The organism is Pseudomonas sp. 43NM1 (assembly GCF_002836905.1).
In the GTDB taxonomy this organism is placed as follows: Bacteria; Pseudomonadota; Gammaproteobacteria; order Pseudomonadales; family Pseudomonadaceae; genus Aquipseudomonas; species Aquipseudomonas prosekii.
The window spans coordinates 1-57,671 of sequence record NZ_MKGS01000132.1 but is presented as its reverse complement, the minus strand read 5'-3'; the positions used below and the strand labels follow the sequence as shown (position 1 = coordinate 57,671).

Below are 57,671 nucleotides of genomic sequence, written 5' to 3'. Positions count from 1 at the left end.
GAAGTACAACCAATCGGTGCCGTTGAAACTGCGCAACCACAATTCCGGGGTTTGCGGTTGGTCGGCGACGAGGCGGATGGTGTGGACTTTTTCCACCGGCACGTGCGCGATCGACAGCACCAGTTCGACGATCTTGGCTTTGTGCCCGCTCGACGGATCGCCGCCCAGCAGCAGTTTCACGTTGTCATCGTTGACGTTGTTGACCCGCTTGATCGCCTCGCCAATAAAGGTTTCGACGTCGGCGGAGTGTTGGCGGATCGGCGCGAGCAGGGCTTCGGCGGCGACCTTCTCCGCGCCTTCGACGGCAATGCTGTCGCGGAAGGTCGGGCCTTTGATCTTGGCTTTTTCGCCGGTGTAACGCTTGGTCAGGACCAAACGGTAATAAAGAGTCTGATTGCCCTTGGCCCGACGTGCCGACCAGGTGACCTTGCGGTTGCCATCGACGCGGTTCACCGCAACGCCGTAATTATTCGAAATGAAGCTTTCGTTCAGGCTCACATAGTCGCGGCTCAACGGCGGCACGAACATCTGGATCTTGACCGGGTCCTTGGCGCTGGCGACGAACTCGACCTTGGCGTCGATGTTCCACAGGTCGTCCGTGGCGTCTTCGGTCACGGGGATGCCGAGCACGAAAATCTGATAGGCCGTAACTGAAATGCCCAGCACCACCAGAATGGCGATGAGGATTTTCAGGTGAAGGTTGATAGAGCGCATTGGAATTACTCTGCGGTATGTGCGTCGGTGGCGCAGGCGGGTTTGCCAGCAGCGTATTTAAGACTGGGGTCGACCAGCGCGTCGAAGCGTTTCAGCGCTTCGGAGCCGATCAGCAGCGGATATTGGAAGGCGCTGCGGTCGGTCAGGTTCACTTCGATGCTGCGTAATGCCGAACCCATGCAGATATCCAGTTCGATGACCGGGCGGGCCGTGTACTTCTTGCCTTCTTCCGGGTCGTAATCACCGGCCCGGCGCTTGATTTTGCTGACGCGCGCCAGTGGTCGTTCGATCGGGTGCGAATGCGCGGTGTCGATCGCCAAGTAGAAGCGTACCCACGATTCGCCATTGCGCTTGAAACGTTTGATGTCGCGTGCACTTAAAGAAGCGGTTTTCGCCCCGGTGTCGAGTTTGGCCGCGACTTCGAGGTCGATGCCATCCAGCGCAGCGTATTCGTTGAGGCCGTACACGGTTTTCTCTCCCGCAGCGGCAACGCCGGGCAGGAAGAGCAGGGATAAAAATGTGGCGAAGGGCTTGAGTCTCATAAATCCTGGTGCGCGGAGGTCCGTTTTTCGATTCTAGGCCCTGCCATCACTGCGCAAGCTCCCTCGTATGCCTATCAGCTATTTATGACAAGCCGTGCAGATGCAGATGACAAGCAAATGCGGGCGGCATTCTAGCACGGTGGTTTTATGGCGCCAGCGCTGGCAGGGGGCTATAACCGACAGTGCCGCTTTGTTATGGCGCGGGCGGTTATTAGACGATTGTCGACAATACCCATTTATCCTTTGACTCCAAGGGTCGTATTCGCTAGTTTTTGCCGCATCAGCTTTCAAGGTGTCAACAATATGCTGGATCAACTCGATCCCCCGGTGATGGTGCAGGACGATTCGGAGACACTTTCCGAGAATGTCTTCCGGCGCATTCAGGCGGCCATCGTCAAAGGCGAGATCGCCCCGGGCAGCAAAATCTCCGAGCCCGAGCTGGCGCGCACCTACGGCATCAGTCGCGGTCCGCTGCGTGAAGCGATCCATCGCCTCGAAGGCCAGCGCCTGCTGGTGCGCGTGCCGCATGTCGGGGCGCGCGTGGTGTCACTGAGCCATGCCGAGCTGCTCGAACTCTACGAAATCCGCGAATCCCTCGAAGGCATGGCCTGTCGCCTCGCTGCCGAACGCATGACCCTTGAAGAAATCGACGAACTGCGCCGGGTTCTCGAAACCCACGAGCGCGATGCGGCGTTTCAGGCCGGCGTCGGTTATTACCAGCAGGAAGGCGATTTCGACTTTCATTACCGGATCATCCAGGGCAGCGGCAACCGCACGCTGACGCAGATGCTTTGCGGCGAGCTCTATCAACTGGTGCGCATGTACCGCATCCAGTTTTCCACCACGCCCAACCGCCCGCGCCAGGCATTTGCCGAGCATCACCGAATTCTCGACGCCATCGCCGACCGTGACGGTGAACTCGCCGAGTTGTTGATGCGCCGCCACATCGGCGCCTCCAAACGCAATATCGCCCGTCATTACCAGGACGGCGCCAACAATAAGACAGCCACTGAACGAGGTGAGTCATGAGTTCCAACAAGAGCACTCCAGGCCAGCGTTTCCGCGATGCGGTCGCCAGCGAACATCCGCTGCAAGTGGTCGGCGCGATCAATGCCAACCACGCGCTGTTGGCCAAGCGCGCCGGTTTCAAGGCTATTTACCTGTCGGGTGGCGGGGTGGCTGCCGGCTCCCTTGGCGTGCCGGACCTGGGCATTACCGGCCTGGATGACGTGCTCACCGACGTGCGCCGCATCACCGACGTCTGCGACCTGCCGCTGCTGGTCGACGTCGACACTGGTTTCGGTTCCTCGGCGTTCAACGTCGCGCGCACCGTCAAGTCGATGAGCAAGTTCGGCGCGGCGGCGATTCACATCGAAGACCAGGTCGGCGCCAAGCGCTGCGGTCATCGTCCGAATAAAGAGATCGTGTCGTTGCAGGAAATGGTCGACCGGATCAAAGCCGCCGTCGATGCGCGCACCGATGACAGCTTCGTGATCATGGCGCGCACCGATGCGCTGGCCGTCGAAGGCCTGGAATCCGCGCTGGACCGCGCCGCCGCATGCATCGAGGCCGGCGCTGACATGATCTTCCCGGAAGCCATCACCGAACTGGACATGTACAAACTGTTCGCCAACCGCGTGAAAGCGCCGATCCTGGCCAACATCACCGAATTCGGCGCGACGCCGCTGTACACCACCGAGCAACTCGCCGCTGCCGACGTGTCGCTGGTGCTGTACCCGCTGTCGGCGTTCCGCGCGATGAACAAGGCTGCGGAGAACGTCTATACCGCGATCCGCCGCGACGGCACGCAACAGAATGTGATCGACACCATGCAAACGCGCATGGAGCTCTACGATCGCATCGACTACCACACGTTCGAGCAGAAGCTCGATGCCCTGTTCGCCGCCAAGAAGTAGAGGTTTATGTAGCAGCTGCCGAGCCTGCGAGGCTGCGTCCGAGGCCGAAGGACTCGCCAGACCAGGCGCTTGAGTTTTTCTGCTCGTAGCGCGTATGCCGGGTTTACGTCGGCTGCGCCGCCGGACGCAGCCTCGCGCTGCTCGGCAGCTGCTACAAAATCACGATAACCGTACAGAAATTGCAGATTCCCTAAAAATTTCAAGATTGGAGACAGCAATGGCCGAAGCAAAAGTACTCAGTGGCGCCGGGCTCCGTGGCCAGGTTGCCGGGCAAACCGCACTGTCCACCGTGGGCCAATCCGGTGCCGGCCTGACCTATCGCGGCTACGACGTTCGCGAACTGGCGGCGGACGCGCAATTTGAAGAAGTCGCCTACCTGCTGCTGTACGGCGAACTGCCGAACAAGTCGCAACTGGACGGCTACATCAGCAAACTGAGCAAGCTGCGCGATTTGCCGCAAGCGCTGAAAGAAGTGCTGGAACGCATCCCCGCCGACGCCCACCCGATGGACGTGATGCGCACCGGTTGCTCGTTCCTCGGCAACATCGAACCGGAGAAAGACTTCGGCGCCCAACACGACGTCACCGACCGTCTGCTGGCCGCGTTCCCTGCGATCATGTGTTACTGGTATCGCTTCAGCCACGACGGCAAACGTATCAATTGCGTGACCGACGAAGCGACCATCGGCGGGCATTTCCTGCAACTGCTGCACGACAAGAAGCCGAGCGACCTGCACGTCAAAGTGATGAACGTGTCGCTGATCCTTTACGCCGAACACGAATTCAACGCCTCGACGTTCACCGCGCGTGTCTGCGCGTCGACCCTGTCCGACATGTATTCCTGCGTCACCGCTGCCATCGGTTCGTTGCGCGGCCCGCTGCACGGCGGCGCCAACGAAGCGGCGATGGAAATGATCGAGCGCTTCAAGTCGCCGGAAGAGGCGATCAAAGGCACGCTTGGCATGCTCGAGCGCAAAGACAAGATCATGGGTTTCGGCCACGCGATTTATAAGGACAACGATCCGCGCAACGAGGTGATCAAGGGCTGGTCGAAAAAACTCGCGGACGAAGTGGGCGATACCGTGCTGTTCCCGGTGTCGGAAGCCATCGACAAAACCATGTGGGAGCAGAAGAAACTGTTCCCGAACGCCGACTTCTACCACGCGTCGACGTATCACTTCATGGGCATTCCGACCAAGTTGTTCACACCGATTTTCGTCTGCTCGCGCCTGACCGGCTGGGCCGCGCACGTGTTCGAACAACGCGCCAACAACCGCATCATCCGCCCGAGCGCCGAATACATCGGCGTCGAACAGCGCAAGTTCGTGCCAATCGAACAACGCTGATCGGGGGAGGGCCGACGCGAACGCCGATACCCCTGTAGGAGCGAAGCTTGCTCGCGAAGACGGACCGACATTCAACATTGATGTCGACAGATAGACCGCTTTCGCGAGCAAGCTTCGCTCCTACAGGATCGGATTCAGATCGGCCCCACCTTTTGCACTTACCGTGACCGAGTCCTGACCTGATGAACACTGAATTCCGCAAACCGCTGCCCGGCACCGCTCTGGATTACTTCGACGTCCGCGCGGCGGTCGAAGCGATCCAGCCCGGCGCCTACGACAGCCTGCCGTACACCTCCCGCGTGCTCGCGGAAAACCTGGTGCGTCGCTGCGACCCGGCCACGCTCACCGACTCCCTGAAGCAATTCATCGAGCGCAAACGCGACCTCGATTTCCCGTGGTTTCCGGCGCGCGTGGTCTGCCACGACATCCTCGGCCAGACCGCGCTGGTCGACCTCGCCGGCCTGCGCGACGCCATTGCGTTGCAGGGCGGCGACCCGGCGCAAGTCAACCCGGTGGTGCCGACGCAATTGATCGTCGACCACTCGCTGGCCGTCGAGCGCGGCGGTTTTGATCCCGAGGCGTTCGAGAAAAATCGCGCCATCGAAGATCGCCGCAACGAAGACCGTTTTCACTTCATCAATTGGACCAAAAAAGCCTTCAAGAACGTTGATGTGATTCCGCCGGGCAACGGCATCATGCACCAGATCAACTTGGAGAAAATGTCTCCGGTGATCCAGGTGCGCGACGGCGTGGCGTTCCCCGATACCTGCGTCGGCACCGACAGCCACACGCCGCACGTCGATGCGCTGGGCGTGATCGCCATTGGCGTCGGTGGCCTCGAAGCCGAGAGCGTGATGCTCGGCCGCGCCTCGTGGATGCGTCTGCCGGAAAGCGTCGGCGTCGAGCTGACGGGCAAGCTGCAACCGGGCATCACCGCCACCGACATGGTGCTGGCGCTGACCGAGTTCCTGCGCAAACAGAAAGTCGTTGGTGCCTGGCTGGAATTCTTCGGCGAAGGTGCTTCGGCGCTGACCCTCGGCGACCGCGCGACCATCTCCAACATGGCCCCGGAATACGGCGCCACCGCCGCGATGTTCTACATCGACCAGCAAACCATCGATTACCTGAAACTCACCGGCCGCGAAGACGAGCAAGTGCAGTTGGTCGAGACCTACGCCAAGACCACCGGCCTGTGGGCCGACAGCCTCAAAGGCGCGCAATACGAGCGTGGTTTGAGCTTCGATTTGTCCTCGGTGGTGCGCAACATGGCCGGCCCGAGCAACCCGCACGCGCGGGTCGCAACCACCGATTTGGCTGCGCAAGGCATCTCCGGGCAGTGGACCGAAGTGCCGGGCCAAATGCCCGATGGTGCGGTGATCATCGCCGCGATCACCAGTTGCACCAACACCAGCAACCCGCGCAACGTTATCGCCGCCGGCCTGCTGGCGCGCAATGCCAACAAGCTCGGTTTGACCCGCAAGCCGTGGGTCAAATCGTCACTGGCGCCGGGCTCGAAAACCGTCGCGCTGTACCTCGATGAAGCCGGCCTGACGAATGAGCTGGAACAGCTCGGTTTTGGCATCGTCGCGTTCGCCTGCACCACCTGCAACGGCATGTCCGGCGCGCTCGATCCGGCGATCCAGCAAGAGATCATCGACCGCGACCTATACGCCACTGCCGTGCTGTCCGGCAACCGCAACTTCGACGGGCGAATTCACCCGTACGCGAAGAATGCGTTCCTCGCTTCGCCGCCATTGGTAGTCGCTTACGCGATCGCCGGGACGATCCGTTTCGACATCGAAAAAGACGTGCTTGGCTTCGACGCCGACGGCAAGGAAATCCGCCTGAAAGACATCTGGCCGAGCGACGAAGAAATCGACGCAGTGGTCAAAGCCTCGGTCAAACCGGAGCAGTTCCGCCAGGTCTACATCCCGATGTTCGCCATCCACGAAGACACCGGCCCGAAAGTCACGCCGCTGTACGACTGGCGCGAAATGAGCACCTACATCCGCCGTCCGCCGTACTGGGAAGGCGCGCTGGCCGGCGCCCGTCCGCTGAAAGGCATGCGCCCGTTGGCGGTGCTGCCGGACAACATCACCACCGATCACTTGTCGCCGTCGAACGCAATCATGCTCGACAGCGCCGCCGGCGAATACCTGGCGAAAATGGGCTTGCCGGAAGAGGATTTCAACTCTTACGCCACCCACCGTGGCGACCACTTGACCGCGCAGCGCGCGACCTTTGCCAACCCGAAACTGTTCAATGAAATGGTCAAGGAAAACGGCAAGGTCAAGCAGGGTTCGCTGGCCCGCGTCGAGCCGGAAGGCCAGGTCATGCGCATGTGGGAAGCTATCGAAACCTACATGGAACGCAAGCAACCGCTGATCATCATTGCCGGCGCCGATTACGGTCAGGGCTCGTCCCGCGACTGGGCGGCGAAAGGCGTGCGGCTGGCCGGCGTCGAGGCGATTGCCGCCGAAGGTTTCGAGCGCATTCACCGCACCAACCTCGTTGGCATGGGCGTGTTGCCGCTGGAGTTTCTGCCGGGCACTGATCGCCACACATTGGCCATCGACGGCAGCGAAACCTACGACGTCATCGGCGACCGCACACCGCGTGCGCAACTGACGTTGGTGATCAATCGTCTGAATGGCGAACGTGTGGACGTGCCGGTGACTTGCCGTCTCGACACGGCTGAAGAAGTGTCGATCTACGAGGCGGGCGGCGTGTTGCAGCGTTTTGCCCAGGACTTCCTTGAAGAGTCGGCAGTCGCCGTTTAAAAATCCAGGGCCGCAGGGGATTACAAGTCCCCTGTCGGCCAATAGAGGAATGACATGGCTCACGCACCTCAAATTGCCCCCCAAAAAGGCCCCCAAATCAGAATCGCCGCCACCTACATGCGCGGCGGCACCAGCAAAGGCGTGTTTTTCAGCCTCAAGGATTTGCCCGAAGCGGCGCAGGTTCCCGGTCCGGCGCGCGATGCCTTGTTGTTGCGGGTGATCGGCAGCCCCGACCCGTACGACAAGCAAATCGACGGCATGGGCGGCGCGACGTCCAGCACCAGCAAAACCGTGATCCTGTCGAAAAGCAGCAAAGCTGATCACGACGTCGATTACCTGTTCGGCCAAGTCTCGATCGACAAGCCTTTTGTCGATTGGAGCGGCAACTGCGGCAACCTCTCGGCGGCGGTCGGTTCGTTCGCGATCAGCAACGGACTGGTCGAGGCCAGCCGCATCCCGCACAACGGCGTGGCGGTGGTCCGGGTCTGGCAGGCCAATATCGGCAAAACCATCATTGCCCACGTGCCGATCACCAACGGGGAAGTGCAAGAAACCGGCGATTTCGAACTCGACGGCGTGACCTTTCCGGCCGCCGAAGTGCAGGTCGAATTCATGGACCCGGCGGCGGAAGAAGAGGGCGGCGGTGGTTCGATGTTCCCCACCGGCAACCTCGTCGATGACCTCGAAGTGCCCGGCGTCGGCACCTTCAAGGCAACCATGATCAACGCGGGCATCCCGACGATTTTCGTCAACGCGGCAGACATCGGTTACACCGGCACCGAGTTGCAAGGCGCGATCAACGGCGATCCGAAAGCGCTGCTGATGTTCGAAACCATCCGCGCTTACGGCGCCCTGCGCATGGGGTTGATCAAAAACCTCGACGAAGCCGCCCAGCGCCAGCACACGCCGAAAGTCGCGTTTGTGGCGAAACCGGCGGATTACCTCGCGTCCAGCGGCAAAGCGATTGCGGCGAGCGATGTCGATTTGCTGGTGCGCGCCTTGTCGATGGGCAAATTGCACCACGCGATGATGGGTACGGCGGCGGTGGCGATTGGCACCGCGGCAGCGATTTCCGGGACGCTGGTGAATCTGGCGGCGGGCGGAATCGAGCGCAGTGCCGTGCGTTTCGGCCACCCTTCCGGCACCTTGCGCGTCGGTGCCGAGGCCAGTCTGGTCAACGGCGAATGGACCGTGAACAAAGCCATCATGAGCCGCAGCGCGCGGGTATTGATGGAAGGGTTCGTCCGGGTGCCGGGTGATTCGTTCTGATCTGAAAGCCACCCCTCACCCCAACCCTCTCCCCAGGGGGGAGAGGGGAAAGGGAGCCGATCTTCATGCTTTTCAAGGCCTGAGTTCGACTCGATATGTCAGGTCGATGCAGTCCGAAAGACAACTCGGTCGGCCCCCTCTCCCCTTTGGGGAGAGGGCTGGGGTGAGGGGGCGATCCACCTGAAAAAATGCACATCAAGCAGGCACCCCAGACCTGCAAAAAAAACCAACTAAACCTGCCGCTGAGGAAACACCACAACCCAATCATTCCTTCACTGGAGTAACCCCGAATGAGCGCCAACGTCGACCTGAACAACCGCCCCGATTACGACACGGTCCTGCAGGACATCGCTGACTACGTCCTCGACTTCAAGATCGAGTCCACCGAAGCACTCGACACCGCGCGCAACTGCCTGATCGACACCCTCGGCTGCGGCTTGCTGGCACTGCGTTTTCCGGAATGCACCAAGCACCTCGGGCCGATCGTCGAAGGCACCGTCGTGCCGTTCGGCGCGCGTGTGCCCGGCACCTCTTTTCGCCTCGACCCGGTCAAAGCCGCGTGGGACATCGGCTGCATCGTCCGTTGGCTCGATTACAACGACACCTGGCTCGCCGCTGAATGGGGGCATCCGTCGGACAACCTCGGCGCCATTCTCGCGGTCGCCGATCACCTGTCGCAGAAACGCCTGGCCAACGGTGACGCGCCGCTGACCGTGCGGGAAGTGCTCGAAGCGATGATCATGGCTCACGAGATTCAAGGCGTGATCGCCCTAGAAAACTCCTTCAACCGTGTAGGACTCGATCACGTCATTCTGGTGAAAGTCGCCTCGACCGCCGTTACCGCCAAACTGATGGGCGCCAATCGCGAGCAATTGCTCTCGGCGCTGTCCCACGCGTTTGCCGATGGTCAGGCGTTGCGCACCTACCGCCATGCGCCGAATGCCGGATCGCGAAAATCCTGGGCGGCGGGCGATGCGTCGAGCCGAGGCGTGCGCCTGGCGGACATCGCCATGCGCGGCGAAATGGGCATTCCCGGCGTACTGACCGCCAAACAGTGGGGTTTCTACGACGTATTGTTCAGCCACAGCAACAACGATTTGGCGCTGAAACCCGAGGACAAACGCGCCTTCAGTTTCAGCCGCCCGTACGGCAGCTACGTGATGGAAAACGTCCTGTTCAAGATCAGTTTCCCTGCCGAATTCCACGCGCAAACCGCTTGCGAAGCGGCCGTGACGCTGCACCCGCACGTGCGCAATCGCCTGCACGAAATCGACCGCATCGTCATCACCACGCATGAGTCGGCGATCCGCATCATTTCCAAGGTCGGCCCGCTGGCCAACGCCGCGGACCGCGACCACTGCCTGCAATACATGACCGCCGTGCCATTGGCTTTCGGCAATCTGGTCGCCGAGCAATATGAAGACGCGTTCCACGCTGCGCATCCGATCATCGATGTGCTGCGCGAGAAAATGCACATTGTCGAAGAGCCGCGGTTCACCCGCGAATACCTGGAGCCGGACAAGCGCTCGATTGCCAATGCGATTCAGGTGTTTTTCAAGGACGGTTCGAGCACCGACAACGTTGTGGTCGAGTACCCGATTGGCCACCGCCGTCGCCGCGCCGAGGGGATTCCGTTGTTGGAAGACAAGTTCAAGGCGAATCTGGCGAGCCGATTTACCGGACAGCGCAGCGCCGAGATTTTTGCCCTGTGCAAGGATCAGGCAAAGCTTGAAGCGACCCCGGTGAACCGCTTCGTCGATTTGTTCGTGATCTGACGCTAATCCCCGTAGGAGCATGGCTTGCCCGCGATGGCGATCTTGAGGACGCCATCGCGAGCAAGCTTTGCTCCTACAGAGCGGGGATTTATTCAACGTTTGAGCCATTTCTCGACCGGCAATTTGGTAATGGCAAACCCCGCCAGCAGCACCGCCGAATACCCCATCAACTCCCGCGACAGACTTTGCCCTTCATACCAGGCGCCAATCATCACCGCGAACACCGGGAAAATGATGAAGACAAACGACAAGATGATCGGGCTGAGCCGTTTCAGCAGCAAAAAGTAAACTATAAACCCGCCCACCGACGCGACCAGTCCCAAGTAGAGCAGGGCGCCCCACGAGCGCCCCGTAATCGCGCCAAACACTGGCGCTTCAACGCTCAGCCCCGCGACAAACAACATCAACCCGGCGAGGCCAATCGGCAAGGTGTTGTAGGTAATCACGCTGATCGCCGCGCCGTGTTTTTTGGTGATCACGTAACACAGCGCATGCATCACTGCCGCCGCCAGAATCGCCACCACGCCAAACAATTCGGCGTGGTCGAGATGCAAGCCCTGGCTGCGGATGATCATGAACAGACTGGCAAAACCGATGGCGATGCCGAGCACCTGCGAGGGATAGATTTTCTCGCGCAGGAACAGCGCGGAAAAAATCAGAATGAACACCGGCATGCAGCTGAACAGCAACGCGGTCAGCCCCGACGAAACGTGCAGCTCGCCGTAGTTGAGCAAGTAATACGGCAGGCTGAAATACGACAGCGTGACGAACACGAAAAACCAGCGACTTTGCCGCGGAAACAGCAGCGGCTCGCGACGCAACCTGGCGAAACTCAAAAACAGCGGAAACGCGATCAGGAACCGCAGACCGGCGGCGGTCAGTGGTGGCACGCTTTCCACGGCAATCTTGATCCCCAGCCACGTCGTGCCCCAACTCAGGCACACAATCAAAAACAACACGCTGGTAATCAACCCGGCCAGCCACGGTTTACGGATCGGGGACGCGGCGCTAAGGGCCATGGACATGCTCGAACTCCTTTTGCTCGTGGGAATTGACCTGATTGCCGAATAGGTCTATCCCTGATTGCACCTGTTTTCAGCACGCTATTCGGGATGGAAATGACTGTCAAAGTAAGTATTGCCACGGTGTCAATCCTCCGTGAAGGCCTGGCGCACGGGCGCGGGGTCAAATACAAACGGCTGGCCGAAGCGCTGGAAAAAAGCATCGGCGAAGGTCTGATCGAGCCCGGACGCAAACTGCCGCCGCACCGGCTGCTGGCCGATAGCCTTGGCGTGACCATCGGCACCATCAGTCGTGCGTATGGCGAATTGGAGCGGGTAGGGCTGGTGGTCGCGCGTGTAGGAGATGGCACTTATGTGCGTCAGCGCGGGATGGAACGGTTGCGCGATTCGGGTTTTCGCAATGTCAGCGAAGAACCGCAGCCGTTCTTCGACATGAGTCGCAACCAGCCGATTCCGGGGCGCGAGTCAGCGCTGCTCGGTCAGAGCCTGCAAACCTTGGCCAACGATGCGCAGACCTTGCAGATGATCAGCGGCTATACCGCCGAAAGCGGGTTGCTGCGCCACCGAGCGGCAGGCGCGCAGTGGCTGCGACATCAGGCATTTGTGCCCGGCGCCGAGCAGGTGATTTGTGTGAATGGCGGTCAGCACGGTTTGCTCTGCGTGCTGATGGCGCTGCTCAAACCCGGCGATACGCTGGTCACCGAGCATTTGACCTACCCCGGTTTGATCAGCGTCGCACGCATGCTGGGAATAAAACTGATCGGCGTTGGCATGGATGACGAAGGACTGTTGCCGCAAGCGCTGTTGGACGTTTGCCAGCAACATCGGGTAGCCGCGCTTTATTGCACGCCGACGATCCAGAATCCTACGGCGGCGGTGATGTCGGTCCCACGTCGTCAGGCGATTGTCGATGTCTGCCGCCAACACAATTTGCTGATTATCGAGGACGAGGCGCACGCCGTGCTCGCGCAGCAGCGGCCATTACCATTAAGTCACTTCGCCCCGGAGCGCGCGGTGTTGATCGGCAGCCTGAGCAAAGCGGTATCGGCCGGGTTGCGCGTCGGTTATTTGCACGCGCCGCTAGCGTTGATCGGACGCTTGAACGCGGCGGTGCGTGGCACGTGCTGGATGGCCAATCCGCTGGCGATGGAGTTGGCGACGCAATGGATCGAAAACGCCAGCGCGCAACACTTGCTGGCGCAGCAGATTGCCGAGATAGCGCGGCGCAAGGCGTTGGTCAGTGGATTGCTGCAAGGCCTGGCGTACAAGACGCATGCGCACAGCCCGCACTTCTGGATCGAAGTGCCGGAGCCGTGGCGGGCGTCGCAGATTGCCGCTGAGCTCAAGCAGAATAATTATCTGGTGGCGACAGCCGAGGCGTTCGCGGTGGGGCATGCGGCGGTGCCGCAATTCATTCGGGCGAGTGTGTGTCATTCGACGGCGGATGATCAGTTGTTGATCGACGGGTTTGCGGCGTTGGCGGGGGCGTTGAGGGGGACCGAGTAATCGTTCTTCGCGGGCAAGCCTCGCTCCTACAGGTTTTGCGTCGATCCCGCATGCCCGCGAACGACACAAAACCTGTAGGAGCAAGGCTCGCCCGCGAAGGCGTCCTCACGGGCAATGAATAACTACTTGAACCGTCGCTCCACGCCTTTCTCGACCAGAATCTTCGCCGAAATCTCTTCCACCGAAAAATGCGTCGAATTGATGTGCGCGATGTTCTCGCGGCGGAACAGATTCTCCACTTCGCGCACTTCAAATTCGCATTGCGCGTAACTCGAATAACGGCTGTTGGGTTTGCGTTCGTTGCGGATCGCGGTCAGGCGGTCGGGGTCGATGGTCAGGCCGAACAGCTTGTGCTGGTGCGCGCGCAGGGCGGCGGGCAGGGTCAGCCGCTCCATGTCGTCTTCGGTCAGCGGGTAGTTGGCCGCGCGAATGCCGAACTGCATGGCCATGTACAAACACGTCGGCGTCTTGCCGCAACGCGACACGCCCACCAGGATCAGGTCAGCCTTGTCGTAATAATGCGTGCGGGCGCCGTCGTCGTTGTCGAGGGCGAAGTTCACCGCTTCGATCCGCTCCATGTAATTGGAGTTGCCACCAATGGAATGGGATTTGCCGACCGTGTAGGAAGAATGCTCGGTCAGTTCCTGTTCAAGCGGCGCCAGGAACGTCGAGAAAATGTCGATCATGAAACCATTGGAGGTGGCGAGGATCTCACGGATGTCTTGATTGACGATGGTGTCGAAGATGATCGGCCGAAAGCCGTCGGTTTCGGCGGCCTTGTTGATTTGTTGTACCATGGCCCGCGCTTTATCGACGTTGTCGATGTAGGGTCGCGTGAATTTGCTGAAGGTAATGTTTTCGAACTGCGCCAACAGGCTTTGCCCGAGGGTCTCGGCGGTAATACCCGTGCCATCGGAGATGAAGAAAGCAGATCGTTTCATTTGCACCTTGGGCCTTAAGCTAGTGACGAATCTTGGATATGATAGGCGCGATTTGCTGGCCGCCAGTGGCTCGCATTCTCACTTATTTTCCAGGTCCAGGCCATATAGCCGGTCAACGCTCCCCCGAGCCGCCGGCTTCTGAGCTTTTCCAACACAGTTAGTGGAGAGATCACCTTGGTAGAGTACGTAGTTTCCCTCGATAAGCTCGGCGTCCATGATGTAGAGCACGTAGGGGGCAAGAACGCATCCCTGGGCGAGATGATCAGTAACCTCGCAGGTGCCGGTGTATCGGTGCCGGGTGGCTTCGCCACGACAGCTCAGGCTTATCGTGATTTTCTCGAACTGAGCGGCCTCAACGATCAGATCCACGCCGCGCTCGACGCCCTGGACGTCGACGACGTCAATGCCCTGGCCAAAACTGGCGCGCAAATCCGCCAATGGATCATGGAAGCCGAATTCCCCGAGAAGCTCAACGCCGAGATCCGCACCGCGTTCGCCACGCTGTCGGCCGGCAACCCTGACATGGCCGTGGCCGTGCGTTCTTCGGCGACTGCCGAAGACTTGCCGGACGCTTCTTTCGCCGGTCAGCAAGAAACCTTCCTTAATATCCGTGGCGTCGAGAACGTCATTCGCGCCGCCAAAGAGGTGTTCGCGTCCCTCTTCAACGATCGCGCGATTTCCTACCGCGTCCACCAGGGCTTCGACCACAAGCTGGTCGCCCTGTCGGCCGGCGTGCAGCGCATGGTTCGCTCCGAAACCGGCACTGCCGGCGTAATGTTTACCCTCGATACCGAATCCGGTTTCCGTGACGTGGTGTTCATCACCGGCGCCTACGGCCTGGGCGAAACCGTGGTTCAAGGCGCGGTCAACCCGGACGAGTTCTACGTTCACAAGCAAACCCTTGAAGCCGGTCGCCCAGCGATCCTGCGCCGCAACCTCGGCAGCAAGGCAATCAAGATGATCTACGGCGAAGTCGCCACGGCCGGCAAGTCGGTGAAGACCATCGACGTCGACAAGGCGGATCGCGCCCGTTTCTGCCTGACCGACGCCGAAGTCAGCGAACTGGCCAAACAAGCGATGATCATCGAAAAGCACTACAAGTGCCCGATGGACATCGAATGGGCGAAGGACGGCGACGACGGCAAGCTCTACATCGTGCAGGCGCGTCCTGAAACCGTGAAAAGCCGCACCCAGGCCAACGTCATGGAACGTTACCTGTTGAAAGAAACCGGCACCGTGCTGGTTGAAGGTCGCGCCATCGGCCAGCGCATCGGCGCCGGCAAGGTCCGCATCATCAAGGACGTGTCCGAAATGGACAAAGTCCAGCCGGGCGACGTACTGGTTTCCGACATGACCGACCCGGATTGGGAGCCGGTCATGAAGCGCGCCAGCGCCATCGTCACCAACCGTGGCGGGCGTACCTGCCACGCGGCGATCATCGCTCGCGAGCTGGGCATTCCGGCCGTGGTCGGTTGCGGCAACGCTACTCAACTGTTGAAAGACGGCCAGGGCGTCACCGTTTCCTGCGCTGAAGGCGACACCGGTTACATCTTCGAAGGCGAGCTGGGCTTCGACATCAAGAAAAACTCCGTGGACGCGATGCCTGATCTGCCGTTCAAGATCATGATGAACGTCGGCAACCCGGACCGCGCCTTCGACTTCGCGCAACTGCCGAACGCCGGCGTGGGCCTGGCCCGCCTCGAGTTCATCATCAACCGTATGATCGGCGTGCACCCTAAAGCGCTGCTGAACTACGACGGTCTGCCGCAGGACATCAAGGACAGCGTCGACAAGCGCATCGCCGGTTACGACGATCCGGTCGGCTTCTATGTCGACAAACTGGTCGAAGGCATCAGCACCCTGGCCGCCGCGTTTACCCCGAAAAAAGTCATCGTGCGTCTGTCGGACTTCAAGTCCAACGAATACGCGAACCTGATCGGCGGCAAGCTCTACGAGCCGGAAGAAGAAAACCCGATGCTGGGCTTCCGTGGCGCTTCGCGTTACATCAGCGAATCGTTCCGCGATTGCTTCGAACTCGAATGCCGTGCGCTCAAGCGTGTGCGCAACGAGATGGGCCTGACCAACGTCGAAATCATGGTGCCGTTCGTCCGTACTCTGGGCGAAGCCAGCCAGGTGATCGATCTGCTCGCCGAAAACGGCTTGGCGCGGGGCGAAAACGGTCTGCGCATCATCATGATGTGCGAACTGCCGTCCAACGCGATCCTGGCTGAAGAATTCCTCGAATTCTTCGACGGTTTCTCCATCGGCTCCAACGACCTGACTCAGCTGACGCTCGGTCTGGACCGCGACTCCGGGATCATCGCGCACTTGTTCGACGAGCGTAATCCGGCGGTGAAGAAGCTGTTGGCCAACGCGATTCAGGCGTGCAACAAGGCCGGCAAGTACATCGGCATCTGCGGTCAGGGCCCTTCGGACCACCCGGACCTGGCCAAATGGCTGATGGAGCAGGGCATTGAAAGCGTTTCGCTGAACCCTGATTCCGTTCTGGAAACCTGGTTCTTCCTGGCTGAAGGCCAAGCGTCGGCCTGATGGGTATGTGAGAGGGCTGCGCGCTGTGGGAGCAAGGCTTGCCCGCGATGGCGAATTCAAAATCGCTATCGCCAGCAAGCTGTGCTCCCACAGGCTGTAGTCGTTTTCTGAGATTCAAGTAGGGCGGGCTCCTCTGGAAGCCGCCCTTTTTTGTGCAAGAGCATTATGCAAAGCAGCAGCAACCTATTTCCTGTCGCCCTGATCAGCGCCGAGCGGCGCGGCGATCTGAGCGAAGACGTGTATCGATTGAAACCCGCCAACAGCCCCGACGGCACCGTCGAGATTGCCGTCACTCGCCTGGGCCTGGCGGACAGCAGCGAGGCGCGCGGCGTGCCGGTGATCTTGCTGCACGGCAGTTTTTCCAACCGCCGATTCTGGTTTTCGCCCAAAGGCCTAGGTCTGGGCGCCTACCTGACGCGCCTCGGCTTCGATGTGTGGATCCCGGAAATGCGCGGCCACGGCTTGTCCCAGCGCAACCACGACTACCGCAAAAACCGCGTCGCCGATTACGCTCGCTACGACTTGCCGGCGATTGGCGAATTCGTCCGCGAGCAAAGTGGTCAGGTCCCGCACTGGATCGGTCATTCGCTGGGCGGCATCACTTTGGCGGCGGCGTTGGGTGGCCAGTACATCGGCGAGCCCATCGTCGCCTCGGCAGCGTTCTTCGGTACGCAGGTCAGCCGCACGTACTGGCCGCTGAAGATTCCGCCGCTGGAGTGGAGCGGGCGGTTTATCCTCAAACGGTTCGCGCAACTGTCCGGCTCACGCCTGAAGCGCGGCCCCGAAGACGAGCCGATTGGCCTGGCGCTGGAAAGCATGCGCTGGTACGGGTTGTTCGGGCGTTTCGGCGATGCTGACAAGGATTGGTGGGCCGGTCTGGCCGAAGTGCGATTGCCGGTGCTGGCGGTGAGCGCGGCGGGGGACCATCAGGACCCGGCGTGGGCGTGTCGCAAACTCTTTGATCAACTGGGCTCCGAGCACAAGCAGTTCATCAATCTGGGGCGCGAGCAGGGTTTCAGCGACAATTTCGGCCACGTCGAAATGCTCGTGAGCAAAGCGGCGCACAGCGAAGTCTGGCCATTGGTGGCGCGCTGGTTGGCCGATCAACAAACGCCGTTGCTGGCGCAAAAGCCGAATCTGGCTACGGCGAGCTGAGGCCGAGGCTCTGAAAAGGGCATTTCGCTCTGATCGGCTTGCGGCTAAGATATGACGCGTTACGCTTTTCTGGTCACTTTGCGACATCCTCGATTGTCCTTTTTACAGGAGTTTCTCGATGAACCACTACATCACGCCTGACCTGTGCGACGCCTATCCGGAACTGGTGCAGGTGCTGGAACCGATGTTCAGCAATTTCGGCGGCCGCGATTCCTTCGGCGGCGAGATAGTGACCATCAAATGTTTCGAAGACAACTCGCGGGTCAAAGAGCAAGTCGAGCTTCAAGGTGACGGCAAAGTGTTGGTGGTCGACGGTGGCGGTTCGCTGCGTCATGCGTTGCTCGGTGACATGCTCGCGGAAAAAGCGTCGAAGAACGGTTGGGCAGGGCTGGTGATCTACGGCTGCATCCGCGATGTCGACATCCTCGCGCAGACCGATCTGGGCGTGCAGGCCCTCGCCAGCCACCCGCGCAAGTCTGACCGACGCGGGCTCGGCGATCTCAACGTACCAGTGACCTTCGCCGGCGTGACGTTCCATCCCGGCCACTACATTTACGCGGACAACAACGGCGTGATCATCTCGCCAAGCCCGCTGCAAATGCCTGAATAAAGCTGAATAAAAGCAACGGCGCGACTTTTCGCGGCAAGCATGGAGTAAGGATGTTCGAGGAAGACAACGCGCAGTGGGGGCTGGTGCATGCCCTGGTGCTGGATGGCAGAGGCGGTGCGCGTTCGATAGCCCGGACTGAACTCGATGAATTGCAGCTGCAGGCGCATGAAAGTCTGTGGCTGCACTGGGATCGCAGTCATCCGCAAACCCAGACCTGGCTGCGCAAATCCAGCGGCCTCAGCGAATTCAGCTGCGATCTGTTGCTCGAAGAAAATACCCGTCCGCGACTCTTACAGCTTTCCGACAGCGAACTGCTGTTATTTTTGCGTGGGGTGAACCTGAACCCCGGTGCAGAGCCGGAAGACATGGTTTCGGTGCGTATTTTCGGCTCGGCGCAGCGGGTTATTTCCCTGCGTTTGCGGCCATTGCGCGCCACTGATGAGCTACTGGTGCAACTGGGTGACGGCAAAGGGCCGAAAACCGCGTCAGAACTCATCCTTTATATGGCGCAGAACCTGACGAACAAAGTGCAGGATCTGGTCTCTTGCCTCTCGGAAGTGGTCGATGAGGAAGAAGAAAAACTGGATGCCGACGAACGGTATACACCCGAGCATGGCGCCATTTTGCAGATCCGTCGCAGGGCTGCCGGACTGAAACGATTCCTCGCGCCGCAACGGGAAATCTTCGGCCAACTGACGCGGATAAAACTGCCGTGGTTTGTCGATGATGACGGTGATTACTGGAACGAATTGAACAACAGCCTGACCCGTTATCTCGAAGAGCTGGAATTGACGAGGGAGCGGGTGGGGTTGGTTCTCGAGGCTGAAGACCGGCGTTTGAGCGTGCGCATGAACCGCACGATGTACCGCTTCGGGATCATCACCGGGATCTTTTTGCCGATGAGTTTTCTCGCTGGTTTGCTCGGCATCAACGTGGGCGGCATTCCGTTTTCCGACAGCCCTTATGGCTTCCTGATTGCGTGCCTGATGATGGTCTCGGTGGCGCTTGGCCAGTGGTGGTTATTCCGACGTTTGCGGTGGGTGTGAAGATGACTCATGTGACCCGGCCAAATTTGATCGCGTCTTTCACAGACATCACGAGAGGTGCGTATGCACGATCCGTTTGAACAGTCTTTGCGTGACATGCTCAAGGCATCTCCGTCCACTCGGGACGACGATGCGTGCCTTGGCCGTGTCCTGAAAACCGCCAACCGCCAGGTCGGCGCCGGCGATCTGTTCAGCCTGCTGGGCCGCTGGTTGCCCGCGCTGATGATTGCCCTGAACAATGGCTCGGCGCATGTCTCGCCGGTCTCCCGCCACCGTAAATCTACCGCTAGCGCTGCTGATAAGGCTGATTGAATATGGAACTTGATCTCTGGACTCAGAGCCTCGTCACCGCAATGACTGCGTTGTGGACAAAAATCGCGAATTTTATTCCGAACCTGTTCGGCGCGCTGGTTGTCCTACTGTTGGGTTTTGTCGTGGCCAAGCTTTTGGACACGTTGCTCTCCAAATTGCTCGCCAAACTGGGCCTTGATCGCCTGATGGGCGGCACCGGTTTGACCAAGCTGCTGTCCCGCGCCGGGCTGCAGGTTCCGATCTCGACATTGATCGGAAAGATCGTTTACTGGTTTGTTTTGCTGATTTTTCTGGTTTCTGCCGCAGAATCGCTTGGACTTGAGCGAGTTTCAGCTACGCTGGACATGCTTGCGCTGTATTTGCCGAAAGTATTTGGCGCCGCGCTTGTGTTGCTGGTAGGTGTGTTGCTCGCGCAATTGGCCAATGGCCTGGTGCGCGGGGCTGCTGAAGGGGTAGGGCTTGATTATGCCTCCGGCCTGGGACGAATTGCTCAGGGCTTGGTCATAATCATCAGTATTTCGGTGGCAATCAGTCAGTTGGAGGTCAAGACTGACCTGTTGAACCACGTGATTGTGATCGTTTTGATTACCGTTGGTCTGGCTGTTGCGCTGGCCATGGGGTTGGGAAGCCGGGAAATTGCCGGTCAGATTCTTGCGGGAATCTATGTGCGTGAGTTGTATGCGGTTGGGCAACAAGTGCGTGTTGGCGAGGTCGAAGGCCAGATCGAAGAGATCGGCACGGTTAAAACCACATTGCTGACCGAGGAGGGTGAGCTAGTCTCTCTCTCCAATCGGATCCTGCTGGAACAGCATGTGAGTAGCCGCTAATCCGGCAAACCCTGCTAATGTATGCCGCCGCTGAATGCCCTCACAGGGCTGCGGCGGACATTGACCTGACTGTCGGCCCGACTTGTTTTGAATAAAGCTCAATCGCTCTCTACGCGCTACGACCCCCGCGAGCTCTCTGATGAGGAGTTGGTCGCGCGCTCGCACACCGAGCTGTTTCACGTAACGCGCGCCTATGAAGAACTGATGCGGCGTTACCAACGAACATTATTTAACGTTTGTGCACGATATCTTGGGAACGATCGCGACGCAGACGATGTCTGTCAGGAAGTGATGTTGAAGGTGCTGTACGGCTTGAAGAACTTCGAGGGGAAATCGAAGTTCAAGACATGGCTCTACAGCATCACGTACAACGAATGCATCACGCAGTATCGAAAAGAACGGCGAAAGCGTCGCTTGATGGACGCTTTGAGTCTGGACCCCCTCGAGGAAGCGTCTGAAGAAAAGGCGCCAGCACCCGAGGACAAGGCCGGACTTGATCGCTGGTTGGTGTATGTGAACCCGATCGACCGCGAGATTCTGGTGCTACGATTTGTCGCAGAGCTGGAGTTTCAGGAGATCGCAGACATCATGCATATGGGCTTGAGTGCGACAAAAATGCGTTACAAACGTGCTCTAGATAAATTACGTGAGAAATTTGCGGGCGTGGCTGAAACTTAGTTCAGCGCAAATATCTCTTACGTGTAGGCAAGTTCTGATAGACTTGCCGCCGAGTTGTCCCCCGGTTTGCGGGACTGCTTCACAATCACCAGATGGGGATTTAACGGATGAAACTGAAAAACACCTTGGGCTTGGCCATTGGTTCTCTTATTGCTGCCACTTCGTTCGGCGCTCTGGCACAAGGCCAAGGCGCAGTTGAAATCGAAGGCTTCGCTAAGAAAGAACAATTCGACAGCGCTCGTAACTTCAAGAACAACGGCAACCTCTTCGGCGGTTCGATCGGTTACTTCCTGACCGACGACGTTGAACTGCGTCTGGGCTATGACGAAGTGCACAACGTACGTGCAGATGATGGCAAGAACGTTAAAGGCGCTAACACCGCTCTGGACGCTCTGTACCACTTCAACAACCCAGGTGACATGCTGCGTCCTTACGTCTCTGCCGGTTTCTCGGACCAGAGCATCGACCAGAATGGCAGCAACGGCCGCAACCGTTCCACCTTCGCCAACGTTGGCGGCGGTGCCAAGCTGTACTTCACTGACAACTTCTATGCCCGTGCAGGCGTTGAAGCTCAGTACAACATCGACCAAGGCGACACCGAGTGGGCTCCAAGCGTCGGTATCGGTGTGAACTTCGGTGGCGGCTCCAAGCCTGCTGCTGCTCCAGTTCCAGCACCAGCTGAAGTCTGCTCCGACAGCGACAACGATGGCGTTTGCGACAACGTTGACAAGTGCCCGGACACCCCAGCCAACGTAACTGTTGACGCTGATGGCTGCCCAGCAGTTGCTGAAGTTGTACGTGTTGAGCTGGACGTGAAATTCGACTTCGACAAGTCGGTAGTTAAGCCTAACAGCTACGGCGACATCAAAAACCTCGCTGATTTCATGAAACAGTACCCATCCACCACCACTACTGTTGAAGGTCACACTGACTCCGTCGGTCCTGACGCTTACAACCAGAAACTGTCCGAGCGTCGTGCAAACGCCGTTAAGCAAGTTCTGACCAACCAGTACGGTGTTGAATCGTCCCGCGTTCAGTCTGTTGGCTACGGCGAATCCCGCCCAGTTGCTGACAACAAAACTGACGCTGGCCGCGCTGTAAACCGTCGCGTAGAAGCGCAGGTTGAAGCTCAAGCTAAGTAATTAGCTGCCGCTCAGGAAAAGCCCGGCTCAGGCCGGGCTTTTCTTTGTCTGCGATTTGGGAAAGTTGCTCTAGATCAGACTGATTCAGGCTGTTTGCTCGGAACTCATCGCGGGCAAGCCATGCTCCCACGGGGAGGAAGTCTTGCAGGCTGCTACTGCACCGATCACCAGAATAGCCGGGCTCTTCAGCGCGAAGCTGTAGGCGTCGTCCTCCATGTTTGTCAGAACACTCCGGCATTCGCGCTGATGCGGCAGGGAGGCGTTCTCGATCATCGCCACTGGCGTGTCCATCGCCATGCCACCCGCCAATAGTTGTTCGCGGATCTCGCTCAACTTCGCTACGCCCATGTAAATCACCAAAGTCGTGCCACCTTGCGCCAAGGCCTGCCAGTTCAGACTGCTGTCGTCCTGCGTGTGCGCGGTCACCAGCGTTACGCCGCGCGCCACACCGCGCAGGGTCAGCGGAATCGCACACTGCGTTGCGCCTGCCAGGCCAGCGGTAATGCCATTGACCAGCTCAACGTCGACCCCGCGCTCGCGCAGCCACTGCGCCTCTTCACCGCCACGCCCGAAAATGCACGGATCGCCCCCCTTGAGCCGCACCACGCATTTGCCGTGGCGGGCATAACGCAGCATTAGCCGATGAATAAACGCCTGAGGCGTGGAGCGACAACCGCCGCGTTTGCCCACCGCAATAACCCGCGCAGCCGGGCAATGTTCGAGCACAGCCTCGTTGACCAGGTCGTCGATCAGCACGACGTCGGCTTCTCTCAAGGCTCGAACCGCTTTCAGGGTCAGCAATTCAGGATCGCCGGGGCCCGCACCCACCAGCCAGACTTTTGCGCTCATAGTGTTTTCCTCACGAGATAACGGCGATTGACTGGGGCGGCGATCAGGTACGCAGCGCTCAGCCATGCAAAAACAGGAACAACAGCAACAGATTCGCCACCAGCGACCCCAGCGCCAAAGTCCGCCAGACCTTCAACGGTTCGCGCTCCAGCAACGGCTTGGGTCGCACGCTCAAACTGCGTCGCTCGCCCTGTTCCAGCAGCAACAACCACTCTTCAGCGGTTTCAAAACGCTGCTGCGGATCCACCGCGACGCCGCGCTCCAGGCTGGTCACCAGCCATTCCGGGACATCGGGACGATAACGACTGGCGCTCACCGGCACGCCGAAACGCGGGCGCTGGAACGCTTCGATTTCGCCGTAGGGATAGTGGCCGGTCAGTAGAAAAAACAGAGTGACGCCCACCGCGTACAGATCCTGTTGCGCAGTCGGCGCTTCGCCGCGAAAGGCTTCCGGCGCGATGTAACTCGGTGTGCCGGGCAAAGCACTGGGCTGGTCTTCGGAGAGACCGGGGCAATAGGCGAGGCCGAAATCCAGCAGACGCAGCTCGCCGTCATCGCCCAGCAGAAGGTTTTCCGGTTTGATGTCGCGGTGCAGGATTTGCCGACGGTGCAGCATGCCGACCGCACGCAGCAGACGTTCGGCCAGTTCGCGCCACTGTGCCAGCGGCAAAGGCCCGGTTTGCCGGTGCAACTCGGCGAGGTTCTGCCCGGAGTATTCGCGCATCACGTAGTACAAATGCTGACGCTGGGTGGCGGCATGTACTTGCGGGAAATGTTGCCCGGCAACGCGTTTGAGAAACCATTCTTCCGAGAGCAGCGCTTGCCCGGCGAGGTGATCGTCGTGCCAGTGCGCGGGCAATGTTTTCAGCAGCCAAGGTTGTTGCTGGGCGTCGCGCACTCGATACAGCAGCGACTGCTGGCTCTGGCCGAGGAGGCCCTCGACTTGCCAGCCTTCAAAAGTCTGGCCCGGTTTCAGCGCTGGCGGCAGCGGCCATTGCTGCAAATGAATCAGTGCATCGCCGATGTTGGTTTCGCCGAGGGCATCGACCCGCACCAGCAGGGCGCTGGCGTTGTCCTGGCTGCCGGCCAGGTGCGCGGCGTTGACCAGCGTTTGCGCGGCGCTTTCGAGGTTCGGTTGATCGCGCAGAATAGCCGCAATCGCGGTGTCGCCGAGCACTGCCCAAACGCCATCGCTGAGCAGGACAAATGTCTCTTCGAGGCGTAACTCGCCGTCGAGGAAATCCAGCACCAGATGTTGATCCAGCCCCAGCGCGCGTTTGAGCACGTGCTGCATGCCTTGCTGGTCCCAGACGTGATCTTCACTGATCCGCTGCAACTGATCGGCGTGCCAGCGATAGACTCGGCAATCGCCTACATGCGCGAGGGTAAAACGCCTGCCGCGCATGACCAGAGCGCTGACCGTGGTCAGCAGCGGTTGCCCGCCGCCATTGGCCAGTAACCAGCGATTTTGCGCCGAGAGCAAACGCTCCATTGCCTGCGCGACGCCCCAGGTTTGCGGCGTGGCGTAATAGTCCAGCGCCAACGCCTGCAAGGTCGAACGCGCGGCGAGCCCGCCATCGGCGCATTGGCTGACGCCGTCGGCGATCGCGAACAAGTAACCCTTGCTCGCGGCCAGCGCCGGGGCCGGGGTGACCAGGCGCAGCGCGTCCTGATTCTCCTCGCGCGGGCCGATGGCGCTGGCTTCGGCGAAACTCAGTTGCAGGCTCATTCAGGTTTCAGACCCGCGCCGCCGTGACGGCTGCCGAACCCCAAGTGGTCCTCCAGCGACGTTTCACCCCGTGCAAACCAAACCAGGCGAGCACGCCAAGGCTGGCGAACAACCACAGGGCCATTTGATAGCTGCCGGTGCTTTGCTTGATTGCGCCCATGCCGGCGGCGAGGGCAAAACCGCCGATGCCGCCGGCCATGCCGATCAGCCCGGTCATCACGCCGATTTCGCGGCGGAAACGTTGCGGCACCAACTGGAAAACCGCGCCGTTACCGGCGCCCAGACCGAGCATGGTGCAGACGAAAAGTGCCAGTGCGGCGTAGGAACTTGGCAGGTTGAAACCGACCGCTGCGATGCAAATCGCCGCCACCGTGTACATCCCCAGCAACGTGCGAATGCCGCCAAAACGATCCGCCAGCGCGCCGCCCAATGGCCGCATCAAGCTGCCGCCGAACACGCACGCCGCCGTGTAGTAACCGGCGGTGACCGGGCTCAGGCCATATTGGTCGTTGAAGTAGCCGGGCAGGGCGCTGGCCAGACCGATGAAACCGCCGAAGGTCACGCTGTAGAAAAACATGAACCACCAGCTGTCACGATCGCCGAGGGCTTTGAGGTAGTCGGCCATGGACTTGGCTTTCGGCCGTTGCGGGGCGTTTTTCGCCAGCCAGGTGAAGACGAACAGCGTCAGGAACAGCGGAATCAACGCGAAGCCGAACACATTGCTCCAGCCGAACGAGGCCGCCAGTACCGGCGCGATCAGGGCGGCGAGGACGGTGCCCGAGTTGCCGGCGCCGGCGATGCCCAGCGCTTTGCCCTGATGCTGCGGCGGATACCATTGCGAGGCCAGCGGCAGGGCGACGGCGAACGAGGCGCCGGCCATACCGAGGAACAGGCCCAGCACCAGCGCCTGTTCGTAGCTGTGGATCCCGAGTTTCCAGGCGCCGAACAGTGCGCAGATGACAATTACCTGACCAATGATTCCGGCGGTTTTTGGCGACAGGCGATCAGCCAGCAGGCCCATGGCGAAGCGCAGCACGGCGCCGGCGAGGATCGGCGTAGCGACGACCATGCCGCGTTGCTGGGTGGTCAGTTGCAGGTCGGTGGCGATTTGCACCGCCAGCGGGCCGAGCAGGTACCAGACCATGAAACTCAGGTCGAAATAGAGGAATGCCGCGAACAGAGTCGGGGTATGGCCGGATTTCCAGAAGCTTGAATTCATCGCGCACCTCAGCTGTAGGGAGTCTCGAGAAGGAGTCATGAGCTTGCAGGTGGGGCGCCTCCACGGCCGCACCACCGGCCCCGTCATCCGGGGCCAAAACAAAAAAACGCCGCCACCGAATCCGCCATGGGCGAACGAGGTGAGCGACGTCTTTGTCGTAGGTGGGGCAACCGCCGTTGGTTACCTGTGGTGATTACTTAGCGAGAACTGTGCCAACCGCCAGTTTCTGTAATTGTCGAGATTCCCTGTGGCAAACCCCCTCACCACCGGGCTTCAGCCGAGCAACTCACTCATCGCAATAATCTGTTCCGCGACTTGAATCAGCTTCTGCTGGCGGCTCATCGCTTGGCGGCGCATCAGCGTGTAGGCCGCTTCCTCGTTGCAGTCCTTCATTTTCATCAGCAGCCCCTTGGCCAGCTCGATGCGCTTGCGTTCGGCCAGTTGCTGATCCCGCGCATGCAACTGCGCGCGCAACGCCTGATCGCTCTCAAAACGCGCCATCGCCACATCGAGAATCGGCTGCAAACGCTGCGCGTGAATGCCTTCGACGATATAGGCGCTGACGCCCGACTTGATCGCCTGGCGCATCACGTCGGGGTCGTGTTCGTCGGTAAACATCACAATCGGCCGTGGCTGATCGCGACTGACCAGCACCACTTGTTCCATGACATCGCGGCTCGGTGACTCGGTATCGATCAGAATCACGTCCGGGCGCACCGTTTCGACGCGCGCGGGCAAGTCGATGGTCAGGCCCGATTCGTCGATCACCTCGAAACCGGCCTCAGTCAGCGCCGCTTTCAATCGCCCGACTTTCTTCGCCGTGTCGTTGATCAGGAGGATTCGCAACATATTCGCAGTCTCCTGTCAGCGGCTGGCGAGAAGAGGCGAGCTGTCGCTCATGGCGTGCAGTTTGAAGCTGCGGGCGTAGCCGGCCGGGTCGGAGCCGTCCCAGACCTTGCCGTCGTTCAACTGACTGCTGCGCATTTGCTCGTCCGGCGTGGCGATGCCCAGCGCCGTCGCGGCCTCACGGTACACATCCAGTTGCTGAACCTTGCGCGCCACGCCGAGGTAATCCGGGTCGTCGCGCAGCAAACCCCAGCGGCGGAACTGGGTCATGAACCACATGCCGTCCGACAGATACGGCAGATTCACCGCGCCGCCGCCATGGAAACGCACGGCGTGCGGGTCTTGCCAGCGATTGCCCAAGCCATCGGCGTAATCGCCGAGCAGCCGCGGCTCGATGCAATCCACCGGCGCGTCGAGGTATTCGGGCGCGCTTAACAGCTGCGCGGTGCTGCGACGATTCTCGGTGCTTTGCTCGATGAAACGGCTCGCTTCGAGAATCGCCATTACCAGTGCCCGCGCAGTGTTGGGGTATTGCTCGACGAAGGCGCGGGTGCAACCGAGGACCTTTTCCGGGTGATCGGGCCAGATGGTCTGGGTCGTTGCCATGGTGAACCCGAGGTTCTGTTTAACAGCACTGGCGCTCCACGGTTCGCCGACGCAAAACCCGTCGATCCGCCCAGCCTGCAAGTGCGCGACCATTTGTGGCGGCGGCACCACCACGCTGTCGACATCGTGCAATGGATGAATACCCTGGCTCGCGAGCCAGTAATACAGCCACATCGCGTGAGTGCCTGTCGGAAAAGTCTGGGCGAAGGTCAATTTCGCGCGAGTTTGGTGCACGTGCCGGTCGAGTGCTTCAGGACTGGTCACCCCGAGCGCCTGCAAACCGTGGGACAGATTGATGCTCTGGCCATTCTGGTTCAGGCCCATGAGCACCGCCATGTCGGTCGGCGCTACGCCGCCGATGCCCAGATGCACGGCGTAGATCAGTCCATAAAGGCTGTGCGCGGCGTCGAGTTCGCCGCTGACCAGTTTGTCGCGCAGGTTGGCCCACGACGATTGGCGCTTGAGGTTGATGGTCAAGCCATACGGTTGGGCGAAGCCCTGAGTGGCGGCGACCGCCACCGAGGCGCAGTCGCTCAGGGCCATGAATCCTACATTGATCGCGGACTTTTCCGGGGCATCGCTGCCATTGACCCAGGCCAGCGGGCCCGCTGTGGTTTGATTCATCGGGTGTCCACCTTGCATAAAAAAGCGCCGTTCCCGGTGACTGCCGAGCAGAACCGGGTGACGACGCCATTGTCTTTTGACTCCTGCCGCCATTGGCAGGAGCGCTGATGTCATGAGCTGATAGCAATGAGAGTGCAAGGCATATGCCAGTGACTTGATTTGCCTGTGCGCCTCGCTTGCGACCACGTTGCCCGGCTATAATCGCCGCCTCATTTCGCCGCCATTCGAGTCAAACCCGCCCATGTACACCCTGGCCCGTCAGCTGTTGTTCAAACTTTCCCCGGAAACCTCCCACGATCTGTCCCTGGACCTGATCGGCGCGGGCGGGCGTTTGGGCCTCAACGGCTTGCTGAGCAAGGCGCCGGCAAACGTGCCGGTGAAGGTCATGGGCCTCGATTTCCCCAACCCGGTGGGTCTGGCGGCCGGTCTGGACAAGAACGGCGCGGCCATCGATGGTTTTGCCCAGTTGGGTTTTGGTTTCGTCGAAATCGGCACGATCACCCCGCGTCCGCAGCCGGGCAATCCGAAACCACGGATTTTCCGTTTGCCGCAAGCCGAGGCGATCATCAACCGCATGGGCTTCAACAACCTCGGCGTCGATCACTTGCTGGCCCGCGTCGCGGCAGCCAAGTACAAGGGCGTGCTCGGGATCAATATCGGTAAAAACTTCGACACGCCGGTCGAGCGTGCGGTCGAGGATTACCTGATCTGCCTCGACAAGGTCTACGCGCATGCGAGTTACGTGACGGTCAACGTCAGTTCGCCGAACACCCCGGGCCTGCGCAGTTTGCAGTTCGGTGATTCGCTCAAGCAATTGCTCGCCGACCTCGCGCAGCGTCGCGCCGAATTGGCGTTGCGCCACGGCAAACATGTGCCGCTGGCGATCAAGATTGCCCCGGACATGACTGATGAAGAGACCGCGCAAGTGGCCCAGGCGTTGATCGAAACCGGCATGGACGCGGTGATCGCCACCAACACCACGCTGAGCCGGGTTGGCGTTGAAGGGCTGGAGCATGGCGAAGAGGCGGGCGGCTTGTCCGGCGCGCCGGTTCGCGAGAAAAGCACCAATACGGTCAAGGTCTTGGCCGGTGAACTGGCCGGGCGTTTGCCGATTATTGCGGTGGGCGGGATTACCGAGGGCAAGCACGCGGCTGAGAAAATCGCTGCGGGCGCGAGTCTGGTGCAGATCTACTCCGGCTTCATCTACAAAGGCCCGGCGCTGATTCGCGAATCGGTCGATGCAATCGCCGCTATTCGCTGATATCCCTCGTCCATGTACATGTAGCAGCTGCCGAGCCTGCGAGGCTGCGTTCGGCGGCGAAGCCGTCGTAAACCCTGCGTGTGCGGTGTGTCTGCAAGACCGGGGTGTCTGATTTCACGACTCCTTCGCAGCCGAACGCAGCCTCGCGGGCTCGGCAGCTGCTACAAAGGATGGCGATGTTTTTGGAATAAAAAGGGCACCTCGAAGGTGCCCTTGGGCCGGAGCCCGCCGTCCGGATGGGACGTGCGTGGTTAATGCGTTACGTAATCGGATTGTTGTGTTGCAGTGTCAGGCCCTTTGTTAGCCAACGGCGTGAAGTTCGTTGAGTCTGTGGATTCCCGCAGTGCCGGTCATACCGTCCCAGTTGTCGCCGCGTCCTTCTCGCCAGCCGTTAATCCAGGCTTGGCGTACCGACGGTAGAGTAAATGGGCAAAGCTCACGGGATTTGCCACCAACGCCATATTGATATCCGCGCAAAAATGCTCTTTCCAACGGATCACGCTTAAGTCTTCTCATAGGGTGTTGCCCTCACTTGTTGACTGTATTCATCGCGTCGACCTCAATTGAGGTCTGGCAGAAAAATTCTGCCGTTGGCGGCTCGCTGCCGGCGTCGCGAGCCAAGTTGTTGACGTCGTTGCGGCGTCAACCTGTGTTGAGTTCTAACCAATGCGTCACATCGAGGGAATGATCGTTTTGTCATAAGGACGTAACCAGAAAGATGCTATGGCCATAAGTAACACGATGTATGACGCGTGTTTATTGGCCAAACCCCGGTATGATCAGCTCCGCGCTGTATGACGGGTTTAATCCCTTAGTGAGAATGACCCACGTTTACGCTGCGGTATTATTCGACGAAGGGTCGCTTTATGACTTTTTGTTGCTGCGACTTTTTTATCTGCCCTGGCATCTAAGCTCCTTTAACCCGAGCAGCCAGGGTGGGACGGCACACCTTCGTGCCACGCGGGCGCTCTTTTAGAAAAGCGCCTGATTGAAAACCGGACCGGCAATGCGTTGCCGGCCCACTTAGCCAAAGGCTCTGAAATTCCAATGTCCGATCAATTCGAAATCTTCCTCACTTGCCCTAAAGGCCTTGAAGGCCTGCTCATCGAGGAAGCCGTCGGGCTTGGCCTTGAAGAAGCGCGCGAACACACCTCGGCCGTGCGCGGCATGGCCACCATGGAAACCGCTTATCGTCTGTGCCTGTGGTCGCGTCTGGCGAACCGGGTGCTGCTGGTGCTCAAGCGTTTCCAGATGAAGGACGCCGAAGACCTCTACCACGGCGTGCTCGACATCGAGTGGCAAGACCACATGCTCAACGACGGCACCCTGGCCGTTGAATTCAGCGGCCACGGTTCGGGCATCGACAACACGCACTTCGGCGCGCTGAAAGTCAAAGACGCCATCGTCGACAAACTGCGCACCCCGCAAGGCGACCGTCCGTCCATCGATAAGCTCAACCCGGACCTGCGCATCCACCTGCGTCTGGACCGTGGCGAAGCGATTCTCTCGCTCGACCTCTCCGGCCACAGCCTGCACCAGCGCGGCTATCGCTTGCAGCAGGGCGCGGCACCCTTGAAAGAAAACCTCGCCGCAGCGATTTTGATCCGCTCCGGCTGGCCACGCATTGCCGCCGAGAGTGGCGCGCTTGCTGACCCGATGTGCGGTGTCGGTACGTTCCTCGTCGAAGCCGCAATGATCGCCGCCGATATGGCGCCGAACCTGCGCCGCGAGCAATGGGGTTTCACCGCTTGGCTGGGTCATGTCCCGGCGCTGTGGAAGAAGCTTCACGAAGAAGCCACGGAGCGTTGCGCAGCAGGTCTGGCCAAGCCACCGCTGTGGATTCGCGGTTATGAAGCGGATCCGCGCCTGATTCAACCGGGCCGCAACAACGTCGAGCGCGCCGGGCTCAGCGAATGGATCAAGATCTATCAGGGCGAAGTCGGCACTTTCGAGCCGCGCCCGGACCAGAACCAGAAAGGCTTGGTGATCTGCAACCCGCCGTACGGCGAACGTCTGGGTGACGAGGCGAGCTTGCTCTATCTCTACCAGAACCTCGGCGAACGTCTGCGTCAGGCTTGCTTGAACTGGGAAGCTGCGGTGTTCACCGGCGCCCCGGACCTGGGCAAGCGCATGGGCATTCGCAGCCACAAACAGTATTCGTTCTGGAACGGCGCGTTGCCGTGCAAATTGCTCCTGATCAAAGTCACGCCGGACCAGTTCGTCACCGGCGAGCGCCGCACCCCGGAGCAACGTCAGGTCGAGCGCGAGCAGGCTGAAGTTGAAGTCGCCGACAACGATGTGGCGCCGGGCAAGTATGAGAAGTACAACAAGAACGGCAACCCGATCAAACCGGCTCCGGTAGTGATCGAGCAACCGCGCTTGAGCGAAGGCGGGCAGATGTTTGCCAACCGCCTGCAGAAAAATCTCAAGGCCTTGGGCAAGTGGGTCAAGCGCGAAGGCATCGATTGCTACCGCGTCTACGATGCCGACATGCCGGAATATTCGATGGCCATCGACCTGTATCAGGATTGGGTCCACGTCCAGGAATACGCCGCGCCGAAGTCCATCGATCCGGAAAAAGCCTCGGCGCGCATGTTCGATGCCCTGGCGGCGATTCCGCAGGCCTTGAACATCGACAAGAGCCGCGTGGTGGTCAAGCGTCGCGAGCGTCAGAGCGGCACCAAGCAATACGAACGTCAGGCTGCGCAGGGCAAGTTCGTCGAGGTCAACGAAGGTGGCGTCAAGCTGCTGGTCAACCTCACCGACTACCTCGACACCGGGCTGTTCCTCGACCACCGGCCAATGCGCATGCGCATCCAGAAAGAGGCGGCTGGCAAGCGCTTCCTTAATCTGTATTGCTACACCGCGACCGCCAGCGTGCACGCAGCCAAGGGTGGCGCGCGCAGCACCACCAGCGTCGATCTGTCGAAAACCTACCTCGATTGGGCGCGGCGCAACCTGTCGTTGAACGGTTTCTCCGACAAGAACCGTCTGGAGCAGAGCGACGTGATGGTCTGGCTGGACGCCTGCCGTGAGGAGTTCGACCTGATCTTCATCGATCCGCCGACCTTCTCCAATTCCAAGCGCATGGAAGGCATCTTCGACGTGCAGCGCGATCAGGTGCAGTTGATCGACCTGGCCATGGCGCGTCTGGCGCCGGGCGGCGTGTTGTACTTCTCCAACAACTTCCGCAAGTTCGTGCTGGAGGAGAATCTGACCCAGCGTTACGCGGTCGAGGAAATCACCCCGCAGACCGTCGATCCGGACTTTGCCCGTAACGGCAAGATCCATCGCGCCTGGAAAATCACGGCCCGCTGACACCTCAGGGCATTTGGATCCACAGAGCCTTGATTTTCAAAGGCTCTTGGCTCCTCGCCGAGCTAGCCAAATTAGTGGCTAATAGCTATAACTCAACCACGGCCAATGGGCTTTTCCGGCACCAGGCGTTTTGAGTTGTGTTCTATGTCGTTGCACGCCGTGCGCCCCAAGATCCTGGGTTTTATCAGCGAAGATGTCTCGGCCTGGCTGGTCGCGTCGCTGGTATTGCTCGCTGGCGGGATTCTCACGGGATTGCTGGCGTGGGGCACGCTGAATCTGTTTCACCATCAATTGCGGCAACGCTTCCAACTGCTGGCCAGTGAGCGTTACAGCCGTATCGAAGAACGTTTCGAAGATCAGGAGCAGCGCCTCGACGGGCTGCGCCGGTTCTTTGCCAATTCCGGATCGGTGTCCCGCGCCGAATTCGACGGCTACACCGAACCCTTGTTGCATCGCACCCAAGCGTACTCTTTTGCCGAGCGCGTCAGCCGCGAAGAGCGCCCAGCGTTTGAGCGCGAAGTGCGTGGCCAGGGTTTCGCCGATTTTTCCATTCGTGAATTGAAGGCATCGGGCGAGCTGCAACTGGCCGGCGACCGCGATGAATACGTGGCGGTGCTGTACAGCCAGACGTTGAGTCGGCTCGGTTCGCCGCTCGGCTACGATTTGCTCGCGCAACCCTTGCGCCGCGCGACCCTGGAACGTGCCGCCCAGTCGGGGCGCATGGCGGTGTCGCAACCGATGCATCTGGTCAGCGTTGAACCGGCCTATGCGCGCGGGGTGCTGCTGGTGGCGCCGGTGCAGCGCGAGCAAAACCCGTCCGGTTCGACTCAGCCATTCGGCTATGTGATGGCGGTGATCAGCATGCGCCAGTTGCTCGCCGAGGGGCTGCCCGACGCCGGTTATGACTATCTGACGGTGCGCATTCTGGACTTGTCGACCGACGATCAGCACGAGGTGTTGTACGAATCTTCGAACACCGCGGCCGAAAGCAGTTTGTTCGCCAGTCGTCTGCTGCGCATGGCCGATCACGATTACCAAGTGGATATTCAGCCCAGCGAAGCATTTCTGCAGGCGAATCATTCGTCGGTCACCAGCCTGGTGGTGCTTGGCGGTTTGCTCAGTGTGTTGCTCAGTGCGCTGCTGTACGTGTTGGTCAGTCAGCGGCAACGGGCGCTGACCCTGGTCGAGCAGCGCACCGAGGAGCTGCGTGCCCGCGAGGAGGAATTGCGCGGCACGCATGGCCAGTTGCGCGGGGTGCTCAACGCGGCGACGCAAGTGGCGATCATCGCTACCGATCTGCGCGGCGTCATTAGCACCTTCAATGCCGGCGCCGAACAGATGCTCGGTTATGCAGCGGCCGAGGTGGTCGGGCACATGACCCTGGAGAGCCTGCACTTTCCCCGTGAGCTGGTCGCGCGTTCGGCGGAATTGAGCGCGCGTTACGGCAAGCTGATTCCGACCTGTCAGGCGATGCTGGTCGAGGGCGGCGAGGAGGGCGGTCATCAGGCGCGCGAATGGACGCTGGTGCGCAAGGATGGCAGTCATCTGGCGGTGAACATGCTGGCGACGCCGGTGCTGGACGAGCAGGGGCTGTGGGTCGGGCACTTGGCGATCTGCATCGACATCACCGAGCGCAAGCGTGTCTACGAAGCCTTGGCGGCGCGGGATCTGCTGCTGAAGAAACTCAGCGCGCATGTGCCGGGCGGCATCTATCAATTCAAAATGGAGTTCGACGGGCGCTTCAGCGTGATTTATGCGAGTGATGGCATCCGCGAGATCTATGAGCTCGATCCGGATGTGTTGCTGTTGAATGCCGAGGCGATTTTCTCGCGGATTCATCCGCAGGACTCAAGCCGCGTGCGCGCGTCGATCCGCGCCTCGGCGCAAACCGTCAGTCCGTGGCGTGAGGAATATCGCGTGCAACTGCCGCAGCGTGGTTTGCGCTGGGTGCGCGGCGAGGCCACCCCGGAAGAATTGCCCGGCGGCGGCGTGCTGTGGCATGGCTATATTTCCGACATTTCCGATTTGAAGCGGGTGGAAGAGGAATTGCGCGCGCTGTCGGTCACTGATTCGCTGACCGGCATTCACAATCGGCGCTATTTCCAGGAACGCCTGACCACCGAAATGGCCCGGGTCGAGCGCGGCGGCGGCGAGTTGTCGGTGATCATGCTCGATATTGACCACTTCAAACGCATCAACGACCAGCATGGCCACGCCGTCGGCGACCGAGTGTTGCAAGCGGTCTGCGAACGCATCGGCCATCGTCTGCGCCGCACTGATGTGTTCTGCCGTTTGGGCGGCGAAGAGTTCATGGTGCTGTGCCCGGACATCGACGGCGAACACGCGCATGTGCTGGCATTGCAGCTGTGGCAGGCGTTACGCAGCTCGCCGATTGACGGCGTCGGCACCGTCACCGCGAGTTTCGGCATCGCCAGTTGGCGCGCCGGCGAAGGCGCCGATTCATTGCTGCTGCGCGCCGATTCCGGGGTATACGCCGCAAAACAAGCGGGCCGCGACCGGGTAGAAGCACAGCCAGGCTGACCCAAGCCTCGGTAGGCCCCGGATTTGATGCCCCAACCCAAATCGCCTGTAGGAGCTGAGCTTGCTCGCGAAAGCGGTGTGTCAGCCAACATTTAAGTCGACTGACCTACCGCCATCGCGAGCAAGCTCGGCTCCCACAGGGATTTGTGGTTGGTCAGGGAAATCGTGTTCAACCCACAACCCTGTAGGAGTGAGCCTGCTCGCGAAAGCGGTAAGTCAGCCAACAAATTAATCAACTGAGCCACCGCCATCGCGAGCAAGCTCGGCTCCCACAGGGATTTGTGGTTGGTCAGGGAAATCGTGTTCAACCCACAACCCTGTAGGAGTGAGCCTGCTCGCGATAGCGGTGTGTCAGCCAACAAATTAATCAACTGACCCACCGCCATCGCGAGCAAGCTCAGCTACAGGGGGTTGTGGTTGGTCAGGGAATTTGTGTTCACCGCAGGTGCAGGGAGTTGTGGTTGGTCGGGGAATTTGTGTCCGCCGCAGGTGCAGGGATTTGTGGTGGGGCAGAGGATTTGTGTTCAGCCCATACCCCTGTGGGAGCCGAGCTTGCTCGCGATAGCGGTGTATCAGCCAACATTTAAGTCGACTGATCCACCGCCATCGCGAGCAAGCTCAGCCCCCGCAGGGTTTTGTGTGCTTTACAGCACCGAAGCGGTGGCTGGTACTTTTGGCTGGCGATACAGATCCAGCAGCACTTGGTCCAATACCGACGACGCGCCAAACGGGGCTTTGTCGTTCAGGATGGCCACCACCGCCCAGGTGTTGCCGTTGACGTCGCGGCTGTAGCCGGAGATCGCGCGGACGGTGTTCAGGGTGCCGGTCTTGATGTGCGCTTCGCCGCGCATTGCCGTGGTTTTCAGGCGTTTGCGCATGGTGCCGTCGGTGCCGGCGATCGGCATCGAGCTGATGAACTCGGCGGCATACGGGCTGCGCCACGCGGCTTGCAGCATGCCGGCCATTTCACGGGCGCTGACGCGTTCGGCGCGGGACAGGCCGGAGCCGTTCTCCATCACCAGGTGCGGCGCGGTGATGCCTTTCTGCGCCAGCCACTGACGGACCACACGCTGGGCAGCCTTGGCATCGTCACCGTCGGCGTCATTGCGGAAGCGCTGACCGAGGCTCAAAAACAGCTGCTGCGCCATGGTGTTGTTGCTGTACTTGTTGATGTCACGAATGATCTCCGCCAGATCCGGCGAAAACGCCCGCGCCAGCACTTTCGCGTCTTTCGGCGTCGGCGCCAGACGGTCGCGGCCCTGAATGCTGCCGCCCAGTTCTTTCCAGATCGCCCGCACGGCGCCCGCGGTGTAAGTCGCGTGATCGAGCAGCGACAGGTAAGTCTGCGAACTGCAGCCTTCGCCCAACTGCCCGCCCACCGTCACGTTGACGCTGCCATCGGGTTGGGTCACCGGGTTGTAGCGCACGCCGCCGGTGCATTGTTTGGAGTTGATCGCCTTGACCTGATTGTCTATGCGCACGCTGGCAATCGGCGGCTCCACCGACACCAGCACTTTGCCGTTGTCGTTGCGCGCAACAAAACGCAGGGCTTTGAGGTTGACCATCAGCGAATCGGGTTTGACCAGGAACGGCTTGTTCTCGTCATTGCCGTCGTCATTGAATTGCGGCAATTGCGGTTGCATGAAGAAGCCGCGATCCAGCACCAGGTCGCCAGTAATCTGCGTTACGCCGTTGGCGCGCAGGTCGCGCATCAGCAGCCAGAGTTTTTCCATGTTCAGCTTCGGATCGCCGCCACCCTTGAGGTAGAGGTTGCCGTTGAGAATGCCGCCGCTGAGCGTGCCGTCGGTGTAAAACTCGGTTTTCCACTGATGGTTGGGACCAAGCATTTCCAGCGCGGCGTAAGTGGTGACCAGTTTCATGGTCGACGCCGGGTTGACCGAAACGTCTGCGTTGAAGATCGTCGGCGTGCCCGGCCCGTTGAGCGGAATCATCACCAGCGACAGGGCGTTGTCCTGCAATTTGCTGGCCTTGAGGGCTTTTTCAACATTGGGAGACAGGGCGGTGTTGATCGGGGCGGCAGAAACCGGGAGCGCCAGGGGCAGAAGAAGACTGGCAAAAAACAGTGGACGCAAAGATTTGATCATATGAAGTAAAACCCTGCAGGCGAGGGGAAAAAAGGCGAGGGCATGAAGATAAAATCCCTCAGTGGTCATGAAAGTGTCGGCATTATGCCCCAAGGTGACGCACCTTGTGCCGTGCGCAACCCCCCTGATTGGCTATTTTTTTACCGACGGTAGCCTGGCCACTACCGTGGAACGGGTAATTGGCGCCTTAAACTGCTAAAGTGCCGCCCGTTATTACTTATGAGGATTGTTCCAATGGCGACTAACCGTTCCCAGCGTCTGCGCAAAAAGCTGTGCGTCGATGAATTTCAAGAGCTGGGTTTCGAACTGAACCTGGATTTCAAAGAAGATTTGGCTGATGAAGCCATTGATGCTTTCCTCAACGCTTTCCTGAAAGAAGCTATGGAAGCCAACGGTCTGGGTTATGTTGGCGGCGATGACTTCGGTCTGGTTTGCCTGCAGAAGCGTGGCTCGGTGTCCGAAGAGCAGCGCGCTGCTGTTGAAGCCTGGCTCAAGGGCCGCAGCGAACTGACTGAAGTCACTGTCAGCCCGCTGCTCGACGTCTGGTACCCGGAAAAGCCGATCAATCCGGTAGCTTGATGTCATAAAAGAAACGGCGACCCACGGGTCGCCGTTTTTTTTGCCTGCGATTTGCTGGTGCAGGTGTAGGGTTCGGACTGCAATGGCGTTCTCGCAAATGTCTTCGCGGGCAAGCCTCGCTCCTACAAAGTCTGGCGCTGAACCTGTAGGAGCGAGGCTTGCCCGCGAAGAGGCCCTCAGCTTTTACGCCAATTCAAAATCAGCAACGTCAAAACCCCCGCGACAATCCCCCAAAACGCCGAGCCGATGGAAAACAGCGTCAGCCCCGACGCGGTGACCATAAATGTAATCAGCGCCGCTTCACGCTCCTTGGCCTCACTCATGGCAATGCTCAAACCATTCATGATCGAGGCAAACAGCGCCAGCGCGGCAATCGACAGCACCAATTCCTTTGGCAACGCTGCGAACAGCGCCGCCAACGTCGCGCCGAACACTCCGGCGATGCCGTAGAAAATTCCGCACCAGACCGCCGCGGTGTAACGCTTGTTGCGATCCTCATGGGCGTGCGGCCCAGTGCAGATCGCCGCGCTGATCGCCGCCAGGTTGATGCCGTGCGAGCCGAACGGCGCCAGCAGCAGCGAGGCAATCCCGGTCGTGGTGATCAGCGGCGAGGCGGGCACGTTATAACCGTCGGCGCGCAACACAGCGATGCCGGGCATGTTCTGCGAGGTCATCGCCACCACAAACAGCGGGATGCCGATGCTGATGGTCGCGGCGAAGGAAAAGTGCGGCGTGGTCCACACCGGCGTCGCCACTTCCAGATGAAAAGCGCTGAAATCCAGCAACCCCATGAACCCCGACAACGCCGTGCCGATCAACAGCGCGGCGAGCACCGCATAACGCGGCGACAGGCGTTTGACCAGCAGATAAGTGAAGAACATCGCCAGCACCAACGTCGTGCGATGCTGCGCCGCGACGAAAATCTCGCTGCCGATCTTGAACAGAATCCCGGCGAGCAGAGCGGCCGCCAGTGATGCCGGGATCTTTTTCACCAGGCGCTCAAAGCTGCCGGTCAAACCACAAATCGTCACCAGCACCGCGCAGGTAATGTAGGCGCCGATGGCTTCGCCGTAACTCACGCCCCCGAGGCTGGTGATCAACAACGCGGCGCCGGGAGTCGACCAGGCAATGGTGATCGGCGTGCGATAACGCAATGACAAGCCGATCGAGCACACCGCCATGCCGATCGAAATCGCCCAGATCCACGAAGAAATCTGCCCACTGCTCAGACCCGCCGCTTGCTCGGCCTGGAACATCAGCACCAGCGAACTGGTGTAGCCGGTCATCATCGCGATGAACCCGGCGACAATGGCCGACGGCGAAGTGTCGGCAAATGGGCGCAGGCGAGTGTGCGTGACGTCGTTCATGACAGCGGTGTTCCTTGTTCTAGTGGAGATGCCCGCGCCCTTTGTAGCAGCTGGCGAAGCCTGCGTTCGGCTGCGCAGCAGTCGTGAAATCAGGCAGCGCGGTGTATCAGGTAAACCGCGAGCACAGGGTTTACGACTGCTTCGCAGCCGAACGCAGGCTTCGCCAGCTGCTACAGGGATCGGGGTAGACGCGCGGATTCTGCGTTCAAGCCTAAACTCAAATGTAACGGACCGTTGCAATACAGCCGTGGCCGCAATCAGCCATACAGTCGTGTTGCCACCATCCATTGTGTACAATCGCGGTGTTTTTTACGCGATACTTGCCAGCGACCCACTGTGCCGTATTACAGTCACGGTCTATTCGCCGCAGTTCTCCCGACTCGAGTGCCCATGAACGAACAGTTGCAGCCCCTCAAGAAACAACCGCGAGCAGGCAAAGCCGGCCGCAGCGGTACCCAGGACGATATTGTCTACGCGCATATCTTCGAGGCCATCCTCGAACAGCGTCTGGCGCCCGGCACCAAGTTGAGCGAAGAAGCGCTGGGGGAAATTTTCGGGGTCAGCCGCACCATCATTCGCCGCGCGTTATCGCGACTGGCGCATGAAGGCGTGGTATTGCTGCGGCCGAACCGTGGCGCCGTGGTCGCCAGCCCGAGCGTCGAAGAGGCGCGTCAGGTGTTCCTCGCCCGGCGTCTGGTCGAGCGCGCGATCACCGAACTGGCCGTGCAGCACGCCACCGCCGAGCAGATTGCCGAGCTGCGGCAGATGGTCAACGACGAGCGCGACAGCTTCTCGCGTGGCGATCGCGGCGCCGGTATCCGGCTATCGGGTGAGTTCCATTTGAAACTTGCCGAAGCTGCGAAGAACGCGCCACTGATCAGTTTCCAACGCAGCCTGGTGTCGCAGACTTCGCTGATCATCGCCCAATACGAAAGCGGCAACCGCTCGCATTGTTCGTATGACGAGCACACGCAGTTGATCGACGCGATTGAAGCGCGCAACGGTGGTCTGGCGGTTGATTTGATGATGCATCACATGGACCACATCGACAGCAAACTCAACCTCGACGAAGAAAGCGCGTCGGATGATTTGCACGCAGTGTTCTCGCATTTGTTGCAGACCAAAAAGCCTGGGCGTTCGGCTGCCAAGCTCTAACGCAGACCGAGTCGCGGCCATCGCGAGCAAGCTCGGCTCCCACAGGGGATTAGTGAGCGACACAGTTCATTTGCAGGCGCGATCCCGCTGATCGCGAGCAGGCTCGCTCCTACAGGGGATTTGTGTACGACACCGATCAAGTGTGGGAGCGAGCTTGCTCGCGATAGCGACCTGACAGGCAATAAAAATCCCCCGGGCTCTAAGAGCGACGGGGGATTTTTTTATGCCCGGAAAAACCTTCAGATCGTTCCCACGCTCCAGGTCGGGGAATAACTCAGCGCTGGTACACCTGATTCCCCGCCGCATAGGTCTGCAGCACGGTGCGGTCATCACCCAGCGTCATCAACACAAACAACGTTTCGGCGATGTCTTTCGACTGCTTCAAGCGATAGCTCAGCAGCGGTGTGGCGTTGTAATCCAAAACCAGGAAGTCCGCGTCAGTGCCCGGCTGCAACGTGCCGATTTTCTCCTCCAGACGCAGCGCACGCGCGCCGCCGAGGGTCGCCAGGTACAGCGATTTGAACGGGCTCAACCGCGCGCCTTGCAGTTGCATGACTTTGTACGCTTCGTTCAAAGTTTGCAGCAGCGAGAAACTGGTGCCGCCGCCAACGTCCGTGCCCAGGCCGACATTGACCTTGTGCTTCTCGGCCATCGGCAAGTTGAACAAACCGCTGCCGAGAAACAGGTTCGACGTCGGGCAAAAAGCGATCGCCGAGCCGGTCTCCGCCAGTCGCGCACACTCGTCATCACACAAATGCACGCCGTGGGCGAACACCGAGCGCTCGCCGAGCAGTTGGTAATGGTCGTAGACGTCGAGGTAACCCTTACGCTCCGGGAACAGCTCCTTGACCCACTCGACTTCCTGCAGGTTTTCGCTGATGTGCGTCTGCATGTACAGATCAGGGTATTCGCCGAGCAACTGACCGGCGAGGGTCAGTTGTTCCGGGGTGCTGGTCGGGGCGAAGCGTGGGGTCACCGCGTAGTGCAAACGGCCCTTGCCGTGCCAGCGCTCGATCAACGCCTTGCTCTCGACATAGCTGGATTCAGCGGTGTCGGTCAGGTAGTCCGGCGCGTTGCGGTCCATCATCACCTTGCCGGCGATCATCCGCAGGTCAAGTTGCTCGGCGGCTTCAAAAAACGAGTTCACCGATTGCGGGTGCACGCTGCCGAACACCAGCGCGGTGGTGGTGCCGTTGCGCAGCAGTTCCTTGACGAAAATATCCGCGACTTCATCGGCGTGGGCCTTGTCTCCGAACTGGCTTTCGCACGGGAAGGTGTAAGTGTTGAGCCAGTCGAGCAACTGCTCGCCGTAGGCGCCGACCATGCCGGTTTGCGGGAAGTGAATGTGCGTGTCGATGAAGCCTGGCGTGATCAGCGCGTCCTGATAGTGAGTGATCTCGATGTCGGCCGGCAGCGTCGGCAGTAAATCGCAGGCGTGGCCGAGGGCGCTGATCTGGCCGTTATCGACCACCAGCAGGCCGTCTTCGAAATACTCATACGAGGCTTCGATCCCCACTTCGGCGGGGTCGGCGATGCTGTGCAGGATGGCGGCACGGTAGGCTTTGCGAGTCAGAGGCATGTCGGTTCTCAGTGTCTGGGCTTATCAATTAGAGGCTTGGCTGCGGCGTGAAGCAGGCAGCAGTTTGGCAATCGATGATCCGGCGCTGGCAGTTTGCTGGCCGAAGTTCGCGTTATAGGTGGCGATGATTTCGCCGGCAATGGAGACGGCGATTTCCACAGGCAACTTGCCTTTGACTTCGCCAATGCCCATCGGGCAGCGCATGCGTTGCAGCACGGCGCTGTCGAAACCGCGGTCGCGCAAACGATGTTCAAACTTGACGCGTTTGGTCTTCGAGCCGATCAGGCCGAAGTAGGCGAAGTCGTTGCGCTTGAGGATCGCGGCGGTGAGTTCGAGGTCGAGCTGGTGATTGTGGGTCATGACGATGCAATAGCTGCCCACGGGCAAATCGTCGATTTCATCGAGCGGTTCTTCGGCGACGATTTTACGCACGCCGTGGGGGATCTGGTCGGGGAACTCGGCATCGCGCGAGTCGATCCAGCGCACGCGGCAGGGCAGGCTGGCGAGCAACGGCACCAGCGCGCGGCCGACATGCCCGGCGCCGAACACGGCGATTTGCGCCTGGACCTGGCCCATCGGTTCGAACAGCAACACGGTCACGCCGCCGCAGCACTGGCCCAGACTGGCGCCCAGGCTGAAGCGCTCCAGATGCGTGTCCTGTTTGCCGCTGGCGAGCATTTCGCGGCTGATCTGCATGGCTTTGTATTCCAGATGCCCGCCACCGATGGTGTCGAAACTCTGTTTGGCGCTGATGACCATTTTCGAACCGGCATTGCGCGGCGTCGAGCCGAGCTCTTCGATGATGGTCACCAACACGCAGGGTTCGCCTTGGGATTGCAAGTCGGCGAGGGCGTCGATCCAGTTGTACATGTTTTCACCTCGACATCTGTGTTGTCTGTTCGGGCCTCTTCGCGGGCAAGCCTCGCTCCTACAGTATTCGCGTCGTGCACATCATCGCGATACACCATCAATCTGTAGGAGCGAGGCTTGCCCGCGAAGGCCGCGCCTCGGTATCAGAGCGAAGCCAACTCAACTTCGGTTTCGACAGCCTTCGCCGCTTTCAACTGGCGCATCTGCTCGCAGCCCCACAACACCCGCTCCGGCGTCGCCGGCGCATCGATATTCGGCTGATGTTTGTAGTCACCCAAACTCGCCACGGCATCCTTGATCGCGCACCACGAAGCAATCCCGAGCATGAACGGCGGCTCACCCACAGCCTTGGAATGGAACACCGTGTCTTCCGGGTTCTTGCGGTTTTCCACCAGCTTCACCCGCAGGTCCAGCGGCATGTCGGCGACGGCCGGGATCTTGTAGCTCGCCGGGCCGTTGGTCATCAGTTTGCCCTTGTTGTTCCACACCAGTTCTTCCATGGTCAGCCACCCCATGCCCTGGATGAACCCACCTTCGACCTGACCGATATCGATTGACGGATTTAGCGAAGCGCCGACGTCGTGAAGAATGTCGGTGCGCAGCATTTTGTATTCGCCGGTCAAGGTGTCGACGATCACTTCACAGCACGCCGCGCCGAACGCGTAGTAATAGAACGGCCGACCCCGCGCCTGACTGCGGTCGTAGAAGATTTTCGGGGTCTTGTAGAACCCGGTGCTCGACAACGAAACCTGCGCGAAATACGCCTGCTGGATCAGCGCCTCGAACGTCAGAATGTGATCGCGAACCCGCACGTGACCGTTGTGGAATTCGACGTCTTCTTCGCTGACCTTGTATTGCCGCGCGGCGAATTCCACCAGGCGTTTCTTGATGATTTCCGCAGCGTTCTGCGCGGCTTTACCGTTCAGGTCGGCGCCGCTGGAAGCAGCGGTTGGCGAGGTGTTCGGCACTTTGTCGGTGTTGGTCGCGGTGATCTGCACGCGGTCCATTTCCACCTGGAACACTTCGGCCACGACTTGCGCGACTTTGGTGTTCAAACCCTGGCCCATTTCGGTGCCGCCGTGGTTCAGGTGAATGCTGCCGTCGGTGTAAACGTGGATCAGCGCGCCGGCCTGATTGAGGAAACTGGCGGTGAACGAAATGCCGAATTTGACCGGGGTCAGCGCCAGGCCTTTTTTCAGAATCGGGCTGTTGGCGTTGTAGCGACGAATCGCTTCGCGACGCTCGGCGTACTGGCTGCTTTCTTCGAGTTCGGCGGTCATTTCTTCGAGCATGTTGTGCTCGACGGTCTGGTAGTAATGCGTGACGTTGCGCTCGGTTTTGCCGTAGTAGTTGGCCTTGCGCACGGCTAGCGGATCGAGGGCCAGATGACGGGCAATCGCGTCCATCACTTCTTCAATCGCCACCATCCCTTGCGGGCCGCCGAAACCACGGTAAGCGGTGTTCGACGCGGTGTTGGTTTTGCAGCGGTGGCCGTTGATCGTCGCGTCGCCGAGGTAGTACGAGTTGTCGGCGTGGAACATCGCGCGGTCGACAATCGACGCCGACAAATCCGGCGAACAACCGCAGTTGCCGGCCAGTTCCAGCGCGATGCCGTGCAGGCGACCGGTGCTGTCGAAGCCAACGTCATATTCGACGTAAAACGGGTGACGCTTGCCGGTCATCAGCATGTCTTCGACGCGCGGCAGGCGCATTTTGGTCGGCTGACCGGTGAGGTGCGCGATCACTGCGCACAGGCACGCCGGGCTGGCCGCCTGAGTTTCCTTGCCGCCGAAACCACCGCCCATACGACGCATGTCGACGACGATTTTGTTCATCGACACGTCCAGCACTTCGGCGACCAGTTTCTGCACTTCGGTGGGGTTTTGCGTCGAGCAGTAAACGATCATCCCGCCATCTTCGGTCGGCATCACCGAGGAGATTTGCGTCTCCAGATAAAAGTGTTCCTGGCCGCCGATGTGCAGCGTGCCCTGGATGCGATGCTCTGCAGTCGCCAAGGCACCGGCGGAATCGCCGCGCTGGTGAGTGTGGCTGTCGAGCACGAAGTGGCGTTTTCGCAAGGCTTCAACCACGTCCAGAACGGGCTCGAGATCTTCGTACTCGATGATCGCGGCCATCGCCGCTTTGCGCGCGGTTTCCAGGTCCTTCGCCGCCACCGCAACCACCGGTTGGCCGACGAATTCCACGGTGTCGATGGCCAGCAACGGGTCGCCCGGCAGCAGCGGGCCGATGTCTTTCAGGCCCGGCACGTCTTCGTGAGTGATGGCGATGCGCACGCCTTCGAAGGCGTAGCACGGCGCGGTGTCGATGCTGATGATTTTCGCGTGGGCGCGGTCCGACAGGCGTGCATAAACGTGCAACTGGTTCGGAAATTCCAGGCGGTCGTCGATGTACTGCGCTTCACCGGACACGTGCTTGGCGGCGCTGTCGTGCTTGACGCTGCGGCCGACGCCGGTGGTCAGGTCCTGGGCGAACAGTTCAGCCAGTTCGGCTTGGGTCTTCTCTACAGCGTGATGATTAGACATAAGCGGTCACCCGAGTCTCGATGTGCGGTGTTTGCAGTTCGATGAAGTATTTGCGCAGCAGGTTTTGCGCGCTGAGCAGGCGATACTCCTTGCTCGCGCGGAAGTCCGAGAGCGGGGTGAAATCTTCCGCCAGCGCGGCGCAGGCACGTTCGATGGTGGCGTGGTTGAACGGCGCACCGAGCAGCGCGGTTTCGCAGTTTTTCGCGCGTTTCGGGATTGCCGCCATGCCGCCGAATGCCACGCGGGCGTCGGCGATCACACCGTTTTCAAAGCGCAGGTTGAACGCGGCGCAGACTGCGGAAATGTCGTCGTCCAGACGCTTCGACACTTTATAGGCGCGGAACAGTTGTTCGGCGCTAGCGCGGGGCACGATGATCTTTTCGATGAACTCGCTTTCCTGACGCGCGGTAACCCGGTAATCGATGAAGTAATCTTCCAGCGCCAGGGTGCGGCGGGTTTCGCCCTTGCACAGCACAATCTGCGCGCCCAAGGCGATCAGCAGCGGCGGCGAGTCGCCGATGGGCGAGGCGTTGCCGATGTTGCCGCCCAAGGTGCCCTGGTTGCGAATCTGCAACGAAGCGAAGCGCTGCAGCAGTTCGCCGAAGTCCGGGTATTCCGCTTTCAGTGCTTCGTAGCAATCGGAGAGGGCGGTGGCGGCGCCGATTTCCAGGCGATCGTCGAAACGCTCGATGCGCTTCATTTCGGCCACGTTGCCGACGTAGATCATCACCGGCAAGGTGCGATGGAATTGCGTGACTTCCAGCGCCAGGTCGGTGCCGCCGGCCAGCAGGCGGGCTTGCGGATAAGCGTCGTAAAGGTCGGCCAGATCGGCCACGGTCAGCGGCACCAGGCAACGTTTGTCGCCACTGTTGAGCTCGCCGATGTCGGTTGGGGCGATGGCTTTGAGGCGGGCGATGGTGTCGGCCTCGCGCGCATCGAACTGGTCAGGTTGTTTGCCGCAGCACGATTGCTGCGCGGCTTCGAGAATCGGCCGATAGCCGGTGCAGCGGCAGAGGTTGCCGGCCAGCGCTTCGTGGGCCTTGTGCGAGTCCGGCGCGTCGCTGTTCTTCTGCAGCGCGAACAACGACATCACGAAGCCTGGCGTGCAGAAGCCGCATTGCGAGCCGTGGCACTCGACCATGGCTTGTTGCACGCTGTGCAATTGGCCTTGGTGCTTGAGGTCTTCGACGCTGATCAATTGTTTGCCGTGCAGTGACGAAACGAACGTCAGGCACGAGTTGAGGCTGCGATAGCGAATGTGTTCGCGGCCATCGTCATCCGTTTGCAGCTCGCCGACTACCACGGTGCATGCGCCGCAGTCGCCGCTGGCGCAGCCTTCTTTGGTGCCGGGTTTGCCGACGTGGTCGCGCAGGTAATTGAGCACGGTCAGGTTCGGGTCCAGGGCGTGCTCGCTACGGAGTTCCTGGTTGAGTAAAAACTGGATCACGGATGGCCTCGCAGACTCATTATTGTTGTTAACCGATGTGAGCCGAATTTATCAGGTCTGACTTTTCGGTCAATGGTTTTCTGACTTAAAGGTCAGGAAATCAGCTTTTCTCGATCAACAGCGCGTTTCATTAGTATTGACCCTCACGTGTCAGCTTGCTTTTTGCTTATTTCGTGCCAAAAACCGCCGGGTGGGCACTCCGCCATGACGTAGCAATTGCGCTACACTGCGCCGCTTGTGCAGATCGAAGAGTTTGAAGGACAACCATGACGTTCAAGGCGCCGGACAGCCTCGCCGAGCAAATTGCTCACCACCTCGCCGAACGTATCATTCGCGGCGAAATGAAGCCGGGAGAGCGCATCCAGGAACAGAAGGTCACGCTGGCACTTAATGTCAGCCGCGGTTCGGTCCGCGAAGCCTTGCTGATCCTGGAGCGCCGCCACTTGATCGCGATCCTCCCGCGACGTGGCGCCCATGTCACCGAACTCACCGCGCACAAGGTCCAGAGCCTGTGCACGCTGATGAGCGAGTTGTACATCTTGCTCGGCAACGCCGTGGCCAGCGGCTGGCGAGTCCAGGCTGACCTGGCGGCGTTCGTGCAGATCCAGCAACGCCTGAGCGCCAGTTACGAGCGCCAGGACATCCGCACATTCGTTGACGACAGTTTCAGCGTGATGCGCGCTGCATACCCGTTTGCCAACAACCCGTATTTGCAGGAAACCGTGGAAAATCTGCAGCCGGCCATGAGCCGCGCGTATTTTCTTGCACTGGAACAGCGCAAAGCCGAGATGAGCGAGTTCCTCGAATTGTTCGAGCGCTTGCTGGCGGCGGTGATCGCCCGTGACTTCCCGCAGATTCGTGTGGTGCTGACGGCCTATGCCCAGCGCAGCTGCGATCTGGTGATTTCCGCCCTGACGGTCGCTTAAGGGTGCGGCTCAAGTGCATCAAACTGGCGGGGTTCAAATCCTTCGTCGACCCGACCACGGTGAACTTCCCCAGTAACATGGCGGCGGTGGTCGGGCCCAATGGTTGCGGCAAGTCGAACATCATCGACGCCGTGCGTTGGGTGATGGGCGAGAGCTCGGCAAAGAACCTGCGCGGCGAGTCGATGACCGACGTCATCTTCAATGGCTCGACCAGCCGCAAACCGGTCAGCCAGGCGAGCATCGAACTGGTGTTCGACAACTCCGACGGCACGCTGGTCGGCGAATACGCGGCTTATGCGGAAATATCGATTCGCCGCAAAGTGACCCGCGATAGCCAGAACAGTTACTTCCTCAACGGCACCAAATGCCGGCGGCGCGACATCACCGACATCTTCCTCGGCACCGGCCTCGGCCCGCGCAGCTACTCGATCATCGAGCAGGGGATGATCTCCAAGCTGATCGAAGCCAAGCCTGAAGACCTGCGCAACTTTATTGAAGAAGCGGCCGGCATCTCCAAGTACAAGGAGCGCCGCCGCGAGACTGAAAACCGAATCCGCCGCACCCATGAAAACCTTGCGCGCCTGACCGACTTGCGCGACGAGCTCGAACGCCAACTCGAACGCTTGCACCGTCAAGCCGAGTCGGCCAAGAAGTATCAGGAATATAAAGGTGAGGAACGTCAGCTCAAGGCGCAATTGTCGGCGCTGCGCTGGCAGGCGCTGAACGAGCAGGTCGGGCAGCGCGAAGCGGTGATCGGCAATCAGGAAATCACCTTCGAAGCCTTGGTCGCCGAGCAACGCAACGCCGACGCCGCAATTGAACGCCTGCGTGACGGTCACCATGACCTGTCCGAGCGCTTCAATCTGGTGCAAGGGCGCTTTTATTCGGTCGGCGGCGACATCGCCCGGGTCGAGCAAAGCATCCAGCACGGCCAGCAGCGTTTGCGCCAGTTGCAGGATGATTTGAAAGAAGCCGAGCGCGCACGCCTGGAAACCGAATCGCACCTGGGCCACGACCGCACGTTGCTGCTGACCCTCGGCGAAGAGCTCGACCTGCTGACTCCGGAACAGGAAGTCACCAGCGCCGCCGCCGAAGAGGCCGCCGCCGCGCTGGAAGAATCCGAAACCACCATGCACGCCTGGCAAGAGCAGTGGGACACGTTCAACCTCACCGCCGCTGAACCGCGCCGCCAGTCAGAAGTGCAGCAGTCGCGCATCCAACAGCTGGAAACCAGCATGGAACGCCTGGCCGAACGGCAAAAGCGTCTCGGCGAGGAGCGCGCGTTGCTCTCGGCCGACCCTGAAGACGCGGCAATCATGGCGCTCAACGAGCAGCTCGCGGAGTCCGAGGCGACGCTTGAGGATTTGCAGACGAGTGAACAGGCGCAAGTCGAAAAACTCGAACAGCTGCGTCAGGAACTGCAGCATGCGCTGACCGCGCAGCAAACCGCGCAAGGTGACTTGCAGCGTCTCAACGGGCGTTTGGCCTCGCTGGAAGCCTTGCAGCAAGCCGCGCTCGATCCGGGCACTGGCACTGCTGAATGGCTGCGCGAACAGAACCTGACCGAGCGTCCGCGCCTGGCCGACGGCTTGAGCGTTGAGGCGGGTTGGGAGCTGGCGGTGGAAACCGTGCTCGGCGCCGACCTGCAAGCGGTGCTGGTCGACGACTTCGGCGATTTCGATCTGGCCGGGTTTGCCCAAGGCGATTTGCGTTTGCTCAGCGCCGCCACCGATGGCGTGCGCGTGGCCGGCAGCCTGCTCGACAAGGTCGAGGCGCCGGTTGATCTGTCGCCATGGCTGGGGCAGGTCAAACCGGTTGAGAGTCTCGATCAGGCCTTGGCCCTGCGCGGTCAGTTGGCCGACGGCGAAAGCCTGATCAGCCGCGACGGTTATTGGGTCAGCCGGCACTTTCTGCGGGTGCGCCGCGCCAGTGAAGCGGAAAGCGGCGTGATCGCCCGTGGTCAGGAAATTCACAATCTGGGCATCGAACGTGAAGAGCGCGAAGCCACGGTCGAAACCCTCGAGACGCAATTGCAGAACCTGCGCGCGCAACAGCGTCAGCAGGAAAACGGTCGCGAACATTTGCGTCGTTTGCTGCAGGACGAAGCGCGTCAGCAAGGTGAATTGAAAGCCCAGCTGTCCGCCGGCAAAGCCAAGGCTGAACAACTGACGTTGCGCCGCACGCGTCTCGACGAAGAGCTCAGCGAACTGGCCGAGCAACGCGCGCTGGAACACGAAAACATTGGCGAAGCGCGCCTGCAATTGCAGGAAGCGCTCGACGCGATGGAGCTCGACACCGAGCAGCGCGAGTTACTGATGGCTCAGCGCGACAGCTTGCGCGAACGTCTTGATCGGGTGCGCCAGGAAGCGCGGCAGCACAAGGACCATGCGCACCAATTGGCCGTGCGTCTGGGCTCGCTGAAGGCCCAGCACGACTCGACGCGGCAGGCGCTGGAACGTCTGGAGATGCAATCCGAGCGCCTGACCGAGAAGCGCGAACAGCTCAGTTTGAATCTGGAGGAGGGCGAGGCGCCGCTGGAAGAGCTGCGCCTCAAACTCGAAGAATTGCTCGACAAGCGCATGACCGTCGACGAAGAACTGAAAACCGCGCAAGCCGCCATGGAAGACGCCGACCGCGAACTGCGTGATGCCGAGAAGCGCCGAAATCAGGCCGAGCAGCAATCGCAATTGATTCGCGGGCAGATGGAAACCCAGCGCATGGAATGGCAAGCCCTGACCGTGCGCCGCAAAACCCTCGAAGATCAATTGCTGGAGGATGGCTACGACTTGCATGGTGTGATCGCCACGCTGGTGGCCGAGGCCAACGAGAAGGACGCCGAGGAAGAGCTGGAGCGCATCGCCGCACGTATTGCGCGGCTCGGTGCGATCAACCTCGCGGCCATCGACGAATACACCCAGCAATCCGAACGCAAACGTTATCTGGACGCGCAGAACGACGATCTGGTCGAAGCGCTGGACACGCTGGAAAACGTGATTCGCAAGATCGACAAGGAAACCCGAAACCGCTTCAAAGATACCTTTGATCAGATCAATGCCGGAATTCAGGCACTTTTCCCAAAAGTTTTCGGTGGCGGCAGCGCCTACTTGGAACTGACGGGCGAAGATCTACTCGATACAGGGGTGACAATCATGGCGCGGCCGCCAGGGAAGAAGAACAGCACCATCCATTTGCTCTCCGGCGGCGAAAAAGCCCTGACCGCATTGGCCCTGGTATTTGCCATCTTCAAGTTGAACCCGGCGCCGTTCTGCATGCTTGATGAAGTTGACGCGCCACTGGATGACGCTAACGTTGGACGCTACGCACGGCTGGTCAAGGAAATGTCGCAGACGGTGCAGTTCATCTACATCACCCACAACAAGATCGCCATGGAAATGGCCGATCAACTGATGGGGGTGACGATGCATGAACCGGGTTGTTCACGTTTGGTGGCGGTAGATGTCGAGGAAGCGATGGCGATGGTGGATGCCTGAGTCTCGGGCTGTAGGGCCGGTGATACGCGGTTGTAGGACGGTTCTTCTTGCCTTTCGTTGCTGGCCAATCGACATATTCGCTCAAGCCATTGTGACAGACGGTGTAAAGTTGCCTTTGGTCGTGCTAGTTTAATGTCAATTTTTCGTATACGTGGGCAAAACGCCTGTCAGAACATAGAGTTGGCGCCACGTTTTAAAGCGGTTTGCACGTTGTAAACCCCTTATTTTTCAGCATTTTTTATAGAGGCACGGGATTACATGGAAATCGGTCTGCGCGAGTGGCTGATCGTCATCGGCATTATTGTCATTGCCGGTATTCTTTTCGATGGCTGGCGCCGTATGCGCGGCGGCAAGGGAAAACTAAAATTCCGTCTTGATCGAAGTCTGTCCAACCTGCCGGACGAGGACACCAGCGCCGAGCTGTTGGGCCCGCCCCGCGTGCTGGACACGCATAAAGAGCCGCAACTGGACGAGCACGATCTGCCGTCCGTGAGCATGCCGGCGCGCGAACCTCGTGAATCGGGTTCCAAGCGCGGCAAGCGTGGCCATGGCGAACCTTCGCAGGGCGACATGAACCTGAGCCTGGATCTGGACGGCGGCCCGAGCTTCAGCAGCCGTGACGACGATTTCCCGGATGACACCAAGTCGTCGCCGGCGGTCAGCGACAAAGAACAGCCGCAAGCCGAAGAAGTGCTGGTGATCAGCGTGATCTGCCGCGACGCTGCCGGCTTCAAGGGCCCGGCGCTGTTGCAGAACATTCTCGAAAGCGGCCTGCGTTTCGGCGAGATGGATATTTTCCACCGCCACGAAAGCATGGCGGGTAACGGCGAAGTGCTGTTCTCCATGGCCAACGCGGTCAAGCCGGGCATCTTTGATCTGGACGACATCGACCACTTCAGCACGCCGGCCGTGAGCTTCTTCCTCGGTCTGCCGGGCCCGCGTCATCCGAAGCAAGCCTTCGACGTGATGGTGGCCGCAGCGCGCAAGCTGTCGCAGGAACTGAACGGCGAACTGAAAGACGACCAGCGCAGTGTGCTGACCGCCCAGACGATCGAGCATTACCGTCAGCGTATCGTCGAGTTCGAACGTCGCGCCCTGACCCAGAAACGCTAAAGGCAAAAGGGCTGTTGTGGCGAGGGGGCTTGCCCCCGTTGGGTTGCGAAGCGGCCCCAAGACCATGCCGCCCGTTGTGCCAGATAAAACACGATCACAATATTTGCGACTGCTTCGCAGTCGAACGGGGGCAAGCCCCCTCGCCACATGGTGCAAGCCTTCAGGCTATCGTGATTAGAAAATTGAGCAGCTTCGGCTGCTCTTTTGCTTTATGAGAGAACACCCATGACCGCCGCCAAAACCCGCATTCTAGAGCTGCGCGCTGAGCTGGATCAGCACAACTATCGCTATCACGTGATGGACGAGCCGAGCATTCCGGACGCCGAGTACGACCGCTTGTTCCACGAGCTCAAAGCCCTCGAAGCCGCCAATCCCGAACTGATCACCAGCGACTCGCCAACCCAGCGCGTCGGCAGCGCAGCCTTGTCGGCGTTTACTCAAGTGCGCCACGAAGTGCCGATGCTCAGCCTCGGCAACGCCTTCGAAGAGACCGACATGCGCGAGTTCGACCGCCGGGTAACCGAAGGCCTCGACTTGCCGACCGGTGATCTGTTCGGCGCTGGGGCGGCGGTGGAATACAGCTGCGAACCGAAACTCGATGGCCTGGCGGTCAGCCTGTTGTATCAGGACGGCGTATTGGTGCGCGGCGCCACGCGCGGCGATGGCACCACCGGCGAAGACATCAGCGTCAACGTGCGCACCGTGCGCAACATTCCGCTGAAGCTGCACGGCACTGGCTGGCCGGCAACCCTCGAAGTGCGCGGCGAAGTGTTTATGTCCAAGGCCGGTTTCGAACGGCTCAACGCCTCGCAGCTGGAAGTCGGCGGCAAGACCTTCGCCAACCCGCGTAACGCCGCCGCCGGCAGCTTGCGCCAACTCGATTCGAAGATCACCGCCAATCGTCCATTGGAATTCTGCTGCTACGGCATCGGCCAGATTTCCGCCGATATCGCCGACACGCACATCGGCAATCTCAAGCAGTTGCAGAAGTGGGGCATGCCGATCAGCCATGAACTGAAACTGGCGCACGGCATCGACGAATGCCTTGACTACTACCGCGACATCGGCGAGCGCCGCAACGCGCTCGGTTATGAAATCGATGGCGTGGTGTTCAAGGTCAACAGCATCGCTTCGCAACGCGAATTGGGTTTCCGCGCCCGCGAACCGCGCTGGGCGATCGCCCATAAATTCCCGGCGATGGAAGAACTCACCGAGCTGCTCGACGTCGAGTTTCAGGTCGGACGCACCGGCGCGGTCACGCCGGTGGCGCGACTGAAACCGGTCAAAGTAGCCGGCGTCACCGTGGCCAACGCGACGCTGCACAACATGGACGAAGTCGCGCGCCTGGGCTTGATGATCGGCGATACCGTGATCATTCGCCGTGCCGGTGACGTGATCCCGCAAGTGGTGCAAGTGGTCACCGAGCGCCGTCCGGAAAATGCCCGCGCGGTGCACATCCCGGAACAATGCCCGGTGTGCGGCTCGCACGTCGAGCGTACGCAACTGGTCAAACGCAGCAAAGGTCGCGAGACCGTCAGCGAAGGCGCGGTGTACCGCTGCGTCGGGCGCCTGGCGTGTGGCGCGCAACTGAAACAAGCGATTATTCACTTCGTCTCGCGCCGCGCAATGGACATCGAAGGCCTGGGCGACAAGAGCGTCGAGCAGTTGGTCGACGACGGTCTGGTCAATTCGCCGGCCGATCTGTACGCGCTGAAATTTGACGACATTGTCGACCTCGAAGGCTTTGCCGAACTGTCGAGCAAGAAGCTGCTCGCGGCCATCGAAGACAGCAAGCAGCCAAGCCTGGCGCGGTTCGTCTATGCGCTGGGCATTCCGGATGTCGGCGAAGAGACGGCCAAGGTGCTGGCGCGCTCTCTCGGCTCGCTGGAGCGCGTTCAACAAGCGTTGCCGCAAGTGCTGACGTACTTGCCGGATGTCGGCCTGGAAGTGGCGCACGAGATTCACAGCTTTTTCGAAGATGCGCATAACCAGCAGGTGATTACCGAACTGCTCTCGCACGGTTTGCAGATTCAGGATCAGGGCGAGTTGGGCGCCGAGTTCTCCGCCAGCACCACGCTCGGTGGTTTCCTCGACAAGCTGCACATTCCCTCGGTTGGGCCGGGCGGGGCGCAGAAACTGGCGGACAAGTTTGGTTCGCTGCAAGGCGTGATGGATGCCGATTGGCTGGACATGCGTCAGGCGTTGCCGGAGAAACAGGCGAATTCGGTGCGCGATTTCTTCGCGGTGGCCGAGAATCGGCAGATCGCTGAAGCGGCGGAAAAACAGCTGCGTGATTTCGGCATGCACTGGAAGAGCGAAAAGAAAGTCGTCGAAGGTTTGCCGCTCGCCGGGCAGACCTGGGTGTTGACCGGTTCGCTGGAATTGATGAGCCGCGACGTGGCCAAGGACAAGCTGGAAAGCCTCGGCGCCAAGGTCGCTGGCTCGGTGTCGGCGAAGACCCACTGCGTGGTCGCAGGCCCGGGCGCTGGCTCGAAACTGGCCAAGGCCAATGAGCTCGGCTTGAAAGTGCTGGATGAAGAAGCGTTTGTGGTGTTCCTGAAAGACCACGGCATCGAGGTCTGACCCGAAACCCGGCTATGATCGTTCCCATGCTCCCGGTCAAGTCGCCCGGCGTTTTTAAAGGCCTGCGCATGTCCTTGACCTGATTCATTTTTTTAATCTGGATCGAACGGTTGTAAGTTCGTCTCAGATAGGTACAATGGCGCCGTTCGCCGTCAGGTGAACGTCGTTATGGTGACCCCATCGGTCCCCCCGCAACGATTACCCGTGAACCTGGTCAGATCCGGAAGGAAGCAGCCACAGCGGGAACATTGTGTGCCGGGGTGTGGCTGATGGGGTTGCCTCCATAACGCCGCACGGTTTCTCTATCGTGCTTATCAACTCAAAATATTTTTGCTGCTCTGCCATGGATCAACTCCAGGGCGGTGTTTTTTCGTGTGCGCGTTTTTCCCTGTAGGATTGCGTTAAGGCTCGCGGGGCTCGGCGCCAATGTAGAGCCCGATGATGTCGTCAATTTCCCCCGACATCTTCATCCGCAGCAAGGTGCGCAAAATCCGCTGCACCGGCACTTTCGGGTCGTTGCGCACGTAGCAGCCGACATTCTGCTCCTGCAACAGCGCCACCGCTTGCAGCTGCCGCTCCGGCAACAGGCGCTGGTTGAACCAGTCGAGCGTCCATTGATTGCTGACCGCGTAGCGATAGCGGCCAGCCAGGAGTTTTTCCAGCACTTGCTCCTGACTGCGCGCGTCTTCGCGTTGCAACTGGCCGCTGTCGAACAGCGGTTGCAGCGTCGGATAGATGTAACCGAGCACCGTACCGACCGATTCTTTTTGCAGGCTCGCCGGCACCACCGCAGTCGGCGGGCCTTGGCGGCTGATCAGCAGGTCGCGCTGCACAAACAGCGGAATGCTCCAGATGTAGTCGCCGGACTGGTTCGGCTGCCATGATTGCGCGGCATAGCAGCGCACATCGACCTCGCCGTGTTCCATGACGCTTTGCACCCGCGCGCGCGGCACCACGTGAAACTCCGCCGGCGCGCCGACCTGAGTCGACAGGCTGAGCATCACGTCATACAAAATGCCCTGGGTCGGGCGGCCGCGTTCCAGTTGCACCAGCGGCATCGCCCAACCGTCGGCCAGCACGTAACGCACCGGCGTGTCGGCGGCGGCGACATTCAGGCAGATCCACAACAATGCCCCCAGGGCCAACCGCATAAACGCTCCGGAACTGATAAACCCGAGCCGCAAATGGCCCCCAAAGTGCAGCTTAGCCAGATTAGACGAGCGCGCCGGATGCAATTTCGGGCCTGCTCCGCTAGCATTAGCCGCTTCTGCTTCCCAGTGGCGACGGTTTTCGATGAGTTATCAGGTTCTTGCACGTAAATGGCGTCCGCGCTCGTTCCGCGAAATGGTCGGCCAGACCCATGTGCTCAAGGCTCTGATCAATGCCTTGGACAGCCAGCGGCTGCACCACGCTTACCTGTTTACCGGTACGCGCGGGGTCGGCAAGACCACCATCGCACGAATCATTGCCAAATGTTTAAACTGTGAAACAGGCATCACTTCGACGCCGTGCGGCGAGTGTTCGGTGTGCCGCGAGATCGATGAAGGGCGCTTCGTCGACCTGATCGAGATTGACGCCGCGAGCCGGACCAAGGTCGAGGACACGCGTGAGCTGCTCGACAACGTGCAATACGCGCCAAGCCGTGGGCGCTTCAAGGTCTACCTGATCGACGAAGTGCACATGCTTTCCAGCCATTCCTTCAATGCGCTGCTGAAAACCCTCGAAGAGCCGCCGCCCTACGTCAAGTTCATCCTCGCGACCACTGATCCGCAGAAACTTCCGGCAACGATTCTCTCGCGTTGCCTGCAGTTCTCGCTGAAGAACATGACTCCCGAGCGAGTCGTCGAGCATTTGACCCACGTGCTGGGCGTCGAGCAGGTGCCGTTCGAGGACGACGCGCTGTGGCTGCTCGGCCGCGCCGCTGACGGTTCGATGCGCGATGCGATGAGCCTGACCGATCAGGCGATTGCCTTCGGTGAAGGCAAAGTCATGGCCGCCGACGTGCGGGCGATGCTCGGCACGCTCGATCATGGCCAAGTGTTTGATGTCCTGCATTCATTGATCGAGGGCGACGCCAAGGCGTTGCTCGAAGCCGTCCGTCACCTGGCTGAACAAGGCCCGGACTGGAACGGTGTGCTGTCCGAGATTCTCAATGTGTTGCACCGCGTTGCGATTGCCCAGGCGCTGCCCGAAGGCGTCGACAACGGTCATGGCGACCGAGATCGCGTGCTCGCACTGGCGCAGGCCTTGCCGGCCGAAGACGTGCAGTTTTATTACCAGATGGGCCTGATCGGACGCCGCGACTTGCCGCTGGCGCCGGACCCGCGTGGTGGCTTTGAAATGGTCCTGCTGCGCATGTTGGCGTTCCGGCCGGCGGACACGGCGGATGCGCCGAGGCAGCCGCTAAAGCCAGTGGGGATCAGCCAGGCCACAGTTGATTCCGCAAACTCAGTGGCTGCCGCGCCGGTTGTTGCGCCGGTAGCCGCTACGGCAGTTGCGCCAGCGCCTGCGCCTGAAACCCAGCCTGAGGCGCAAACCAAGCCTGAGCCTGAAACCAGACGTGAGCCTGAGCCGCAGCCAGTTGCACCAGTGGTTGCGCCCGAGCCCGTGGCAGAAGCGGTCGCCCCCGAAGCCGTGGTCGATTTGCCATGGAATGATCCGGTCGAACCTGAAATCGTCCAGCAGCCGGCCGCCGAGCCGATGCTGGAAACCGCCAGCGAACAACCCGAATTGCCGCCAATGCCGCTGCCGACGCCGGACAGCGTGGTGCCGGACGCGCCGGAATGGGCC

At 60.3% G+C, this 57,671-nt stretch carries 42 protein-coding genes and 1 other RNA gene (1 of these 43 running past the window's edge); 26 read left to right on the top strand and 17 right to left on the bottom strand.

Annotated elements, in window-relative coordinates; translation table 11 throughout:
- Both BI292_RS11915 and BI292_RS11910 read right to left on the bottom strand, forming a co-directional pair.
- Positions 1-714, bottom strand: the beginning of a protein-coding gene (locus tag BI292_RS11915; RefSeq protein ID WP_092270980.1) for an inactive transglutaminase family protein. It extends 819 nt beyond the left edge of the window; only the first 714 of its 1,533 coding nucleotides appear in the window; the start codon lies at positions 712-714; the stop codon falls past the left edge of the window.
- A 5-nt stretch (positions 715-719) separates the two neighbouring features.
- Positions 720-1,256, bottom strand: a complete 537-nt coding sequence (locus BI292_RS11910; protein WP_092270977.1) for an ATP-dependent zinc protease — start codon at positions 1,254-1,256, stop codon at positions 720-722.
- Between the two features lie 303 nt (positions 1,257-1,559).
- Between BI292_RS11910 and BI292_RS11905 the strand changes: the two genes are divergently transcribed.
- From BI292_RS11905 to prpD, 6 genes are all read left to right on the top strand, one after another.
- Positions 1,560-2,285, top strand: coding sequence for a GntR family transcriptional regulator (locus BI292_RS11905; protein ID WP_092270974.1), 726 nt, complete (start codon positions 1,560-1,562; stop codon positions 2,283-2,285).
- Positions 2,282-3,172 carry a methylisocitrate lyase gene (gene prpB / locus BI292_RS11900; RefSeq protein WP_092270971.1) on the top strand — a complete coding sequence of 297 codons (891 nt, stop codon included), beginning with the start codon at positions 2,282-2,284 and terminating at the stop codon, positions 3,170-3,172. Before BI292_RS11905 ends, prpB begins: the two co-directional genes overlap by 4 nt.
- Before the next feature lie 217 nt (positions 3,173-3,389).
- On the top strand, positions 3,390-4,517 hold the full coding sequence (gene prpC, locus BI292_RS11895) for a 2-methylcitrate synthase (protein WP_092270969.1): 1,128 nt from the start codon (positions 3,390-3,392) through the stop codon (positions 4,515-4,517).
- Positions 4,518-4,699: 182 nt separating this feature from the next.
- Complete coding sequence (gene acnD / locus BI292_RS11890) at positions 4,700-7,297, top strand: Fe/S-dependent 2-methylisocitrate dehydratase AcnD (RefSeq protein ID WP_101207993.1); 2,598 nt, start codon at positions 4,700-4,702, stop codon at positions 7,295-7,297.
- Between the two features lie 54 nt (positions 7,298-7,351).
- A complete protein-coding gene (gene prpF, locus BI292_RS11885) occupies positions 7,352-8,566 on the top strand; it encodes a 2-methylaconitate cis-trans isomerase PrpF (protein WP_101207992.1) in 1,215 nt (404 codons plus the stop codon).
- 290 nt (positions 8,567-8,856) lie between these two features.
- Entirely contained in the window at positions 8,857-10,341 is a 1,485-nt protein-coding gene (prpD, locus tag BI292_RS11880; RefSeq protein ID WP_101207991.1) for a 2-methylcitrate dehydratase, read from the top strand.
- Positions 10,342-10,433: 92 nt separating this feature from the next.
- Here the strand turns inward: prpD and BI292_RS11875 are convergent, their stop codons facing one another.
- Positions 10,434-11,321 carry a DMT family transporter gene (locus tag BI292_RS11875; RefSeq protein ID WP_178076572.1) on the bottom strand — a complete coding sequence of 296 codons (888 nt, stop codon included), beginning with the start codon at positions 11,319-11,321 and terminating at the stop codon, positions 10,434-10,436.
- Positions 11,322-11,459: 138 nt separating this feature from the next.
- On the opposite strand from BI292_RS11875, the gene BI292_RS11870 reads away from it, so the two are divergent.
- On the top strand, positions 11,460-12,869 hold the full coding sequence (locus tag BI292_RS11870; RefSeq protein ID WP_101207999.1) for a PLP-dependent aminotransferase family protein: 1,410 nt from the start codon (positions 11,460-11,462) through the stop codon (positions 12,867-12,869).
- A gap of 122 nt (positions 12,870-12,991) precedes the next feature.
- Here the strand turns inward: BI292_RS11870 and BI292_RS11865 are convergent, their stop codons facing one another.
- Positions 12,992-13,810: a pyruvate, water dikinase regulatory protein gene (locus tag BI292_RS11865; RefSeq protein ID WP_092270951.1), complete on the bottom strand. Its 819-nt coding sequence runs from the start codon at positions 13,808-13,810 to the stop codon at positions 12,992-12,994.
- Between the two features lie 174 nt (positions 13,811-13,984).
- Here BI292_RS11865 and ppsA point away from each other — a divergent pair, with 174 nt between their 5' ends.
- The 8 genes from ppsA (at position 13,985) to BI292_RS11825 (ending at position 22,130) form a co-directional block, all read left to right on the top strand.
- Positions 13,985-16,360 (top strand): phosphoenolpyruvate synthase, encoded by a 2,376-nt coding sequence (ppsA, locus tag BI292_RS11860; RefSeq protein WP_101207989.1) that lies wholly within the window; start codon positions 13,985-13,987, stop codon positions 16,358-16,360.
- Positions 16,361-16,525: 165 nt separating this feature from the next.
- Positions 16,526-17,515 carry an alpha/beta fold hydrolase gene (locus tag BI292_RS11855; RefSeq protein ID WP_101207988.1) on the top strand — a complete coding sequence of 330 codons (990 nt, stop codon included), beginning with the start codon at positions 16,526-16,528 and terminating at the stop codon, positions 17,513-17,515.
- Positions 17,516-17,633: 118 nt separating this feature from the next.
- Entirely contained in the window at positions 17,634-18,125 is a 492-nt protein-coding gene (gene rraA, locus BI292_RS11850; protein ID WP_092270942.1) for a ribonuclease E activity regulator RraA, read from the top strand.
- A 50-nt stretch (positions 18,126-18,175) separates the two neighbouring features.
- Positions 18,176-19,171, top strand: a complete 996-nt coding sequence (locus tag BI292_RS11845) for a zinc transporter ZntB (protein WP_101207987.1) — start codon at positions 18,176-18,178, stop codon at positions 19,169-19,171.
- A 63-nt stretch (positions 19,172-19,234) separates the two neighbouring features.
- Positions 19,235-19,483: a CrfX protein gene (locus BI292_RS11840; protein WP_092270935.1), complete on the top strand. Its 249-nt coding sequence runs from the start codon at positions 19,235-19,237 to the stop codon at positions 19,481-19,483.
- 2 nt (positions 19,484-19,485) lie between these two features.
- On the top strand, positions 19,486-20,310 hold the full coding sequence (locus BI292_RS11835; protein WP_092270932.1) for a mechanosensitive ion channel domain-containing protein: 825 nt from the start codon (positions 19,486-19,488) through the stop codon (positions 20,308-20,310).
- 87 nt (positions 20,311-20,397) lie between these two features.
- On the top strand, positions 20,398-20,988 hold the full coding sequence (gene sigX / locus BI292_RS11830) for an RNA polymerase sigma factor SigX (protein ID WP_092270928.1): 591 nt from the start codon (positions 20,398-20,400) through the stop codon (positions 20,986-20,988).
- 107 nt (positions 20,989-21,095) lie between these two features.
- Entirely contained in the window at positions 21,096-22,130 is a 1,035-nt protein-coding gene (locus tag BI292_RS11825) for an OmpA family protein (RefSeq protein WP_092270924.1), read from the top strand.
- 84 nt (positions 22,131-22,214) lie between these two features.
- On the opposite strand, the gene cobA is transcribed toward BI292_RS11825, so the two are convergent.
- The 5 genes from cobA to BI292_RS11800 all read right to left on the bottom strand — a co-directional run bounded on the left by cobA (position 22,215) and on the right by BI292_RS11800 (position 28,003).
- Positions 22,215-22,979, bottom strand: coding sequence for a uroporphyrinogen-III C-methyltransferase (gene cobA, locus BI292_RS11820; protein ID WP_101207986.1), 765 nt, complete (start codon positions 22,977-22,979; stop codon positions 22,215-22,217).
- Between the two features lie 58 nt (positions 22,980-23,037).
- Complete coding sequence (locus tag BI292_RS11815; protein WP_101207985.1) at positions 23,038-24,708, bottom strand: bifunctional protein-serine/threonine kinase/phosphatase; 1,671 nt, start codon at positions 24,706-24,708, stop codon at positions 23,038-23,040.
- A gap of 7 nt (positions 24,709-24,715) precedes the next feature.
- Positions 24,716-25,927: a NarK/NasA family nitrate transporter gene (locus BI292_RS11810; RefSeq protein WP_101207984.1), complete on the bottom strand. Its 1,212-nt coding sequence runs from the start codon at positions 25,925-25,927 to the stop codon at positions 24,716-24,718.
- A 273-nt stretch (positions 25,928-26,200) separates the two neighbouring features.
- Entirely contained in the window at positions 26,201-26,776 is a 576-nt protein-coding gene (locus BI292_RS11805) for an ANTAR domain-containing response regulator (protein WP_092270912.1), read from the bottom strand.
- Positions 26,777-26,791: 15 nt separating this feature from the next.
- Positions 26,792-28,003 (bottom strand): CmpA/NrtA family ABC transporter substrate-binding protein, encoded by a 1,212-nt coding sequence (locus tag BI292_RS11800; RefSeq protein ID WP_101207983.1) that lies wholly within the window; start codon positions 28,001-28,003, stop codon positions 26,792-26,794.
- A 241-nt stretch (positions 28,004-28,244) separates the two neighbouring features.
- Between BI292_RS11800 and BI292_RS11795 the strand changes: the two genes are divergently transcribed.
- Complete coding sequence (locus BI292_RS11795; RefSeq protein WP_101207998.1) at positions 28,245-29,264, top strand: quinone-dependent dihydroorotate dehydrogenase; 1,020 nt, start codon at positions 28,245-28,247, stop codon at positions 29,262-29,264.
- Positions 29,265-29,564: 300 nt separating this feature from the next.
- Here BI292_RS11795 and rmf read toward each other — a convergent pair whose 3' ends face one another.
- The gene (rmf, locus tag BI292_RS11790) at positions 29,565-29,780 is read right to left on the bottom strand and encodes a ribosome modulation factor (RefSeq protein ID WP_003223300.1); all 216 of its coding nucleotides are present in this window, start codon (positions 29,778-29,780) and stop codon (positions 29,565-29,567) included.
- Between the two features lie 531 nt (positions 29,781-30,311).
- Here rmf and rlmKL point away from each other — a divergent pair.
- Together rlmKL and BI292_RS11780 are read left to right on the top strand one after the other, a co-directional pair.
- Positions 30,312-32,582 (top strand): bifunctional 23S rRNA (guanine(2069)-N(7))-methyltransferase RlmK/23S rRNA (guanine(2445)-N(2))-methyltransferase RlmL, encoded by a 2,271-nt coding sequence (gene rlmKL / locus BI292_RS11785; protein ID WP_101207982.1) that lies wholly within the window; start codon positions 30,312-30,314, stop codon positions 32,580-32,582.
- 144 nt (positions 32,583-32,726) lie between these two features.
- A complete protein-coding gene (locus tag BI292_RS11780; RefSeq protein ID WP_101207981.1) occupies positions 32,727-35,123 on the top strand; it encodes a diguanylate cyclase in 2,397 nt (798 codons plus the stop codon).
- Between the two features lie 644 nt (positions 35,124-35,767).
- Here BI292_RS11780 and dacB read toward each other — a convergent pair.
- Entirely contained in the window at positions 35,768-37,228 is a 1,461-nt protein-coding gene (dacB, locus tag BI292_RS11770) for a D-alanyl-D-alanine carboxypeptidase/D-alanyl-D-alanine-endopeptidase (protein WP_101207979.1), read from the bottom strand.
- 234 nt (positions 37,229-37,462) lie between these two features.
- Here dacB and BI292_RS11765 point away from each other — a divergent pair, with 234 nt between their 5' ends.
- Complete coding sequence (locus BI292_RS11765; protein WP_092270897.1) at positions 37,463-37,807, top strand: YggL family protein; 345 nt, start codon at positions 37,463-37,465, stop codon at positions 37,805-37,807.
- 176 nt (positions 37,808-37,983) lie between these two features.
- Here the strand turns inward: BI292_RS11765 and BI292_RS11760 are convergent, their stop codons facing one another.
- On the bottom strand, positions 37,984-39,174 hold the full coding sequence (locus BI292_RS11760) for a benzoate/H(+) symporter BenE family transporter (protein ID WP_101207978.1): 1,191 nt from the start codon (positions 39,172-39,174) through the stop codon (positions 37,984-37,986).
- 390 nt (positions 39,175-39,564) lie between these two features.
- On the opposite strand from BI292_RS11760, the gene BI292_RS11755 reads away from it, so the two are divergent.
- Entirely contained in the window at positions 39,565-40,329 is a 765-nt protein-coding gene (locus BI292_RS11755) for a GntR family transcriptional regulator (protein WP_092270891.1), read from the top strand.
- A 274-nt stretch (positions 40,330-40,603) separates the two neighbouring features.
- On the opposite strand, the gene guaD is transcribed toward BI292_RS11755, so the two are convergent.
- The 4 genes from guaD to xdhA all read right to left on the bottom strand — a co-directional run bounded on the left by guaD (position 40,604) and on the right by xdhA (position 46,768).
- The gene (guaD, locus tag BI292_RS11750; protein ID WP_101207977.1) at positions 40,604-41,908 is read right to left on the bottom strand and encodes a guanine deaminase; all 1,305 of its coding nucleotides are present in this window, start codon (positions 41,906-41,908) and stop codon (positions 40,604-40,606) included.
- Between the two features lie 24 nt (positions 41,909-41,932).
- A complete protein-coding gene (xdhC, locus tag BI292_RS11745; RefSeq protein ID WP_101207976.1) occupies positions 41,933-42,778 on the bottom strand; it encodes a xanthine dehydrogenase accessory protein XdhC in 846 nt (281 codons plus the stop codon).
- A 143-nt stretch (positions 42,779-42,921) separates the two neighbouring features.
- Positions 42,922-45,321, bottom strand: coding sequence for a xanthine dehydrogenase molybdopterin binding subunit (gene xdhB, locus BI292_RS11740; RefSeq protein ID WP_101207975.1), 2,400 nt, complete (start codon positions 45,319-45,321; stop codon positions 42,922-42,924).
- Complete coding sequence (gene xdhA, locus BI292_RS11735; protein WP_092270879.1) at positions 45,314-46,768, bottom strand: xanthine dehydrogenase small subunit; 1,455 nt, start codon at positions 46,766-46,768, stop codon at positions 45,314-45,316. Before xdhA ends, xdhB begins: the two co-directional genes overlap by 8 nt.
- A gap of 266 nt (positions 46,769-47,034) precedes the next feature.
- Here xdhA and BI292_RS11730 point away from each other — a divergent pair, with 266 nt between their 5' ends.
- The 5 genes from BI292_RS11730 to ffs all read left to right on the top strand — a co-directional run bounded on the left by BI292_RS11730 (position 47,035) and on the right by ffs (position 55,156).
- Positions 47,035-47,694: a GntR family transcriptional regulator gene (locus tag BI292_RS11730; protein WP_092270877.1), complete on the top strand. Its 660-nt coding sequence runs from the start codon at positions 47,035-47,037 to the stop codon at positions 47,692-47,694.
- A gap of 2 nt (positions 47,695-47,696) precedes the next feature.
- Entirely contained in the window at positions 47,697-51,185 is a 3,489-nt protein-coding gene (smc, locus tag BI292_RS11725) for a chromosome segregation protein SMC (protein ID WP_101207974.1), read from the top strand.
- 258 nt (positions 51,186-51,443) lie between these two features.
- Positions 51,444-52,298, top strand: coding sequence for a cell division protein ZipA (gene zipA / locus BI292_RS11720; RefSeq protein WP_092270871.1), 855 nt, complete (start codon positions 51,444-51,446; stop codon positions 52,296-52,298).
- 225 nt (positions 52,299-52,523) lie between these two features.
- Entirely contained in the window at positions 52,524-54,881 is a 2,358-nt protein-coding gene (gene ligA / locus BI292_RS11715) for an NAD-dependent DNA ligase LigA (protein WP_101207973.1), read from the top strand.
- A gap of 178 nt (positions 54,882-55,059) precedes the next feature.
- Positions 55,060-55,156, top strand: an RNA gene (gene ffs / locus BI292_RS11710) — signal recognition particle sRNA small type.
- Positions 55,157-55,282: 126 nt separating this feature from the next.
- On the opposite strand, the gene BI292_RS11705 is transcribed toward ffs, so the two are convergent.
- Complete coding sequence (locus BI292_RS11705; protein ID WP_101207972.1) at positions 55,283-56,032, bottom strand: ABC transporter substrate-binding protein; 750 nt, start codon at positions 56,030-56,032, stop codon at positions 55,283-55,285.
- Between the two features lie 142 nt (positions 56,033-56,174).
- On the opposite strand from BI292_RS11705, the gene dnaX reads away from it, so the two are divergent.
- Positions 56,175-57,671: DNA polymerase III subunit gamma/tau (gene dnaX, locus BI292_RS11700; protein WP_101207971.1), on the top strand; the 1,497-nt coding region annotated here is incomplete at its 3' end.

Bases quoted from the DNA above. Each gene is read 5' to 3' on its own strand.
- BI292_RS11910 (WP_092270977.1), bottom strand. From the start codon at position 1,256: ATGAGACTCAAGCCCTTCGCCACATTTTTATCCCTGCTCTTCCTGCCC.
- BI292_RS11905 (WP_092270974.1), top strand. From the start codon at position 1,560: ATGCTGGATCAACTCGATCCCCCGGTGATGGTGCAGGACGATTCGGAG.
- prpB (WP_092270971.1), top strand. From the start codon at position 2,282: ATGAGTTCCAACAAGAGCACTCCAGGCCAGCGTTTCCGCGATGCGGTC.
- prpC (WP_092270969.1), top strand. From the start codon at position 3,390: ATGGCCGAAGCAAAAGTACTCAGTGGCGCCGGGCTCCGTGGCCAGGTT.
- acnD (WP_101207993.1), top strand. From the start codon at position 4,700: ATGAACACTGAATTCCGCAAACCGCTGCCCGGCACCGCTCTGGATTAC.
- prpF (WP_101207992.1), top strand. From the start codon at position 7,352: ATGGCTCACGCACCTCAAATTGCCCCCCAAAAAGGCCCCCAAATCAGA.
- prpD (WP_101207991.1), top strand. From the start codon at position 8,857: ATGAGCGCCAACGTCGACCTGAACAACCGCCCCGATTACGACACGGTC.
- BI292_RS11870 (WP_101207999.1), top strand. From the start codon at position 11,460: ATGACTGTCAAAGTAAGTATTGCCACGGTGTCAATCCTCCGTGAAGGC.
- BI292_RS11865 (WP_092270951.1), bottom strand. From the start codon at position 13,810: ATGAAACGATCTGCTTTCTTCATCTCCGATGGCACGGGTATTACCGCC.
- BI292_RS11855 (WP_101207988.1), top strand. From the start codon at position 16,526: ATGCAAAGCAGCAGCAACCTATTTCCTGTCGCCCTGATCAGCGCCGAG.
- rraA (WP_092270942.1), top strand. From the start codon at position 17,634: ATGAACCACTACATCACGCCTGACCTGTGCGACGCCTATCCGGAACTG.
- BI292_RS11845 (WP_101207987.1), top strand. From the start codon at position 18,176: ATGTTCGAGGAAGACAACGCGCAGTGGGGGCTGGTGCATGCCCTGGTG.
- BI292_RS11840 (WP_092270935.1), top strand. From the start codon at position 19,235: ATGCACGATCCGTTTGAACAGTCTTTGCGTGACATGCTCAAGGCATCT.
- BI292_RS11835 (WP_092270932.1), top strand. From the start codon at position 19,486: ATGGAACTTGATCTCTGGACTCAGAGCCTCGTCACCGCAATGACTGCG.
- BI292_RS11825 (WP_092270924.1), top strand. From the start codon at position 21,096: ATGAAACTGAAAAACACCTTGGGCTTGGCCATTGGTTCTCTTATTGCT.
- cobA (WP_101207986.1), bottom strand. From the start codon at position 22,979: ATGAGCGCAAAAGTCTGGCTGGTGGGTGCGGGCCCCGGCGATCCTGAA.
- BI292_RS11815 (WP_101207985.1), bottom strand. From the start codon at position 24,708: ATGAGCCTGCAACTGAGTTTCGCCGAAGCCAGCGCCATCGGCCCGCGC.
- BI292_RS11810 (WP_101207984.1), bottom strand. From the start codon at position 25,927: ATGAATTCAAGCTTCTGGAAATCCGGCCATACCCCGACTCTGTTCGCG.
- BI292_RS11805 (WP_092270912.1), bottom strand. From the start codon at position 26,776: ATGTTGCGAATCCTCCTGATCAACGACACGGCGAAGAAAGTCGGGCGA.
- BI292_RS11800 (WP_101207983.1), bottom strand. From the start codon at position 28,003: ATGAATCAAACCACAGCGGGCCCGCTGGCCTGGGTCAATGGCAGCGAT.
- BI292_RS11795 (WP_101207998.1), top strand. From the start codon at position 28,245: ATGTACACCCTGGCCCGTCAGCTGTTGTTCAAACTTTCCCCGGAAACC.
- rmf (WP_003223300.1), bottom strand. From the start codon at position 29,780: ATGAGAAGACTTAAGCGTGATCCGTTGGAAAGAGCATTTTTGCGCGGA.
- rlmKL (WP_101207982.1), top strand. From the start codon at position 30,312: ATGTCCGATCAATTCGAAATCTTCCTCACTTGCCCTAAAGGCCTTGAA.
- BI292_RS11780 (WP_101207981.1), top strand. From the start codon at position 32,727: ATGTCGTTGCACGCCGTGCGCCCCAAGATCCTGGGTTTTATCAGCGAA.
- dacB (WP_101207979.1), bottom strand. From the start codon at position 37,228: ATGATCAAATCTTTGCGTCCACTGTTTTTTGCCAGTCTTCTTCTGCCC.
- BI292_RS11765 (WP_092270897.1), top strand. From the start codon at position 37,463: ATGGCGACTAACCGTTCCCAGCGTCTGCGCAAAAAGCTGTGCGTCGAT.
- BI292_RS11760 (WP_101207978.1), bottom strand. From the start codon at position 39,174: ATGAACGACGTCACGCACACTCGCCTGCGCCCATTTGCCGACACTTCG.
- BI292_RS11755 (WP_092270891.1), top strand. From the start codon at position 39,565: ATGAACGAACAGTTGCAGCCCCTCAAGAAACAACCGCGAGCAGGCAAA.
- guaD (WP_101207977.1), bottom strand. From the start codon at position 41,908: ATGCCTCTGACTCGCAAAGCCTACCGTGCCGCCATCCTGCACAGCATC.
- xdhC (WP_101207976.1), bottom strand. From the start codon at position 42,778: ATGTACAACTGGATCGACGCCCTCGCCGACTTGCAATCCCAAGGCGAA.
- xdhB (WP_101207975.1), bottom strand. From the start codon at position 45,321: ATGTCTAATCATCACGCTGTAGAGAAGACCCAAGCCGAACTGGCTGAA.
- BI292_RS11730 (WP_092270877.1), top strand. From the start codon at position 47,035: ATGACGTTCAAGGCGCCGGACAGCCTCGCCGAGCAAATTGCTCACCAC.
- zipA (WP_092270871.1), top strand. From the start codon at position 51,444: ATGGAAATCGGTCTGCGCGAGTGGCTGATCGTCATCGGCATTATTGTC.
- ligA (WP_101207973.1), top strand. From the start codon at position 52,524: ATGACCGCCGCCAAAACCCGCATTCTAGAGCTGCGCGCTGAGCTGGAT.
- BI292_RS11705 (WP_101207972.1), bottom strand. From the start codon at position 56,032: ATGCGGTTGGCCCTGGGGGCATTGTTGTGGATCTGCCTGAATGTCGCC.